This window comes from Nocardia sp. NPDC020380 (assembly GCF_044386975.1).
GTDB lineage: Bacteria > Actinomycetota > Actinomycetes > Mycobacteriales > Mycobacteriaceae > Nocardia.
Window position 1 is genome coordinate 56706 of record NZ_JBIRVQ010000020.1, and the last position, 57304, is coordinate 114009.

Here is a 57304-nt window from a genome sequence, read left to right on the forward strand (position 1 = left end):
GGTCGGCGACCGCGCCGATCTCGAATCTGCCGGGCCGCATCGGTTTCCTGCGCCGCATCATGGAGAAGCGGGTCGGCATCACCGCGGCGCGCCCGCTGCCCGTCTTCACCCGGGTCAACCTGCTGCGCTGGTTCCGGCGGCACCAGCAGGCTGTGCCCTTGGGCCCCACGCCGTTCGGCACCGTGAACTGGCTCGCCGATTCGTTCACCACCTTCACCGAACCGCATATCGGGCAGGCGGCCATCGAACTGCTGGAGCGTGCGGGCTGGCGGGTCGAGCTCGCGAGCGGCGGCTGCTGCGGGCGGTCGAGCCTGTCCAAGGGGCTGCTCGACGATGCGAAGGAGAAGGCGTCCGGGCTGATCGAATCGCTCGCGCTGAACACCGAACCCGGGTCGCCGATCGTCGGCTGCGAGCCGTCCTGCCTGTTCACCCTGCGTGACGAGCACACCGCCCTGCTGTCGGATTCGGAATGGGTGCACGAGGTCGCGGCCCGGGTGCGGCAGGTGGAGGAGCTGCTCATCGAGGCCATCGACGCGGGCCGGCTGCGGCTGCGCGACGACTCCGCCCTCTCCGGCCGCCGCATCGTCTACCACGGCCACTGCCACCAGAAGGCCGAAGTCGGCACCGCCGCCACCATGGCCTTGCTGCGCCGCATCCCCGGCGTCGAAGTCGAGGAGATCAACTCCGGCTGCTGCGGCATGGCCGGCTCCTTCGGCTTCGAAGCCGAACACTACGAGATGTCCATGACCGTGGGCGGCGACCGCCTCTTCCCCGCCCTCGCCGCCGAACCCCGGGAAACCATCGTCGCCGCCACCGGCGTCTCCTGCCGCCAGCAGATCTTCCACGGCGCCGGCCGAACCGCCTGGCACCCGGTCGAATTGGTGCGCGCCGCCCTCGCCCCCGCCGAACAGTAAAAGGAGCCACGAATGCGAATCGTCCGCTACTCCCGCGTCGGACCAGCCGGACGCGGAGTCGTCATCGGCGACGACGTCTACGAATTACCCACCGGCAGTACCGAACCCGGCGATCTGGTCGGCCCGGTCTCGGGCCTGGCCCTGCTACCGCCCTGCGAGCCCCGCACCATCGTCTGCGCGGCCGCCAACTACGCGGGCCAGCTCGCCGAGAAGGGCATGCCCCACCCGGATCACCCGTCGTTCTTCCTGAAGAGCCCCAATGCGGTGAGCGCTCCCAACTCGGTGATCCTCCGCCCGGCCGAAGTGACCCGCCTCGAATACGAGGGCGAACTGGCAGTGGTGGTAGGCCGCACCGCCCGCTCGGTCCCCGCCGCCCGAGCCGCCGACTACATCCTCGGCTACACCTGCGCCAACGACGTCACCGCCCACGACTGGCGAGCCGACGGCCAATGGACCCGCGCCAAGTCCGCCGACACCTTCTGTCCCCTCGGCCCTTGGATAGAAACCACGGTCGCCGACCCGGCCACGCTCCAGATAACCACCCGCCTGAACAACAAAGTGGTGCAAAAGGAATCGACCTCGGACATGGTGTTCGATGTCGCGGAGTTGCTCGCCTACATCACCCGCTGGATCACCCTCCAGCCCGGCGACATCCTCCTCACCGGCAGCCCCGCCGGCGTCGGCCCGATGTCCCCCGGCGACTTCGTCGAAGTAGAGATCTCAGGCATAGGCACCCTCCGCAACACCGTCGTAGACCAACACATAGCCCCCAGCTCCCTGAGTTCGACCGCCCTGATAGGTGGCGAAAGCGTCTCGTAGCTGCCGATCGAGCGGAATATTCTCTGCGCATGACAGTCGACGGGAATGACCCGAAGCGTGGCAAGACAACCTTGTCGGCTCTCCCGGCCACGTGTGAACGGCTGGCCGAGTTCGCCAACCGCGACGAGACCGTCGATCAGACCCTCAACCGACTGATGGACGCAGTGCAGTCAGGTAGATCGCCAGCGGCTTCAACAGGATCGACCCACATACACAATCGTCGACCGTGATCGACTTGTACCAGAACGGGTACAACGGGTTCGGGAACTTGTGTCCCCGAACCCGTCTCTCGGTTATGTCCGGTCGAGCATCTGCCGGAACTCCGCCTCGTGCGGGCCGGACAGCTCATAGGTGACCGTTGCCGGTGCTGCCGGGCCGATGTTCGGTGTCGGGCCCGGCACCCATTCCGTCAGGAGATCTCGGAACTGTGCGTACGACAGTTTCACGGTTTCGCCCTCCAGCTCCGTGGACAGGATGCCGCCCGGCCGGCCCCGAGTAATCGGTTCTCTGCCCTCACGCGGCCACCACAGCGGGGCTGAATCGCCAGAAGCCAAGGCGGCGTAAACATCCTCGATGCCAACCCAATTACGGCCGTGGTCTGCCGCAATGCCGGCCGCGTCTCGCAGGAGGCGGACCACTGCGGGGGCAACCCCGTCGACCGTCACCCGACATTCGTCGTGTTCGCTCGTCATAGCAACAGCCTAAGCACTCGGCCCGATTTCGAGCCCCGTGCACGTGACCGGATAAGGAGTCTTGTCGACCTGGATCACGTGCGACCCGTACACGTCCAGACCGTCGTAGAAGCCACCCCGGCACGTACAGACTGCCTTTGTCGGATCCTTCGGGTTGATGACGGCATTCACCCTGCCGTGCCCTTCCTGAATGGGCAGGCTTGCCGTTCACCCAGTTGCCTTCACATCCGCGATTTGCGACACCCGTGCCAGAGCAATGGCCGGAATGGTCGATCACCGCCTCCACTCCGGTCGCGAATCCGCGTTCTCTTCCCTCATGCCCCAGTAATGGGCCACCAGGGGTGTCTGTTTCGACACGGCGTAGCGAAATACGCTCTCGACCTGGGAGACCGGTAGCGCCACGAGCGCTGACCTCGAACGCACGCCGCGCACCCCGTAGGGGCACCTGTGCAAGGCAGGTGCCCCTACGGGGTGCGGCTGGGAGTGCGGCCGAACTTATGCGCGATGTCGCCCGTGCAGGCGGTGCAGGTTGGCGACCGGGACGCGATGAAAGGCGTGCCCGTCGGTGATCAGCGACGATTCGTAGGGCGGGGTGGTCATTGATGGGTCGTCGACGCCCCACCCCACAGCGACCACGACCGCCACGCACGACAGCGCCAATGCAGCGAACTCGACCAGCACGGACACGACAACCCCCGAGTCTGAAATCCCTTTATCGGTGTGAATCAGGGTGTGGTCCCAATCCATCGCCGGTGGACTGGGACCCATCCCCTCTGGGACGCAGAACCCCTCGGCACGGTTGCGGTCGGCCGAGGGTTCATCGCGAAATGCGTTGCGGAACAACGCCATCGGTTTATCCTGAATCACTACGTCGATCAACCACCCCCTTTCGGGTCCCGAGCATCGGAATGGCTTTCAGGGGCGGTCCGCTCGCCTACGCGCCGTCCGCGCGAGCGGGCGGGAGGTCTCGAAGGGGCGGCATCATGCGCCGGGCGTAGGTCTCCTCCGGGGTCACGGTGATCACGTCGAGTTGCTGCACCAGCGTCCCGGGTATTTCTGCGCCCTCGAAGTGCTCGGGACTGGGGACTATGACCGCTTCCGCGTCCAACCGGGTCGCTTGCGCTTTCAGCCGCGCCAACGGGGGCCGCCCGAAGCGGGGGTCATAGACCACCATGTCGGCGAAGTCGTAGCCCAAACGTGTTGCGAGTTTGCGGATTTGAGTCTGATCCCAGAGTTGGGCTACTCCGGACACGTCGGTCCGGATATATCCCAAACATGTTGGCTTGTAACGCATTACAGACCCTCTATCGTGATGTCCGTCGAGTGCGTAGAAGTCTTGGAACTGGAGATAGAACCCGTCGTAGTCTTCGGGCTCGTCTCCGTTGGCCTGGAGTTCGAACACCCCGCCGGGGAACCGGAACAACCGTGTACCCGGCGCGGGTTCCTCCGCCTGGTCCGGCGGATCGTGGGGCTGGTCAGCCACGGTTCCCCCTGGTCGACTGGGTGCGAGCCGCGCGGTTCGCGGCGCGTTCACAACGAGCAAACCCCGGCGTTGGCCAGGCAAGAAAGATGGCAAGTCGCTACGAAAGTGGACTTGCCATACCCGTGCGGTAGACCAGAATGAAGCCATGACCAGGGGTGAGAGTGACCCGACGATCGAACCCGACCGGCGACCGCCAACGGTTGCTGATCAACTGGCACGCGAGGTCAAACGCCTTCGGAAAGAAGCGGACATATCTCAGCGTGCGCTGGCGTCGATGATCGGTTACTCGCGGCAGTACGTCACCATGACGGAGTGGGAAGACTCCAATCTCCCTTCGCCCGAGGTCATTTCCGCAATCGACAATGCGCTAGAGGCAAACGGTGCGCTTGTCGCCCTCCGTGCCCAGGCGGACGGCGATCGGCAGGCGAGGCGGCGTACTGCCGCAACCTCGCTCGCCACCACGGACGAGCCCGGTAAGCCGCTCACCGCCAACGTGTTCAGCCCGTTCAACCTCGAGTCCGTGCCCGCCGGGTACGTACCTGAGCCGGGGTGCGCCGGAGCCGTGGCCTGGTCCGACGTTGAGCAGGTGAAAGAAGCCACTCGGCGTGCCGCGACCGCGGAGAACCTTCACGGCGGCGGATCTGCCAATACTGCTGCCAGTCAACAGCTTTACGCGTTCGCACCGCTCGTGCGAGGAAGGGCCGCGCCCGACACGCGCCGGGCATTGTTCGAAGCGGTCGGCAACCTGAGTGGCGTCGCAGCATTTGCCGCCTTCGATATCGCAGACTTCGCCACCGCAGACCAGCACTCCCGATTCGCTCTCTGGTGCGCAGACGCCGCCGGATCGTGGGAACTACGAGCGAGCACGCTCGCCGACATGGCCCGAATGACGGCCTACACCAGCGGCGCGGACAACGCCCTGTCGCTCATCGAACTCGCCCAAGTTCGCTCCGACCGACTCTCAGCCACCACCCGCGCCATGCTCAGCGCGCTCCGCGCACAGTTCCTCGCCGCACTCGGGCGCACTGACGAAACGCTGGCCGAGGTCGCACGGTCAGATGACTATTTCGCCGACAGCACGCCCGGCGAAGATCCGCCCTGGATGTGCTACTACGACGAAGCCGAGCACTTGGGCAGCACCGGTAAGGCACTCATCCCGGTCGCGCTGGTGCGAAACCAAATGGAGTTGGCCGCGCCACGGATCGGCCAGGCCATCCGACGGCAGAGCCAAAGCTACCCCCGGTCACGAACCTTCTCGCTCACGCGATTGGCCACGCTGACCATGCGGATAGGCGACCCCAAGGAAGCGGCCAAGCTCGGAATGCAAGCAGCGAGCCAAGCGAAAACCCTTCACTCCCAACGTATTCGCGATGAATTGCAGGTGCTGTCTCGCGCCTCGATCAAACACCTAGCCATCCCCGAGGTCAACGGACTGTACAGCGTACTTACCGACGACGCTGAGATGTCCGAGGCGGCAACCTCATGAACCAGTCGAGGCAGCAGGCCAGCGCCGCCGAAGTGCTGACCCGGGCAGCGAAACTCAGCAACGTTGATGCCCAGGGAGCGGTGACCGTCCGCGACGGCTCGCACGCGATCTTCGAGTTGCCTAACGGCATCGTGGCGCGGATCGGCAAGTCGCACAGCTATCCGACGGCACAGCGAGAACTGCGTATCTCGCAGTGGCTCAACAGAAATGGGATCGCGACCGTCGAGGCAGTGAACTCGATTCCACAACCGACGTTGGTGGACGAACGGCCGGTGACCTGGTGGACTCTGATCCCGAATCATCGGCCATCCACCCCCGCAGAGCTGGGCAGAATGCTCCGCCAGTTGCACGCGCTGACGCCCCCGATCGACTTCCCGCTTCCGGTATACGCGCCATTCGACGGAGTGCGAGAAGCCGTCGAGTCCGCAGCCACGATCACCGAAGCCGACCGCTGTTGGCTCTTGGAGCAGTACGCACGGCTACGTCAGCGGTATGACGAGCTGGACGAGCCATCGCAGCCATGCGTCATCCACGGCGACGCCTGGCAAGGAAATCTGGTGGTGCCACCCTCCGGTGAGCCCATAGTCCTCGACCTCGACAAGGTATCCATTGGTTGGCGCGAATGGGATCTCGTTCAACTTGCGGTCGACCACACCGACTTCCGCCGGATCACCGACGACCAGTACCAGGGTTTCGTCGATGCCTACGGCGGCTACGACGTGACCTGCTGGCCGGGCTACCGGGTCCTTGCCGACATCCAAGAGTTCCGGTGGGTCGCCTTCGCGCTCGGTCGATCGGACACGCGGCAATCGGCCGCGACCGAAGCCGAGCATCGCATCGCGTGTCTCCGTGGACTGGAACCGAAGCCCTGGACCTGGCGAGCACTCTGAGTGTCGTTTGAGACGCTGCGAGCCCCGCCGCCTTGCCAAATTGAGGGACAACCAACGAGGGCTGAGCCCCCGGGATGCTGGACAGATGGTTACGGCGGTCGCACGGAGCATCCTCACCACGACGCTCACACTTATCTGCGCACTCTCGCCGCTCCCAGCCTTCTGGTGCAGAAAGCGCAGCGGGATGTCGGGAACACCGACCGCACATTGGCCACCCTGCTACCGCAGATCAGTACCCCGGCGATGCTCGTCACCCCCTGGCTGGAGGTCACCGCCCGCAACACCCTCGCCGATGCCCTCTACGACGGACTACCTCTGCGGGACAACCTGGCGCGAATGGCCTTCCTCGACGATGCGGTGACCCGCTTCGTCGAAGACCCCGACCAACTCGCCCAGTGCACCGTCGCGACATTGCGGGCCGCCGCCGGCCCCCAACCCCACGCGCCGCAGATGATCGAACTGATCGAGGAGTTGTCGCTGCGCAGCGACGAATTCCGACGGATGTGGGCTCGGCACGACGTTCACCGAAAAGGCAGCGCCATCAAACTTTTTCACCATCCGCTGGTAGGTCGGCTCACCCTGCACCAGCACGTGCTGACCCTTCCCGATCATCCCGACCTACAGCTGTGGATATACCAAGCCGAATCAGGCTCCGAACACGCACTGGGAAAGCTCGCAGCTTGACCCTCGCGTTCCGACGACCGTGTGTTTTCGGCGGAAATGTTCGATCCGGTTGGCGTGCTCGTTCTAGTGTGCGGCCGGTTTCCGGTTCAGTGTGATATCCGAGCGGCGATACCGCCGCCTATGAGGAGAATGCCTTGGCTCATCTCGAAATGCTTCCGTGCGCAGCGGCTTACGACGACCGACTGGTTGCTGAATCTACCGCGCTGATCAATCAGGTGTACGAGGACGCCGAGGCGGGGATATGGGTGGACGGCGCCGCCCGCACCACACACGAGGAGATGGCCGATCTTGTTGCGGCGGGTGAGATCGCGGTGGCTCGCGATCCGGACGGGCAGCTTGTGGGCTCGGTGCGGATTCAGCGACTGGGCGACGGGCTCGGTGAGTTCGGGATGCTGGTCGCCGCACCCGGTCGGCGTGGTACCGGTATCGGGCGCGAGCTGGTCCGGTTCGCGGAACGGCACAGCGCTGAAAACGGTGCGCACACTATGCAATTGGAACTTCTCGTCCCGAGAGACTGGACCCATCCGGCGAAGAAGTTCCTCGACGAGTGGTACACCCGCATCGGCTATCGCGTCGTCCGCCGCGGCGCTCTCGAAGAGGACTATCCGCACTTGGCCCCGCTCCTGGCCACCCCCTGTGACTTCATGATCTATCACAAACCGCTGCTGAACCGTGGAGTTCGCGCACCCGAATGAGGTTGGCGGTGCGTGTGTCTGCGCTTCGGGAATCTGTACGGCGGTGGAGTACTCGCGAGACCACCCGCGTCGTCCAGGATCTGAAAACGCTCGCCCTGCCCCTTGATCTGGGCCCACCTCGAACCGGCAGGCGGATAGCTGAATGGACCCGAGTCTGTGTGGTAGGTAGCTAACTGCGGGGGACCGGTCGGATATCGATGCCGGTGCGCGAACCATGTTGTGCCCGGGCGGAATTGCGGATCTGCTGCGGGGTGGTGCCGAACCAGCGGCGGACCACGCGGGTCAGCGCGGATTGTTCGCGGAGGCCGGCGAGGGTGGTGATCTGGCTCATCGGGAGGTCGGTTTCGCGCAGCAGGCGGTAGACGGTGTCGCGCCGGGTGATGTCGAGGACCTCGTTGAAGGTGGTGCCCTCGGCGGCCAGGGCGCGTTGCAGGGTGCGCTCATGCATGATCAGCATGCGCGCCACCGTGCCGATATCGGGTTTGGCGGTGGTGATCAGCTGTTCGATCGCCACCCGGACGCGAGCGCTCATGGTCCGGTCCAGGTCGGAGTAGTTCCTGGTCAGGTAGTCGACCGACATGGTGCGCAGGGTTTGGTTGCTGCCGGTGATGGGCCGCGTGGGCAGGTCCTCGGATAACCGGAAGACGGTGTACTTCGAATCGAAAACCACTGGCGCGCCGAAATATTCGATATAGATCCGTTCGGGCGCGCGCGGTGGATGCGGTAGGTGGATCGAGTGCAGGCCGTAGTCCTCGCCCGCTATCAGGCGCAGAGTCTTGTGAATCGTGCCCGCAGACAGGCCGACACCCTGCGCGAAGCCCGTCGCCGCGGCCGTGTCCCGGTATTCGAGGCCGATGACGCCCGGCTGCCCTTCCGGGTCGTCGATCAAGCCGATCGAAATGCCCCCATTGTGGGTGAACACGAAGCGTGCGGCGAACTCCAGCGCATCGCCGATGGTGGCGGCATTGGCCACCGCGACCGCCAGCGGCCCCAGCACGTCGATGTCCTGCCGGGCGGCCAGCCGGAGGTCGAAGTCGGGGCAATTCAGTTCGGTCGCAGCGGCTTCCAGCACCCAGCCGATCGACTCCGCGGGGATGATCGCGTCGTCGTTGGTGAGCGCGGCGGGGGTGATGCCGAAACGGCCGAGTAGGGCCGCGCCGTCACCGCCCAGCTCGTCGACCAAGTCCGGATAATCGCGGCCAAATTCGCCCCGGATGTGGAGTCGATCATCGCGGGCAAGTTCGATCCCGGACAGCAGTTGAAGTGGTTGCAGGACAGGCTCGCCGACCCGTTGACGATGGTCGACGTCGTCGCCAACGCCTATACCGCGATGAACACCGGCCAGTTCACTCCCGAGACCCACGATCTCCTCGATCCCGGCTCCGATCTGCGCAAAGGCCTGAAGGCCGACAGCGAGAACGTCACCGCGCCGAGCTTCATGGTCAGCGGCTGGTGGGACCTGTTCGGCAGCACACCCACCGACACCTACCGGGCCATGCCGCAGACCGCGGACCGGAAGAAGCTGGTCGTCGGCGAGGGCTTCCACGCCGGCGCGGGCATCAAGGGATTCGGCGATCCGGGGATGCCGCCGCGGTTGGATGTGCTGCAGCGCGCGTGGTTCGACAAGTGGCTCAAGGGAATCGACAACGGGATCGACCATTACAGCCCGCTCACGATGAAGCAGCAGGGCGGCGGATGGGTCGCCTCGGACACCTTCCCGCAGGGCGGAAACGGCTACCGCCGTATGTATCTGAACGACGAGCGCTCCGGCACCGCGAATTCGCTCTACGACGGCGGACTTTCGGGCACGCCGCGGCAGGGCGCGGTGAACGATCTCACCGTCGCGCCGGGCGTCCTCAGCATCTGCTCTCGTGACACGGCGCGCATCCTCGCGGGTGTCCCGTCGATCGTCATGGCGTGCGGCGAGGATTCACGGATCTGGGAGAACAACGGCCTCAGCTTCACCAGCGGCCCTGTCACGCAGGCGACCACGGTCTCCGGCGCCATCAACGCGCACTTGAACACCGTGCTCGACCAACCCGACGGGTACTGGGTCGTCACCGTGAACGATGTGTTCCCCGACGGCCGATCGCGTGAGATCAGCTCCGGGCAACTCGTCGCCTCATTGCGTCAGATCGACGAATCCAGGAGCACGAAGTCGGACAACGGCGACTACACCAGGCCCGTCTACGACATCGATATCGACAAGCGGCAGACCGTGACGCCAGGTCAGCCCCTGGTGCTCGATATCGCGATCGACCCCACCGACGCTGTGCTGCAACCCGGGCACCGCCTGCGCGTCGACGTCTACGCGAGCAACTTCCCGAAAGGCCTGCCGCCCATGCCGATTCTGGTCGACAGTAAGTTGGCGCCCCAGCACCTGCGCTTGGATCCGGCCGAGCCCAGCTGGGTGAACATCCCGCTGAGCGCCGACATCCCGTGAACCACCAGGAAGAACGATGAAGAATCGACACACCGCCACCCGCCCGCGTCTGCTGTCCTCTCTCGTCCGGTTGTCGGCACTGTCCGGCGCCCTAGTACTGGCCGGAACCTGCGGCCCGGCCGCGCTACCGGCTGCCTCGGCCGATCCGGCCACCGATTCCATTGCGGCACAGTCCGATCCGGGCGACACCTTCTACGATCCGCCCGCGGGATACGAATCCACCACGCCGGGAACCATTCTCGCCAGCCGCCCGGTGCGCGCCGACGTCCTGCCGTCGGTGCCCCTGGCGGTGAGCGCCTGGCAGCTGCTCTACCGCACCACCGATGCCGATGGAAACCCCTACGCCGCGGTCACCACGGTCATGATTCCCGACGGCAAACCCGGACCCCGCCCCCTGCTCTCGGTGCAGGCGGCCTACGACTCCATCCAGCGCAACTGCATGCCCTCCTACGAACTCACTGCCGGCGACCCCGCCTCACCGCCACCGACCGAAGCACTGCAGGCCGCCGTCGCGCTGGATCGCGGCTGGGCCGTATCGATACCGGATCCCGGCGGCATCGACAACCGATTCCTCACCCCCCGCGTCATGGGTTACACGGTGCTGGACGGCATCCGCGCCGCCGAGAACTTCACCCCCCTCGGCCTGGACGGAACCGCCACCCGCACCGCCCTGACCGGCTACTCCGGCGGCGGCGTCGGAACCAGCTGGGCCGCCGAAATGCAACCGTCCTACGCCCCGGAACTGAATATCGTCGGCGCGGCGCTCGGTGCCCCGGTACCGGATCTGGCCGCCGCGATGCATTCGGTCAGCGGCCGCGTTTCGGGCGGCCTGATCGCCGTAGGCGTCGCCGCCCTCATGAAGGACTCCCCGGAGTTCTCCGCCGCCCTCGACCGCTACCTCAAACCGGGCGCGCACGAGGTCCTAGCCGCCGCCGGCCGCGAATGCGTCAACGCGACCGTATCGAAGAACCTGTTCCTCACCACGTCCGATCTATTGACGGTCCCCCTCGATCAGGTACTCGCAGACCCAGTAATCCACGCGGTGATCGCCGCCCGAATGCGCGGAACCGCCACCCCCACAACACCCCTCTACATCGTGAACGCAGTGAACGACGAGGTCAGCCCGATCCAAGCAGTCGACAACCTGGTATCCCGCTACTGCGCCACCGGCGCCTCGGTCACCTACGTCCGCGACGCCATGCCCGACCTGATCAGCGACCACAGCATCGAAGCCCTCGCCAGCGTCGCCGACACCTTCACCTGGCTCGACCGCGCCATGACCTCCGACCACCCGAATCCCCCCACCTGCACAACCACCACCGTCCCCTCCACCTTCACCGACGCCGCGTGGCCCACCCAGCTCCCCCAACTCACCCAAAGCTTGTCCCGCGCCTTACTGAGCCAGGCCCTCGGGCAATGACTTCCCGCCGGCCCATCCCTCCCGAACTGCAGCGACATTGTCGATCACAGCGTCGAGCCCCTCGCGCTGCTCCTCGTTCAAGCTTGCCTTGGCAGCGCTCAAAGCGAGCACTGGAACAGCGAGCCGGATCTCCCGATCAGCTGCCGTCGCCTTCGCTGGGTTGTCCACGCTGTCGGAGACCAGCGAGTTGGCCGATGTTTTGGCCGCGAGCGAGAGCGTCGACTATGTGGCGGCTCATTGTGTCGCTGTCGCACGTCACTTCGACTGGGAGATACTGACTCACGACCGCGCACGCTGGCGGTCGATCGAGGATGCACTGCCATGGCCCATCGACCTTGTCGAGCTCGCGGACGGCTAGGTCTGTGTCGAGGTCGGCGATGGGGGCAGATCCGCTGAGCGGACGCATCCCAGCTGCGGATCATCCTCTGCGGCATGGGATTACGGTGTCACGGGTTTGGGGGTGTGGGCAAAGGGTTTTTCGGGAGGGTATCGGTGGCGAGGATGGCGAGGGCTTCCTGGAGGGACTGGAGTTGGTGGGGGGTCAGGCGGGCGGTGAGGGTGGCGTCTACCTCGGTGGCGGCTTGTTCGCAGGTGGTCAGGAGTTGGCGGCCCTGGTCGGTCAGAGCGAGGGTTTGGCGGCGGCGGTCGGTGGCGTCTCGTTCTCGGCGGATGGCGCCGAGGCGTTCCAGGTGGTCGGCGAGGGAGACGATCAGGCTGGGGACCACGCCGAGCCGGGTGGCCAGATCTTGTTGTGATGCACCGGTATTGGCGTCGAGGGCTGCCATCAGGCCTACGTGTTTGGGCTTGAGGTCGAGGGGGTCTATCGCGGCGGCGAAGCGGTCGGCGGCGATCGTGCCCAGGACTCCCAGCCGGTAGGCGACCGTGCCGGGGATGCTGTTCCCGGCGTTGACATCGTTCATGGCTCGAAGTATAAATCATCTCGAACGATTCACGGCTAGAATGATTTGAGATGAGAAGCGAATGATGCTGCTGCCCGTCCTGGCCAATGTCGCTGTGGCGCTGGTGTCCGGTGTGTCCTGTGCGGTCGGGCTCGTCCGTCCACGGCTGGCACTGCCGGCGGGGGAAATGCCCACTCCTGGAACCGAATTCCTGCTCGGCGCGTATGCCGCTCGCGCACTTCCGCTGAGCCTCGTCACCTTGGCCGTGCTGGTCACGGGCAATCCCGCCGCCATCATCCCGGTGCTGGCGGTCGCCGGGCTGGCTCAGCTCGGCGACGCTGCCCTCGGTGCTCGGCAGCGCAATATGCCGATGGCCGCCACCTGCGTCGCGCTGGCCGCCGTGCATCTGGCCACCGCCACCTGGCTGCTGGCGCGTTGAACTCGAAAACCCTGACGATACAAAGGAATTCCTGATGACCACATATGCCGCCGCCCAGCAAGCAAGCCCGGTTCGCGCCGGTATCCGTCTCACCGCCGTCGCCGGCGTGGTCTACCTCCTGGCCTGGATCACCGGCCTGTCGGTGTGGCCGACCAACCCGTCGGTGCGGGCGAGTGGGCCTGAGATCCTCGACGCCCTCGCCGGCCACACCACCGTCGCGCTCGTGCAGTACATCGCCACTCAGGGAATCGCGGGCGCCGCACTGGCTCTCGTGGTGGCGGCCATGCCGCGACGGGCCCGCATCAGCGGGTATGCCGCGGTTCTGGTCTCGGGCGTGCAGTGCGCGCTCGGCGTCCATCTCGCCGGATGGCTCGCGGCCGCACATGATCCCGGCGCCGCGCACACCTTCTTCGCACTCATCAACCGGCTCGACGGGGTCAAGATGCTACTGCTGGCGATCACCGCGGCGCTCGTTTCGCTGCCCGCGGTGCGCAACCACGCTCGCCCGATTGCCCTGCACCGGCTCGGCCTCGCCCTGGCTGTCGCCATCACGATTTCTGGCATCGGATACCTGCTGCTGAACACGACTCTCGCGCCGGCCGCCTATATCTCCGGTGTGCTGCTACTGATCTGGGTTACGGGTACCGCATTCATCGAGCGTCGTTGAGAGTCCGGTCTCTTCGGTCGGCAGCCCTGCCTGGATAGGCAGGGCTGCCGACCGTCGATTGTGAATTGTCAGGACCGGATCGGGATGTCGATGTAAGCGGGGGATTGGGTGGTGGAGAGGGTTATCGTGCTGCCGGTATCGGATTCGTCGCGGTAGAGGGGGTCTTTGGCGCCGATGATCACGGCGAGTTTGTGGCCGATGGGGATTCGGTAATCGGTGGCCTTCAACTGGAAGGCGAGGCCGGCAGGCCGGCCGGGCTCGTGATTCTGGACCGAGGCGGCGGCGTGGGTGACTATGCGCAGATTGCCGGTGAAGGGGTTGAAGTCGAAGAGGTAGGCGATGACGGTTGCCGACTCGGTCGCGGGGGTGACGGTCAGGCGAACCTCGGGGAGACCGGCTATGTGGTGGGGAGTGAGGAAGGGGTGGGGAGTGGTCCAGACCGCGGCGGCGGTGCGGTCCACCTCGGCGAGCTTCTGGCGGCGGGGCATGAGGAGGCGTTCGAGGAAGCCGTCCGTCACCAGGGCGCTGGCCGCGTCCACGTGCTGGTCACCGGCGCGGATGCTCTGGGTGAAGGACTGCGGGGGTTCGAGAGTCAGTGTGCCGTCGGGGGATCCGGCATTCGGCGTCGTGAAGTAGTAGCGACGCTGCGGGTTCGGCCAGGACTCCAGGTCGGGGGCGGTGGCGAGGGTGAAGCTGTACATGGATTCGGTGTGGACGGCGCCATCCTGGTCGATGCCGTTGTCCACGCCGCGGAGGTAATGGTCGAACCAGTCGTAGGCGGCCTCGGTGGTGCGGGTGTAGACGCCGAGCAGGGCGCCGGGAATTTCCACCGCACCGTGATCGCCCACCGCTATATCGAGGCGCTTGGGACCGGGGTAGCGGGTGAAGTATTCGAGCAGCTGATTCTGCGGGAAGATGGTTTCGTGCCAATAGGTGGTGAAAAACGTCGGCACGGCGCGCTGTTCGCTGGGTGAAACCTGGGCGGGGGAGCGCGGTTTCGCGTATTCCAGAACGCCCTCGATATTGGTGTTGTTGCGGAAATCGTCCAGCACCTTGAGCAGTTCCGCGCTGGGATGCTCGCTGATCGAGGCCAGCGCATCGGCGGCCTTGATATGAGGCGTCTGATTGTCGTAGAGAGCCTCGCCCAGATCGGCCCAGGTACTCAGGGCGACAACGGCTTTGACCGCGGGATGCCGATTGGCGACCAGCTGGCTGATGCCCGAGCCGTAGGAGATACCGGCCATGCCGACCTTGTCCGCGTCGACCTTCATCTGCGGGTGGGCCAATGCCCAGTCGATCACCGCGGCGCCGTCCTCGACATCCTCGGGACCGGCGACGGTCAGCTCGCCCCCGGAGTCGGCGAGACCGCGCTCGGTGTAGGCGACCACGGCATAACGGCGCATCAGCAGCCTGATGATGGCGCCCGAGTACATCTTCCAGCCGCTCTGATCCAGGCCGGCGGGCAACACGATCAGCGGGTGCGGGCCGTCGCCCAGCGGCCAGGCGGCCAGCGCATCCAGCTGCACCCCGCCCTCACCGGAGATCTTCACCGCGGTGAGCATGGATTGCGCCCGTACGGCGGCGATGTCTTCCGCGAGATATTGGGGAACACCCTTGGTATCGCCGGTGAGCAGGTCGTGCACAACCGCCAGCGCATCGGCCTCCTGATCGGGAGCGAGCAAGCGCAGCTGATCCGGGCGAGCATTCGACATGACCGTATCCTTTCGATCCTGCTGGAAACCCATTGCGGCAGAATTGATTCGCGACCGAAAAGAGAATGTCGCGGGGAGGAATTCAGGCGCCCTGCCTATAGGTGATCGTACAACGCACCCCGGGGCCGATCGGTCGAATCAGGCAAACGAGAATGCCTGTGCACCAATACTTTTCGCGAAACGACTCGTCGGTATCTGAGAGCGTGAGAGGCTGGTCGCAGCATCCTGCGCACCACACCGCCCCGGGCATACCGGTTTCCCGGCCGCCGCGGCGAGAGGGTAGAAATGGACTGCAAACTACACCTGTCGAATGGAGTGAGGCACGTCATGGCGACCTCTGAAGCGCGCGCCCAGATCGGCGTCACCGGCCTGGCGGTCATGGGCAGCAATATCGCCCGTAACTTCGCCCGGAACGGTTACACCGTGGCCCTGCACAACCGGAGCATCGCCAAGACCGATGCCCTGCTCGAAGCCCACGGCGCCGACGGCGACTTCGTGCGGACCGAGACCATCGAGGAATTCGTCGCCGCGCTGGAGAAGCCGCGCCGCGTCCTCATCATGGTGAAGGCCGGCGACCCGACCGACGCCGTCATCGAGGAACTGGCGAACGCCATGGAGCCCGGCGACATCATCATCGACGGCGGCAACTCGCTGTACACCGACACCATTCGCCGCGAGGCCGCCATGAAGGCGCGCGGGCTGAACTTCGTCGGCGCCGGCATCTCCGGCGGTGAAGAGGGCGCGCTCAACGGCCCGGCCATCATGCCCGGCGGCCCGAAGGAATCCTACGAATCCCTCGGCCCCATGCTGGAGAAGATCGCCGCCCAGGTCGACGGCACCCCCTGCTGCACCCACATCGGCCCGGACGGCTCCGGCCACTTCGTCAAGATGGTGCACAACGGCATCGAATACGCCGATATGCAGCTGATCGGCGAGGCCTACAACCTCTTCCGCGACGCCCTCGGCTTCGACGCCAAGCAGATCGCCGACGTGTTCACCCAGTGGAACAGCGGTGAGCTGGAGAGCTACCTGGTGGAGATCACCGCCGAGGTGCTCAACCAGGTCGACGCCAAGACCGGCAAGCCGCTCGTCGACGTGATCGTGGACGCCGCCGAGCAGAAGGGCACCGGCCGCTGGACGGTCAAGTCCGCGCTCGATCTCGGCATCCCCGTTACCGGTATCGCCGAGGCCGTTTTCGCTCGCGCCCTGTCGGGTTCGCGTGCGCAGCGCAAGGCCGCCAAGGGCCTCGCCTCCGGCACCCTGGCCGCCAAGCCGGCCGATGCCGCGCAGTTCACCGAGGACATCCAGCAAGCGCTGTACGCGTCCAAGATCGTCGCCTACGCGCAGGGCTTCGACCAGATCGCCGCGGGCAGCGCCGAATACGACTGGGACCTGCACCCCGGCGACCTGGCCACCATCTGGCGCGGCGGCTGCATCATCCGCGCCCGCTTCCTCAACCGCATCAAGGACGCGTACGCGCAGAACCCGGCCCTGCCGAGCCTGATCCTCGCGCCCTACTTCCGCGAGGCCATCGAGCACGCCATCGACAGCTGGCGCCGCGTCGTCTCCACCGCGACCCTGCTGGGTATTCCGGTGCCGGCCTTCGCCTCCTCGCTCTCCTACTACGACGCCCTGCGCGCCGAGCGGCTCCCGGCCGCCCTGACCCAGGGCCAGCGCGACTTCTTCGGCGCCCACACCTACGAGCGCATCGACGCCGAGGGCAAGTTCCACACCCTGTGGAGCGGCGACCGCAGCGAAGTGCCCGCGTAATCTCGCGCAACGCAACGAGCCCGGCGCCGGTGACCGAGAAGGTCACCGGCGCCGCGTCTTTCGTGTGGCTTCGGCCTCCGGCGCGGACATGGCCACAGGTGCGGAGCGGGCCGGCGCGGCGGTCCACACGGGCCGAGAACGTAGGGCCGCCACCGTGAGCCGGGCGTCGCGGCCGACTCCGGCCGGGCGGCGTCGGCCGACCGTCGCGGGTACGGCCCGGCGGGGTGTCAGACGGTTTGCATGCCGATCATGGGGAGCATGGTGCGGCGGGCGAAATCGCGGGCGGCCTGTTCGTCGGCGAGGGGGATGAGGCCGTCGGGGGTCAGTACCAGTGAGTGGCCGAGGCGGGCAAGGACTTCGGCGACCAGGTCGGCGTCGAAGTTCGGGACCGTGCCGGAAATCTGTAGCGCGCGGAGCTTTTCGGCGAGGTAGGTGCGGCCCACGGCCAGCACCGGGCCCGCCTGGGTGGTGAGCCGGGGCAGGATCACATCGGGTTCGGTGCGCAGGAGGCGTTGCACCAGTTTGTTGTTCGCCAGCAGGGTGATGAAGGCGACGAAGATCTCGACCAGCTGATCCTCCACGGTCGACCCGTTGTGCGAGACCAGCTGCACCCGCTGATCGATCTCGGCCACGAAGCGCTGCGCCTCGCGCACGCCGACCGCTTCCACGAGTTCGTTCTTGGATTCGAATCGCCGGTACAGGGTGGCCGGGCTGATGCCGGCGCGGCGGGCGATCTCACCCATGCTGGTCCGCTTGATGCCGAAGTCCAGGAACGCGGAAAGCGCGCTCTCCAAAAGCTGTTCGCCTTCGGTACGGGGCTTCTCCAGGATGCGTTGCAGGATGGTGGGCACGGACGGCATCGAGTCTCCAGTCGATCGGTTGGCATCCGCGACGCTGCGGTGAGGCGGCCAAGAGGTAGAGCCGCATTATCTCATCGCCGCATCGGCGCAATCGTGCCGAACCGGTCTATCCGGGGGACGGCGAGGTCAGCGGACGTCGAAGGCCCGCATCTCGCGTTCGATCGCATTCGCCGCGAAATCGATCCCGTTGGAACGAAGTTCGTGAACCCGGCGCTGTAGCGCCTCGATACCCCCCGGCTGGGCCGCGATATCCGCGACACTGATCCGCCGTCGGTGCATACTGTCCTGCTCGTACGCCACCGTTGCACCCTCCTGCTAGCCCAGAGCGCGCACTCGGCAAGCGACTGAAGCCATGCCCGCGAATAGGTGGAGCCAGGGCCGCCGGGAACGCTGGGCACGATGCTAGCAGCGGTGTTATATGGTCGCTTGTTCAGTGTGGCGCTTCTCACACACCCCCTTCAGTCAAGCTCTCGGCCCTCCCGGTGCACGCTCGTGTTGTACAGGTACGCAGCGGCATTCATGCGAATCCGCTCCAGCTCCGGCTCGCTCAACTCCCGCCGCACCTTGCCCGGCACACCCGCCACCAGCGAACCCGGCGGCACCTGCATCCCCTCCGGAATCAGCGCATTCGCCGCGATCAGGCTGCCCGCCCCGATCACCGCCCCGTTCAGCACCGTCGCACCCATGCCGACCAGCACCTCGTCACCCACCGTGCAGCCGTGCAGAATCGCATTGTGCCCCACCGACACTCCCGCACCCACCGTGCACGGGAACCCCGGATCGGCATGCAGCACGCACCCGTCCTGGATATTGCTGCCCGCACCCACGGTGATCGCATCCATATCACCGCGCAGCACCGCCGAATACCACACGCTCACTTCGGCTTCCAGCCGCACCCGGCCGGCAATGGTGGCGTTCGGCGCGATCCACGCGCTCTCGTCGATCTCCGGCGCATGCTCACCCAGCTGAATCCTCATGATCGAGAACTTAGCGCCTGCCCGGAATGTGCCCGGAACAGGGACCGATGCGCCGCCGGGCTCATGCCCAGCGTGCGATGGAAATGATGACGCAGGTTCACCGCGGTACCCAGACCTGAATCCGCGGCCACCCGATCCATGGTGTCATCGGTGGATTCGAGCAGCAGCCGGGCACGATCCACGCGCTGCTGCAACAGCCACTGCTGCGGGCTCGAGCCGGTGCGGTCGCGAAAACGCCGGGTGAAAGTGCGACGCGACATCAGCGCGGTACGCGCCCAGCCGTCCAGATCTATCGCCTGGTCGAGATGCGTTCGCGCCCAGACCATCGCATGCTCGATCGGATCGTCGTCCGCGACCTCGGGGACCGCGAACGGGATGTACTGGGCCTGCGAACCGCTGCGATGCGGGGCCAGCACCAGGCGGCGCGCCAGCTCGGCGGCCGTGCGACTGCCGTGATCGGCGCGCACCAGATGCAGACAGCAATCCAGGGCGGCGGCGGTACCGGCGGAGGTGACGATATCGCCGTCATCCGACCACAGGGTGTCGGCGCGCACCCGGACCGCCGGATAGGTGCGGGCCAGATCCGCTGCGGCAGACCAATGTGTGGTGATCTCGCGGCCGTCGGCCAGACCGGTCGCGGCCACCGCGTACGCGCCCAGGCAGAGTCCGACGATGCGGGCGCCACGCGCGTGCGCTCGCTGCAGGGCATCACGGACCGGGGCCGAGAGCGTCAGGTCGCGCCGCCAACTGGGGATCACCACGGTCTGCGCGGTGTCCATGGCCTCCAGGCCGTGATGCACCGTGATGTCGAAACCCGCAGGCGTGGCGATGATTCCGGGCGACTCGGCGCAGACTCGCACGTCATACGGCGCCCCGGCCTCCTCGCCCGCGCCGACCCGGCCGAACACCAGGCTCGGCACCGACAGGTGGAAAGGGCTGATCCGATCGCTCGCCAGGACGGCCACTTCGTGCATGGCCCGATTTTAGCGATACGCGGCCTCCGGGCCACTTATCGCGCTGATCATTCCGTACCACAATCGTTCACATGAGCAACGCGATCGACACCACCGCCACCCGCACCATCGACATCCTGCACATCGGCGGACCCACCGTGCGCTTCCGCTACGGCAACCTGACCTGGCTCACCGATCCCACCTTCGACGAGCCCGGCGACTACCCCGGCGGCGTCACCCTCCACAAGCTGACCGGGCCCGCGGTGCCGGTCACGGAGATCGGGCAGATCGACGTCGTCCTGCTCTCGCACGACCAGCACGCCGACAACCTCGACGACAGCGGCCGCGCCCTGCTCCCCAGCGCCGGGCACGTGCTCTCCACCCCGGGCGCCGCCGAGCGCATCGAAGGCGTTGCCGGACTGGAGAACTGGGCCACCACGCAGATCGGCGACGTCACCGTCACCGGCGTCCCCGCCCTGCACGGACCCGAAGGCTGCGAGCCCGTCACGGGGATCGTCACCGGCTTCATCCTGCAGAGCCCCGGCCTGCCCACCGTCTACGTCTCCGGCGACAATGCCGCCGTCGACCGGGTCGAGCAGATCGTCGCCCGCATCGGCCGCATCGACCTCGCCATCCTGAATGTCGGTGCCGCCAACCCGGGCCGCTTCGGCGACAGCGATGTCACCCTGAACGGCCGCACCGCGGTCGAGGCCGCCGCCGCCCTGGGCGACGCGCTGATCATCCCCGTGCACGCCGAGGGCTGGGCCCACTTCTCCGAGCCCCTCGACTACCTGGCCCGCAACTTCCAGTACGCCGGTCGCGCGGCACAATTGCGCATCCCGGTCGCCGGCGAGACCTTCACGGTCTCGGTGTAGGCGCCCATACCACCCGGTACGGCGAGGCCCCCGCCCTGTGCGGGGGCCTCGCCGTGTCCGGCCCTGGAATGGAATTCGGATAGCTATCAGGTTGCCGCGACTCAAATCGGGTCGTGGCGCTCATAGCGAGCGGGACCCTGGTGAGCCACGATGGCGGTATGCAGATCGGGGTGCCGCGGGAGGTCAAGCAGCAGGAGTATCGGGTCGCACTCACACCGGCCGGAGCCGGAGAGTTGGTGCGGCACGGGCATGAAGTGCTGGTGGAAGCCGGGGCGGGGGTCGGCTCCGGCTTCGGGGACGCCGACTACCTCGCCTCCGGGGCGCGGATCGCGGGCGGACCGGACGAGGTCTGGGCGGCGGCGGAACTCGTGCTCAAGGTGAAAGAGCCCATCGCCGAGGAGTATTCGCGCATGCGGACCGGGCAGGTGCTGTTCACCTTCCTGCACCTGGCCGCCTCGCGGGAATGCACGGACGCCATTCTCGGCTCCGGCGTCACCGCCATCGCCTACGAGACCGTGCGCGGGCCCGGCGGGACGCTGCCGCTGCTCGCGCCCATGAGCGAGGTGGCCGGGAAGCTCGGCAGTCAGGTCGGGGCGTATCACCTGATGTCGCCGCAGGGCGGCGCCGGGTTGTTGCTGGGCGGGGTGCCCGGAGTGCGGCCCGCCGATGTCGTAGTGCTCGGCGGCGGCGTGGCGGGCAGTAACGCGGCCGCCGTGGCCGTCGGAATGGGCGCGCGAGTCACCGTGCTGGACACCAATATCGCGCGGCTGCGGGAACTCGACGCCCGGTTCGACGGGCGCATCACCACGCTCGGATCCAATGCGGCCGAGGTCGAGAAGGCCGTGCTCGGGGCCGATCTGGTGATCGGATCGGTGCTGGTGCCGGGCGCGCGGGCGCCGAAACTGGTGCCGGACAGCCTCGTCGCCGGGATGCGGCCCGGATCGGTGCTGGTGGACATCGCCATCGATCAAGGCGGGTGTTTCCAGAGTTCGCACCCGACCACGCATGCCGAACCGACCTTCCGGGTGGCGGATTCACTGTTCTACTGCGTGGCCAATATGCCCGGGGCCGTGCCGCACACCTCGACCGTCGCGCTCACCAATGTCACGCTGCCGTACGCCCGCGCCATCGCGGATCTCGGCTGGCAGGCGGCCTGCAATGCCGATCCCGGCCTGGCCCAGGGCTTCACCGCCGATGCCGGACGGCTGTACTCGCCCGAGGTGGCGGCCGCGCACGGCCTCCACCCCGTCGGGCGATCAGTTCACGTCGGGTGACTCGTTCTGCAGCAGCCAATCCGGCTCGCCGTCCGGCAGATTGTGCAGCTTGTCCGGATTGCGGACCACATCGAGCTTGGTGATGCGGCCGTCGTCGATCGTGAACGAGAAGACGCCCAGGAACGACCCGTCGAACACCACCAGGCCCGGCTGACCGTTGACGATCACCGAACGACCCCACGCCGCACCGGAATCCGTCATGTGCCGCAGGAAACCCATGAGCGTGTCGGCGACCGTGCCCGCACCGTGCAGCGGATGCCGGAACGCCAGCACCTTGCCACCGCCATCGGAGGTGAAGGTGACATTCGCGTCCAGCAGGCCCAGCAGGGCGCTCAGATCACCGGAACGCCAGGCGACCGCGAACGCGGACACCACCTTCTCGTGCTCGGCCGGATCCGCCGGGAACCGCGGCGTGCCCGACTCCACATGCTTGCGCGCGCGGGAAGCCAACTGCCGCACCGCCGCCGGGGTACGGCCCACCACCTCGGCGACTTCCGGGCCGGTCATGCCGAACACATCCTGCAGCACGAAAGCCGTCCGCTCGGCCGGGGACAGCGACTCCAGCACCACCAGCAGGGCCGTCGTGACCCGCTCGTCCTGCGAGACCCGGTCCGCCGGATCATCCCAGGTGGTGACCTCCGGCTCCGGAAGCCATTCGCCCACATACTGTTCGCGGCGCACCCGCGCCGAACCCAGGTAGTCCAGGGCCAGCCGGCCCGTCACCGTGGTCAGCCAGGCGCGCAGATTCTCGATCTCCACACCCTCCGGGGACGTTTCGTAGTAGCGCTGCAGCCGCAGCCACGCCTCCTGCACCACGTCATCGGCATCGGTCAGGCTGCCCAGCGTGCTGTACGCGACCCGCCGCAGATACGCCCGATGCTCCTCGAACCGGCGCGCCAGTTCCGCCTGATCGGGCACACCCGTGCGTTCCTCGTTGCTCATAGCCGCCTCACCGCTCGCTTCCCCTCGCCCATCCGGGCGAACCTGACACCGAACCGACGAAACCACTCCCGCAACTGTGACATTCCCCAGCTGCGGGACGCCGGCCGGGGTTCGGCGGTCGGCGAAACCCGGCGGGCGGATTCGGTGCGCTGTCTCTCGGCTCCGATATCGCGGGCCCGACCCGGCGCGATCGTGAGATGAGTGCGGTTGCCCGGCCCGACGGTGGGACGAGCGCGGTCGCGTTGGACCGGCCGTGTCCGTGTCGCGAGCGTTCGGGACTGTCTAGCCGTGAATTGCTGCCCGGGCCGCGGCGCTGAGAGCGGCCGCCAGCTGCACGGCCTCGGACAGGCGGACCGCGCGTCGCAGGTCGGGGATGCGGGGTACCGGGCCGTCGCCGAGCGTGGGACGCATCTCGACGACGTGGCGGTACTGGGTGCGACCACCCAGGGTCACGCCGAGCGCGCCGGCCATCGAGGCTTCGGCGACACCGGCATTCGGGCTCGGATGTTGCGCGGCATCTCGTCGCCATGCCCGCCACGCCGCGGCGGGGCGGCCACCGACCACGGGTGCGAGCGCCGTTGTCAGGATTCCGGAGAAGCGGGCGGGGCCGAGATTCGCGACATCGTCCGTGCGTGCGGCGGCCCAGCCGAAATTCTCGTAGCGCTCGTTGCGGTAGCCGACCATCGCATCGAGTGTGTTGATCGCGCGGTAAGCCAGCAGGCCGGGCACTCCCGCGATCGCGCCCCAGAACAGTGGTGCGACAGTCGCATCCGAGGTGTTCTCGGCAATCGACTCCAAGGCCGCCCGCGCCAGCCCATCGGCGTCCAGGGCTCGAGGATCCCGGCCGCACAACGAAGGCAGCAGCGCGCGAGCCGCTTCCAGGTCCTCGCCCTCCAGCCGGTCCGCCATCGCGTGCCCGGTCTTCGCCAAGGTGGTGCCGCCCAGCACCGTCCATGTCGCGGCCGCCGTGACCAGCACCTCACCGGCAGCCCGCGCACCCAGCGTCCGCTGCAGTCCGATGCCGAGCCCGGCCGCCGCGCCCACCAGCACCACCTCGTGCACGATCCCCGCGGCCCGGCTGTCCCGATACGTGTACCGCTCCAAAACCTGCGCCGCCGAACCGAATCCGGCCACCGGATGCCCGCGCCGCGGATCACCCAGCACGCGATCCAGCGCGAAACCCAGTAGCAGCCCGGCCGCGCGAGCAGTCCCCTTACGCATCCGGCGAGGCTAACTCACACGTCGCCACGGGCGACAAGGCCGGGCACGCCTGTGCGCTACGCACAACCTCGTGGGCGGAGTCAGCGGCGGGTGCCGCCGTAACGGTCGGCCAGGCGGGCCTCATTGGTGACGACCTTCGGTGCGGCGGGCTCGGATTCGGGGGCTTCCGCCAATGTCGAGGGGGAGGGGCCGGGGCCGGTGGAAACCGGCTGTGGCTGCGGCTGTTCCGCCGTTTCCGCGCGTTCGCGGCGGCGGGCCCGGATCTCGGCGAAGACGAAATAGCCGAGGCCGAGGGGCGCCATGATGCCGAAGGCCAGCCACTGCAGGCCGTACGAAAGGTAAGGGCCGGAGTCGAGCTGGGGGAGCGGGGTGGGGGTGAAGGCGCCCGGCTGGTTCTCGGCCAGCTGCAGGTAGCCGCCGCGACCGTCCGTCGGGATGGGGGTGAGCGGGATGCCCAGCAGGGTGGACATCTGCTCGGTGTCGTCCGTGTACACCTGCCGATAGCCGCTCTCGGTCATGGGCGGCTTGTTCGCGATCACGCCCTCCGAGGCGCGGACGCGGGCCTCGATGTGCTGGGTGCCCGCGGGCGGTTCGGCGATCTGCGGCAGACGGGTGCCGCCGTCCGGGGAGGAGACCAGGCCGCGGTCCACCAGCAAGGTCTGGCCGTCGGCCAGGCGGAAGGCATTCAGCACGCCGTACGCGGGCTGATCGTTCAGATGCCGCAATCGCACCAGGACCGTCGTCCCGGGCACATACGTGCCGTCCGCGGTGACCCGCCGCCACTCGGTGTTCTTACCGGACCCGCCCAGCATGGTGGCCACATCCACGGGCGCCGCCGTCACCGAATTCTCGATGCGCTGATTACGCGCCGACGTCGTGGTGTTCTTGCCCAGCTGCCACGGCGCCAGCACCGAGAAGCACAGGTACGCGAACGCCGCGACCACCAGCGCCAGAATCACCCAGCCGGGCCGCAGCAGGAACGTGAAGCGCCGCAATACCGAAACCTTCGCGCCGACCTTCGAACTCATGCGTCCTCGCCTCGCGGTTCCCCGAGCTGCTCGCGCACCCATGCCAGCAGTCCCGGCATGGCCGCCTCGGTCTGCTCGCGCACCAGCGCGAAATCGGATTGATCGCCGTAATACGGGTCCGGCACCGAACGCCCGTCCGCATCCGGATCGAAACTGCGCAACAGCCGCAACCGCTCCCGCGGCACACCGAGGTGCGCGAGCTCGCGTTCGTGCCCGGTATCCAGCGCGACCACCAGATCCGCGTCCAGATGATCGTCCCCGACCACCGCCGCCCGATGCCCGACCGGATAACCGTGCGTGCGCAACTCGCGGGTCGTGCGCGGATCCGCCTCGTCGCCGACATGCCAGCCACCGGTCCCGGCACTGCTCACCCGCACCCGATCGGCCAGCCCGGCCCGCTCGAGGTGCGCGGCGAAAATCTTCTCGGCCATCGGGGACCGGCAGATGTTGCCGGTACACACGAAGGTCACATGCAGCTCACCCACGACAGCCATTCTGTCCGGTCCCCGCAAACCACGGCCACGTAGGGTGGATGGCTGTGCCCGACACCACCGCGAACCCCACTCCCGCCGATCACCCGGCGTCCACCCTGGGCGAGGCGGATCGGGCCAAGCTGCGGCATCACGGGGACGTCGAGACCGGGCCGGGAATGCTCGATTTCGCGGTGAACGTGCAGGGGAGCGGGCCGCCGGAGTGGTTGCGGGAACGGCTGGCGGGACGGCTGGGAGAGCTCGGGCGATATCCGAGTGAGGCGGACGAGCGCGATGCGCGGGCGGCCGTGGCTGCCCGGCACGGGCGGCGAGTCGAGGACGTGTTGCTGCTGGCCGGGGCGGCCGAGGGGTTCGCCATGCTGCCGCGGCTCGGATCGCGGCTGGCCGCAGTGATACATCCGTCTTTCACCGAGCCGGAATTGGCGCTGCGTGAAGCCGGGGTCCCGGTCGCACGGGTGGTGTTGGAGGCGCCGTACACGCTGGCATCGGCGGTGGTGCCCGAGGCCGCGGATCTCGTGGTGGTGGGGAATCCGACCAACCCGACTTCGGTACTGCATGCGGCCGAGGCCATTCGCGCGCTGCGGCGGCCGGGGCGGATCGTGGTTGTCGACGAGGCGTTTATCGACGCCGTGCCGGGGGAGCCGGAATCGCTTGCCGGAGAAAGTCTTCCGGATGTACTGGTATTGCGCAGCCTCACCAAGACCTGGGCGCTCGCCGGATTGCGGTGCGGATATCTGCTGGGTGACCCGTCCGTGCTGGAACGGCTGAGTCACGGGCGGGCGCATTGGCCTTTGGGGACATTGCAATTGGCGGCCATCGCGGCCACCGCCACCGCCGACGCGGTGGCCGAGACGCAGCGGAAGGCCGAGATCATCGCCGCGGACCGAGCGGCCATGATCCCCCGGCTGCGCGCCCTCGGCATCGCGGTACACGAGCCCGCGGCCGCACCGTTCCTGCTGCTCCGCGTGCCCGACGCGGAATTGTTGCGGAAGAAATTGGCGGACAAGGGAATCGCCGTCCGCCGGGGCGATACATTTCCCGGATTGGAATCCGGATTCCTGCGGGTCGCGGTGCGGCCCGCCGCGGACGTGGACCGCCTGGTGGCGGCCATCGCGGAAATCGGTGTATGAGGACGTGGGTGAAAGTCCAGGAGGAGGTTCTGTGGTGACGGCAGTGCGACTCGCGGATCTCATGGCGACGCTGGATGCGGCCTATCCGCCGCGACTGGCCGAATCATGGGACTCGGTCGGCTTGGTGTGCGGCGATCCCGCCGAACCGGTATCACGCGTGCTGTTCGCCGTGGACGCCACCGCAGCCGTCGTCGCCGAGGCCATCGCCTGGGGCGCACAGGCACTGGTGGTGCATCACCCGCTGCTGCTGCGCGGGGTCGACACCGTGGCCGCGGACACTCCGAAAGGCGCGCTGCTGCACCGGCTCATCCGCTCGGGATGTGCGCTGTTCACCGCGCACACCAACGCCGACTCCGCCGATCCCGGCGTCTCGGACGCGCTCGCACAGGCCATCGGGCTGACGGTGACCGGGCCGCTGGATCCGAAACCGGCTACGGCCGTGGATGCCTGGGTGGTGCAGGTCCCGCGCGGCGACACCGAGAAGGTGCTCGCCGCCCTCTTCGACGCGGGCGCGGGCGCCGGCGGGCACTACGACGACGCGGCCTGGAAGGTGGCGGGCACCAGCCAATTCCGGCCCCTCGACGGCGCGAACCCGGCGCTGGGCGCGATCGGCGAACTGCACACCGTGGACGAGGACCGCATCGAGGTCGTCGCCCCGCCATCACGGCGGACGGCCGTACTGCGGGCATTGCGGGCCGCGCATCCCTACGAGGAACCGGCCTATCACGTGACGGAGCGGGCCGCCCTGCCGTCCTCGCTCGGCATCGGCCGCATCGGCGAGCTGGCCGTCCCGGAAACCTTGCGCGAGTTCACCGCTCGCGTCCGTGCCGGACTGCCCGCCACCACCTGGGGTGTGCGCGCCGCCGGTGACCCGGATCGGATCATCCGCCGGGTCGCGGTGTGCGGCGGTGCGGGCGATTCCTTCCTCGGCAAGGTCGCGCGGCTCTGCGTGGACGCCTACGTCACCTCGGACCTGCGGCATCACCCCGCCGACGAGCATCTGCGCGCCGGCGGGCCCGCCCTGATCGACGCCGCGCACTGGGCCACCGAATTCCCTTGGTGCGCACAGGCACAGGGCATTGTCGGCAAGGCGCATCCGAGCCTGGAAACCCGGGTCTCCGAGAACCGCACCGACCCTTGGACGATCGGCGCCGCCGACTGCTAGCCGGTGACGATCTTCGGCTCGTGCGTGACCGGGAAGTTCACCGAGTTCGCGATGAAGCATTTCGCATGCGCGTCGTGATGCAGGCGTTCGGCCGCCTCGATCATGCCGGGCTCGGTGACGGTCACCTCGGGCCGCAGGGTGACCTCCAGGAATCGCTCGCTGTCCATCACACCCACCGCCCGGTCGTGATAGCCGGTGACCACCACACCGGCCTCCGCGCACAGGTGCAGATACCAGAGCATGTGGCAATCGGAGAGCGACGCGACCAGCAGCTGTTCCGGATTCCACCGATCCCTGTCACCACGGAACTTCGGGTCGGCGGTAGCGAGAATCGGCGGCCGCCCCGCGGTCAGCAGCTCGTGATTGCGAGAGTAGGACCGGTAATCGGTGGTCGCGCCCGACCACGTCGTCTCGACCTCATACGCATGCTCAGCCATATGTTCACTCTGACACACCACTGTGGTGGTTCGCGGTCGGCTCGATTCTGGACTGAGTGGAGCGGGGGAGCGCAGCGGAGGAGCGGAGGGAGGGAAGAATCGAGACTTAGGGCCGCGAACCCGCCCCGGAGCGAAGCGGAGGGGCAAAAAAACACAGTAGGGTAGGAGTCTTGAATCGTCCATAGCGTCCAGGAGACCTTTCGCGTTGAATGCCGAACCATCGATCCAGTCCAAGCTGCTCGACCTCGCCGCCGTCGACGCCGAGCTGACCCGGATCGAACATCGCCGCAAGGTGCTTCCTGAAGAACAGGAAGTGCAGCGGCTCGAGGCCGAACGCACCACTCGCAAGGACGCGGCGGTGAAGGTCGAGATCACTATCGACGACCTGGACCGCGACATCCGCAAACTCGAGGGCGAGGTCGAAGCCGTCCGCAAGCGGGAGGAACGCGACCGCGGCCTGCTCACCGCCGGCTCGGTCAATGCCAAGCAGCTCTCCGAACTGCAGCACGAACTGGGCAGTCTGGAACGTCGCCGCACCGTCCTCGAAGACGAACTGATCGAGGTCATGGAGCGCCGCGAGGCCGCCTCCGGCAACCATGATCACGCCGGCGCCAATCTCGACCAGGCCGAACAGGAACTGGTCGACGCCGAACGCCGCCGCGACGACGCGCTCGCCGACCTGAAGGTCGCCCAGCAGCGCTGCGAATCCGATCGCGCGGCCTTGAGCGGCGGTTTCCCCGCCGACCTGCTCGCCGCCTACGAGAAGCAGCGCGCCGGCTTCGGTGTCGGCGCCGCCCTGCTCCAGGCCCGCCGCTGCGGCGCCTGCCGCATCGAACTCGATCGCGGGGAGATCTCCCGCATCACCCGGACCGCGCCCGACGTCGTCGTCCGCTGTCCCGAATGCAACGCGATCCTGGTGCGCACCAAGCAATCCGGGCTGTGACAGCCCGCCGCGCGCCCTGACAGCCGGCGCGCGGCGGCCCTTCTGCCGCGGCGCGACCGGGCTTCGAAGCCGAACCGAGACTGGCATGGAGGAACAGTGGTGACCGAGGCCGTGATCGTCGAAGCCGACGGCGGATCCCGGGGCAATCCCGGACCCGCGGGCTACGGCGCGGTGGTATTCGCAGCCGACCACGCGCAGGTACTCGCCGAGCGCAAGGAATTCCTCGGCAAGACCACCAACAATGTCGCCGAATACCGCGGCCTCATCGCGGGACTGGAAGCCGCCGCCGAACTCGGCGCCCGCCGCGTCGACGTCCGCATGGACTCCAAACTCGTCGTCGAGCAGATGTCCGGCCGCTGGAAAGTCAAGCACGAGGCCATGATTCCCCTCGCCGACCGCGCCCGCCGCCTCGTCGCCGGCTTCGACCGCGTCACCTTCACCTGGATCCCCCGCAAAGAAAACAAACACGCCGACCGCCTGGCCAACGAGGCCATGGACGACGCCCACACCGTCGCCGAAGTCCGCACCGCCCTCGCCGAAGAGGCCACCACCACCCGGACCACCGAGACCGGCGGCATGGCGGAATCCGTCTCCCTGACAGACGATTCAGCCTCCCGCTCCCTCTCGGAGGAAGCGCCCACCGCCCGCATCGCGGATGCCGAGGAGAGCGCCCCCACGCCGGCGGACACCGGGAGCATGGCGGAATCCGTTTCCCTGGGCGATGACTCGGCCTCGCGGACCGTGACCGGTGATGCCACCACGGCCGGGGCGGGAGCGCCCGGATGGACCGGGGCGGTCGGGCGGCCTACGCGGCTCTTGTTGCTACGGCACGGGCAGACGGAATTGTCGGTGGAGCGGCGGTATTCGGGGCGCGGGAATCCGGCGCTGACCGAGTTGGGGCGGGAGCAGGCGGCTCGGGCGGCGGAAAGGCTTGCGGTCAAGGGTGGGATCGCGGCTATCGTGTCGTCGCCGTTGGGGCGGGCCCGGGAGACCGCGGAGGCGGCGGGGCGGGCGCTGGGGGTGCCCGTGCGGGTGCTCGACGGGCTCATCGAGACGGATTTCGGTGCGTGGGAAGGGATGACCTTCACCGAGGCGCGGGAACGCGATCCGGAGTTGCATGCGCAGTGGCTGGGGGATCCGGCGGTGCCGGCGCCGGGCGGGGAGAGCTTCGATCAGGTGCGCGAACGCATCGAAGGGGTGCGGCGGGACCTGGTGGCGTTGTATCCGGGCGCGAATGTGCTTGTGGTCAGCCACGTCACGCCGATCAAGACAATCCTGCAGTTGGCGCTCGGAGTGGGGCCCTCACTGCTGTACCGCCTGCACCTCGACCTGGCATCACTGTCCATCGCCGAGTTCTACCCCGACGGCGGCTCGTCCGTCCGCCTGGTGAACGACACCTCGTACCTCTGATCCCGTTCGAAGACGTTCGAGAGGGCACCGGTGGTGGTGCGCTACGGCGTGTCGCCGACACCAGTGCCCGCTCGTGCAGATCAGGGGCGGAGGACCGCCATGAGGAACTCCGTCTGGTCGTAGACGGCCTTCTCGAACCAGTCGTCGAAGTAGATGTCGAAATGGCCTATGGGGTAACGCTTCACGACGGCGTGCTTGGTGCGTTCGGCGGCCTTCAGGGTGGGGCCGGCGGGGGCTACCGTGTCGTTGTCGCAGACCGCGTACAGGACAGGCGCCTTGATGTCCTTGACGCGGCGGGCCGGATTGTCGAACAAGGTCGACATGCCGATTCTGGCGGGGACTTTCGGACGGTAGTGGGCGCTCTCCTCGGCGAGGCGGCCGTAACCCTCCGGGACATCGGGGGCGCTCATCAAAGCGGCCGAGTGCTTCTTGCCGGCCAGGCGCGCGCGGATCGGGCGGCGGATCACCGGGCCGAGGATCTGATCGGTGAGCGCCATGGTGCCGGTCTTGATCAGGCTCAGCGGGCCCTTCGCCATGGCCGAGGACCAGCCACTCGTGAACGGGCACTGCGCCACCACCGCGGCGATGTAGTGGTCGTCCGGCGCCACCGACAGCACGTGCCCGCCGCCGAAGGAACTGCCCCACAGCGCGATTCGGGTCGCGTCGATGCCGCGGATGGTGCGCGCGAACGCGATCGCCGCATGCCAGTCGGCGCGCTGCCGGCCGATATTGATCACCTGCCGGGGCTCACCCTCGCTGGCGCCGAAATGCCGATAGTCGAAGGCCAGCGCCGCCATGCCCGCCGACGCGAAGCGCCGCGCATACCGGTCCAAACCCATCTCACGGTCCGCCCCCAGCCCGTGCCCCATGACCACGAGCGGTCGCGGCCTCGGCGGTCCATCGGGGAGATACAGCCAACCAGCACACTGGTCGCCACCCGAAGAGAACCCCACCTCCACACGCTCCATGGCGCACTACGGTACCTTGGTGCCCGCGGACGAGTCGGTCGGGCGGCCGCGGCGAGAGGAACGGGCACGCTTGTGCCGCTGCCCCTCGCCGAGGAAAGTCCGGACTCCGGAGAGCAGGGCGGTTGCTAACGGCAACCCGGGGTAACCCGCGGGACAGTGCCACAGAGAACAGACCGCCGGCGGGCCGCGCTTCGCGAGAAGCGCACCGCCGGTAAGGGTGAAACGGTGCGGTAAGAGCGCACCAGCGCGCCGGGTGACCGGCACGGCTAGGTAAACCCCGCCCGGAGCAAGGTCGAAGGCCGGACTCGCAAGAGTGCGGCTGCGCAGGCGTTCGAGGGCTGCTCGCCCGAGCCTGCGGGTGGACCGCTCGAGGCACCCGGCAACGGTGTGTCCAGATGGATGGTCGCCACCCGGCGTTCGCGCTGGGGACAGGATCCGGCTTACAGACCGACTCGTCCGCCCAAAAACGAGAGTTGAGACAACTCTCGTAGCTCTCAGGGGTAAACCCCTGAAACCCCGGTAGGAATGGGGTGGAGCCGCTCAGAGGCACGCCCCCGAGTCCCCGGTAGGAATGGGGTGGAGCCGCTCAGAGGCACCCCCCGAGACCCCGGTAGGAATGGGGGTCGAGCCTCTCAGTGGCATGCACCCCGAGACCCCGATCGGCCCAGTGGCAAGCCCCCCGGTCGGTGTGGGGTGGAGCCTCTAAGAGGCAGCCCCTGAAACCCCCCGATGCTGGGGCTGACGCCCAGGGATAACCACTGAAACCCCAAGGCAACCGGGCGGGGATGAGCCCCGGAAACTCTCGCGCTGAACCTCCGCGGTCCGTCGACCGCGGGGGTTGGGTTTCTCGTCGCGGTGGCGATCTTTCGGTGACATGATGGATGTCACACCGGCGGATTTCCGCTGGCGCGGTTGTATTTTCGCGGAGCGAACCATGGATGTTCTGTATTTGATCATCGCTTGGCTGGGGGCGTTGGTCGTCCTGGCGGGATTGGTGGCTGCCTCGGGGGTTCGGGTGGTCACGCAGTTCGAGAAGGGTGTCGTTTTCCGGTTGGGGCGGGTGCGGGCCGTGCGGGAACCGGGGATGCGGATGCTCATTCCGGGGGTGGACAAGATGCGCAAGGTTTCCATGCAGGTGGTGACCATGCCGGTGCCCGCGCAGGAGGGGATCACCCGGGACAATGTGACCGTCCGGGTCGATGCGGTCGTGTACTTCCGGGTGATCGATCCGCAGCGGGCGATCGTCGAGGTGCAGGACTATCTGTTCGCCATCGCGCAGGTGGCGCAGACTTCGTTGCGGTCCATCATCGGGAAGAGCGAGCTGGACGATCTGCTGTCGAATCGCGAACAGCTCAATCGGGGGCTGGAAATCATGATCGACAATCCGGCGCTCGGGTGGGGCGTGCACATCGATCGCGTGGAGATCAAGGATGTGGCACTACCGGATTCGATGAAACGTTCCATGTCGCGGCAGGCCGAGGCCGAGCGCGAACGCCGCGCCCGCATCATCTCCGCCGAGGGCGAACTGCAGGCCTCGAAGAAACTGGCCGAGGCCGCGTCCAATATGTCGCACGCGCCCGCCGCCCTGCAGCTGCGCTTCCTGGAGACCGTCGTTCAGGTTGCCGCGGAGAAGAATTCGACCCTGGTGCTGCCCTTCCCGGTGGAGCTGCTGCGTTTCCTGGAACGCGCGACGCCCGCCGCGGCGGACCACGCCGGGCCTGAAACCCCCGACACCGGGGACGACGACGTGGCCGCGCTCGAGCAGGTCACGCAGCCGACGGCGGAACTGCCCGAGGCACAACCTGATGAAGAATGAGGTAAGACCATGGCGGGTTTAGTCCAGCCGGCGGCCATCGTGGTGTTGTTCGGTATCGCCTACGCGTTCAAGGCCTTCAGCGCCAAGTATCCGGAGGGCCTGCGCAGTAAATAGCGCCCGAGGATCGACCGGGAAGGGAGCGACGTGACCGACGCTTCCTTCCTTTCAAACCTGTCGAGTTCGCTCTCGAAAGCCCGTGGGCAAGACTGTTGCTCGACGAGCCGGCATGGAAGAGAATGGCGACGCGCCACATGGCGCTATCGGCGCGGCTCGGCGTGTCGAGCAGGGTGATCCGCCCGGAACTGGCCCCGAACGTGATCGGCGTCATAAAGTGTTGCGCGTTGGAAAGATCCGTTGCGATCGCAACGGGCGAAGGGCTCGACAAACGTCGGAAAGCAGGTCTCGTCTAAATGCGAATTGCTCGCAAACTGGCAGCAGGTGCGCTCCTTGCTGCTGCCGCTTCCGTTTCGTTGGTGCTGGGTGCCGGAAACGCTTCGGCGTTCGCGGTGACTCCGGTGCCGGGCGGGGTCGAGGTCGATCTCACCCCGGCGGATACGCAGTGGGTGGCGAACTCCCACATCGGTCAGGCTATCGCGGGCCTGCCCCACCCCTCGGCGGCGTCCTTCGGGGAGTCGCTGGATTCTGCCGCGGCATTGTCGTCGCAGTATCCGAACGGTCGTGTCGTGTTCACCGTCTATGGCCCGTTCGATCAGTTGAACGGCACCATGCTCGCCCTCAAGTAAGGGACAGCGCACCGCAGTGGAACTGCACCAGCGGATCGTCTCGGCGCCGGTCGATTTCGGTGCTGTCCGAACCGAATTCGGATTGGCCTCGGGCTACCCGTCCGAGGCCGTCTCGGAAGCCCGCGACGCGGTCGACGCGTTCGCGGGCGACCGGGTCGATCGCCGCGAGATTCCGCTGGTCACGATCGATCCGCCGGGTTCCATGGATCTGGACCAGGCGCTGTGCGTGGAGCGCACTCCGACCGGTTTCCTGCTCTACTACGCCATCGCAGACGTGGCCGCCGTGGTCGTTCCCGGCGGGCCCCTCGATCGCGAATCCCTGGCCCGCGGCCAGACCCTCTATCTCCCCGACGGACTCATTCCGTTGCACCCGCAGGTGCTGTCCGAGGATCGCGCCAGCCTGCTCCCGGATCAGGACCGGCCCGCCGCCCTCTGGACCATCGAATGCGATGAACTCGCCGAGCCCGTGCGCTGCTCGGTGACGCGGGCATTGGTGCGCTCACGAGCCCGCCTGGATTACGCCGGAGTGCAAGCCGACGCCGACGCGAATCGATTGCCTCCCGCTATCGCCGCCCTTCCCGAATTCGGCCGCTTGCGCATCGAGGCCGGTCTGCGCCGCGGCGCAATAAATCTGCGCCTGCCCGCCCAGAGCGTGGTGCGCGATGACAGCGAGCAAACCGGAATCAGCCATTGGCAATTGGTGGTCGAACCACGCACCGCGGTGGACGACTGGAATGAGCAGGTTTCGCTCCTCACCGGAATGTGCGCGGCCCGAATAATGCTCGATGTCCATAACTCCGCGGCCGCGAGCAAAACCACCGCAGCCCCCGCCGGAATCCCCGCGGAAGCGGCTGCGGCGAACGGTGATCCGGAATATCCCGGCCTGCTGCGGACCATGCCGCCCGCGCCCGCCGGGGCCGTCGAGTCCATGCGGCGCACCGCCGCCGCGCTGGGAGTCGTCTGGCCCGCCGACGAGTCCGCGGGGCGGATGCTGGCCGGGCTGGACCCCAATACGCCCACCGCGCTGGTGCTCATGTCCGAGGCGACGAGCCTGCTGCGCGGCGCCTCCTACACCGTGCTGAACGGTCAGACGCCGGACAGCGTGCAGCACAGCGCGATCGGGGCGCCCTACGCGCACGTGACCGCCCCGCTGCGCCGGCTGGCCGACCGCTACGCCACCGAGATCTGCCTGGCCCACTGCGCCGGAACCGAAGTCCCGCAATGGGTCCGCGACGGCCTGAAGGCGGCTGCCGAGGCCATGCGCCGCACCGACGCCATCTCCGCCAAACTGGAACGCGCCTGCATCGACCTGACCGAAGCCACCATCCTCGCGCCGCGCGTCGGCACCGACTTCGACGCCACCGTGCTGCGCGAGGCCAACCACACCCGCCCCGCCGAGATCTTCATCCCCACCCCGCCCGTGCTGGCGAAATGCCTCGGCTCCCCACCGGAAGACAAACAGGTCCGGGTCCGCCTCGCCGAGGCCGACCCGGCCAGCCGCACAGTCACTTTCGTCTACGCGGCCGAGACCGGGGATGAGCAGGGTGAGGTCAGGCGGTGAGCAGGACCGGGACGGGGGAGACCGGGATGTGCACCCGGCCGTTGCGTACCGTGACGGCTACCGGCCTGCCGTAGGCGTCCACCGCGTGTGCTGTCGCGGCGGGCCAGGGGTGGTCGTAATCGACTGGGGCGGCGAACTCGTCCGCATTGCGGGCCCAGGCCACGACGAGCGGTCCGCGGTCGCGGGTGATGTCGAAGACGTACAGGTCCGGCCGATCCGGTAGTTCGCGGCGGGTGATCTCGTGGGCGTCGTGCAGGAGGCCCGCGGTGAGGGCGAGGGTGTCGGCGGCCGGATAGCGGTGCGAGATGGCGCCGTTCGCGTAGTCCATGAGTTTGAACTTGTCGAACATCAGATGCATGATCGCGTACCGATAATCCAGGTCGGCGGTCTCGGGCGCCAGATTCCAGCACAGGGTGCGGCGCACCCCGGACGCGAGGGCGAGGACATTGCGCTGCACGATCTCCCGGCAGTTCTCCCGATGCCGGAGCTGCTCGTACTCCTCGGGACAATCGGCGAGGAACATCTGCAACTGCGGTGAGAGCTCCGGCATACGTGCGTAGAGCGCGACCATCGCATCGTGTTCGGGAGTCGGCTTGCCGGCCTCCTTGGTGCTCGCGATCCAGGTGTCGCCGCCGTCCGCCATGGTGGCGGTGACCTGACTCAGCACCGGTCCGAATTCGGCGAACACATCCGGATACTGCACCACCAGCGGTCCGTTGTATTCGCCTGCCACCACCGGTTTCTGGTAGCCGTGCGCGGCCATCAGCGCGCGGGCGGCCGCGATGCGATCCGGGATCTCGTACGGATTGCCATACAGGTGGACGTCGAACACGTCGAAGTCGTCGCGGCAGTGCTCGGCGAGGTGCTCGAAGACGCCGGTCTCGGGCCCGCCGGGCGGCTGCCCGCCCATGACCACCAGCGCCGACGGATCGGATTCGCGCACCGCGGCCGCGAAAACCTTCAGCTGCGCGGCATATTCGGCCGCGGTGCCGGCCCACAGGATCGGTATGGACGGTTCGTTGTCGCACTGCCAGTACGTGACCCGGCCGCGGCCGCGCGCGACCAGCCGGCGCACGAACTCGCCGAACACCTCGGGATCGAGCGCGGGGGAGGGCGGCAGCATGTCGGTGGCGCGGCGGGTGCCCCACCAGGAGGCGGAGGAGACGGTGATCCAGATTTCTTCGTCACCAGGGAATTCCGCGAGCAGGGTGTCGAGGGCATCCCAGACGTAGTGGCCGCGTTCGGGTTCCAGCTGCGACCAGTACAGGTAGCAGCGGAGCACGCCCGCGCCTAGCTCGCGGACGGGTTCGGCGATCGGGTCGGGTGGACCGAAGAGGCCGTAGCTGATGCCGCGCACCACGCCGAACCGGATCCCCGCGGGAATATCGACGTTATTCATAAGTACCCCTTTACTAGACAGTGTTCAGTGAACACTGTCTAGTACGCTAGCTGAACACCGTCTAGTAGGGAAGAGGGTTCGATGCCCGCCGCAGGACTCGACCGCGACGCCATAGTCCGCGTCGCACTCACGCAACTCGACGAGGTCGGGCTGGAGGCCTTGTCACTGCGCCGCGTCGCCAAGGATCTCGGCGTCCACCCCTCGGCGCTCTACTACCACTTCGTGAACAAGCAGGAGCTGCTCGACGAGATGGCGCGCGTGATCATCGCCGACGCCCTCAACCTCGCCGACGCCCCGCATCAACAGCGCTGGGACGAATGGCTCATCTTCCTGGCCCGCACCCAGCGCCGAGCCGTCCGCACCCACCGCGACGGCGCGGTCCTCATGTTCCGTTCCCGCCCGACCGCCGCCGACCAGCTCGCCTACCTGGACACCCTGATCCAGCTCCTCACCGCCGACGGCTTCACCGCCGAAGCCGCAGGCCGCGCCTTCTCGGCAGTGTCCGGCTACGCGATCGGCATCGCCGCCTCGGAGCAACAGCGCGCGAACATCGCCCTGGACCCCGCCGTACTGGAGAAGATCGGCGCGCACTCCGGTTTCGCCACCATCGCCGACGCCGCCGTGGAAGCCGACGCCGCCTTCGAACACGGCCTGCACTGGCTGATCGAAGGTATGCGCGCCGAGTTGGCAGCCGCGCCGAACTCCCTGTGACGGATGTCGACGCTCACGGGAGGCGCCACGGCGGCCATCGGATGTCGCCGGGCGCTCATCGTGCGGCGCGCCGGCACTCGCTCCGCCGCGGCGGGACGCCGGCCGTGCTGGGATCGCCCTCGCATATCCGGCAAGCTCCGGCGCTGTCTGCGTTCGTTATTACCCGAATGCTGTTGCAGCGCTAGGTTAATTGGGGGCGGTGGCGGAGGAATTCGATGGCGTCGGGGTATTGCTCGAGGGTCTTGGCGGCGGCGGCTTCCTCGGCGTCGCAGAGGCGCTGGTAACCGGATTCGCCGGCGTCGGCGGCGTGCGTGCGGAGGGTTTGGAGGGCCTCGATGGCGTCGCGGTGGTCGCCCAATACGGTTTGCAGGCGTTTGGCATTGCGGGCCAGGTCGGTGGCCGGATCGCCGAGGACGTCGGCGGCGGCCTCGGCGGAGTAGCGGAGTCGCTTGGCGGCCTTGCGGATGTCGTGCAGATGCTCGACGCGGTCCTCCTCGGAGAGCGCCGGTTCCATGCGGACCAGGCGGCGCAGGTCGCGGAGATCGTGTTTGAGGACGGTGGCGAAGACCTCGCGGGCGGGCTCGTCGGCGTGCGCGCCGCGGAGCGGCGGCTGCGCGATCATGCCGTGCAGCCGGTCGGTGAGGGCGCGGTAGCGGCGATTGTCGAAGGCGTCCACCACGGCCGCGTGCGCGCCCGCGTAGAAGCGGCGCTCGTCCGCCACCAGTCGCGCGCCGAAATCCGGTCGGGGAGCGGACTTCTCACCCAGCGGCACGGTCTTCTCGTCGAAGGAGGCGGGCTTCTCGCACAGCAGCGCCTCGAACCGGTCGGCCCGCACCTCGGCATCCCGGGCGACCCCGAGCAGTCCTGCCAGCCAGCGCAATTCGTCGGTGATCTCCCCGATCGGCTTCCGCTGCATGATCCGGCGATACGAGCGCAGCACGCTGCGTAGTCGCCGGGTGGCGACCCGCATGCGGTGCACCGAATCCGGAAGATCCTGGCGCACATCGGGTTCCGCGGAACACAGCCGGTCCACGTCGGCGGCGATGGCGGCGACTAAGGCGGGACCGGCTGTGGTACTCATCTACGTCCTGTACTTGTCCGTGGCTTCCACCAGATGATGGGTGATGCCTGGCTCGGCGGCCGCGTGCCCGGCATCGGGCACCATGTGCAGCTCCGAATTCGGCCAGGCCTGGTGCAGATCCCAGGCGCTGACCGCCGGGCACACGATGTCGTGGCGGCCCTGCACGATCACGCCGGGAATATGGGCGATGCGGTCGATATCCCGCAGCAGCTGCCCGTCGTCCAGGAATCCGTGATTCACGAAGTAATGGTTCTCGATGCGGGCGAAGGCCAGCGCGAATCGCGGATCGGCGGTTTCGGCGACCCGATCGGGTTGGGGCAGCAGGGAACTCGTGGCGCCCTCCCAGGTTGACCACGCGACGGCCGCGTCGGTGGCGAGCTGAGCGTCGGGGGAGTGCAGCAGACGGTGATAAACCTCGACCAGATCGCCACTACGATCGGATTCCGGCACCGGCGCCAGGAACTTCTCCCACTCGTCGGGGTACACGTACCCCGCGGAACCATTGTAGTACCAATCGATTTCCTTGCGGCGCAGCAGGAATATCCCGCGCAGCACCAGCTCGGTCACCCGGTCCGGATGCGTCTGCGCGTAGGTCAGCGCCAGCGTGGAACCCCACGAACCGCCGAACACCTGCCAGCGCTCGACGCCGAGATGCGTTCGCAGCGCTTCGATATCGCGCACCAGATGCCAGGTGGTGTTGTGCTCCAGGCTCGCGCCGTCCGCGATGTGCGGCACCGAACGCCCGCAACCCCGCTGATCGAGCAGCACGATCCGGTACGCCTCCGGATCGAAGAACTGCCGATGGAACGGCGCCGTGCCGCCACCGGGACCGCCGTGCAGGAACACCACCGGCTTGCCGTCGGGATTGCCGCTGACCTCCCAGTGGATCTGCTGGCCGTCACCGACATCCAGCAATCCCTGGTCGTAGGGCTCGATCGGCGGGTACAGGGTGCGCATCAGAACGCCAGTCCCGAGGCGAGGGTCTGCAGTTCGAGCGCCTGCAGGGCCTGCGTGTGGGTATCCGGGCACTGCTTCGTCATGACCCGGTCCACCACCTCTTTGTCATTGAGGATCTGGATATTGATGCCGCCGTTGCGCAGTCCCCACTCGTGCACCGACGCGTTCAGTGAGATCTTGCCCAGCGTCGGACCCTGCACCCGCCAGTCCGACAACTGCGGCTTGATCAGATCGCACAACTGCTGCGCGACCGCGTCCGACACCTGCAACGGCGTGCCGGGCGTCCCGGTCTGCACACCGGACGAGGTGGTGGGCGCGGACGAACTGGTCTGCGGCGTCGAGGAACCTTGGCTGGACCCGCTCGGGCTGTTGCCCCCGCAGGCCGCGACCAGCGCGACGACCGCCGTGACGGCGGCGGCCAGCGGTAGGCGCTTGCTCCAGCTACTGCTCTTCCAACGGCGATGCATGGACTTCCTTCAGGTAGTACCGGCTGCGTTGGCTCCGAGTCTGCCATCTAATCCTGGCCGGGGTCTGAGGGATTCATGCCGAATCTTCGAACCATGCGATCCCGCTATGGCGGGACGCCGATACCGCCGCCACCGGGAACGGAAAGGCGCCCCCGCGAATGGACCGCGAGGGCGCCGAACCCGGCTACGGAACAGCGCCGATCAGTAGCTGTGCTCCGGGCCGGGGAACACGCCACGCCGCACCTCGTCCGCGTAAGCGGCTGCGGCACTACGCAATTCGCCGCCCACATCCGCGAACTGCTTGACGAACTTGGCCGTCTTGCCGGAGGTGTAACCCACCATGTCCTGCCACACCAGCACCTGCGCGTCACAGTCCGCGCCGGCGCCGATGCCGACCGTCGGAATAGTGAGCTTGCGGCTGACCTGACCGGCCAATTCGGCGGGCACCATCTCCATCACCACGGCGAAGGCCCCGGCCTCCTGCACGGCGATGGCGTCGGCGATCAGCTGGTCCCCGGCGTCACCGCGGCCCTGCACCCGGAACCCGCCCAGCGTGTTCACGCTCTGCGGGGTGAAACCGATGTGCGCCATGACCGGAATACCGGCGGCGGTCAGCTTGGCGATGGTGTCGGCGACACGTTCGCCGCCTTCCAGCTTCACCGCGTGCGCGCCGCCCTCCTTCATGAAGCGGGCCGCCGAGGCGAACGCCTGCTCGGGCGAGACCTCGTAGGAGCCGAACGGCAGATCCGCCACCACGAGTGCATGGGGCGCGCCGCGCACCACACCTCGTACCAGGGGAATGAGCTCGTCGACGGTGATGGCCACCGTGGTGTCGTAGCCGTAGACCACATTGGCGGCGGAATCGCCGACCAGGAGTACCGGGATACCGGCTTCTTCGAACAGTCGCGCGGTCGAATAGTCGTACGCGGTCAGCATCGACCACTTCTCGCCGGACTGCTTCATCTGCTGCAGATGCTGCACGCGCGTCTTGCGCTTGGCGGTCGTGGCGGCGGGAGCGGAACCGTAGGCAGGGGTTTCCGCATCGGATACGGACATCATCGTCCCTTTCGTCGTTGCCTCGAGGCCCGTCAGGGTCCCCGGGTTGTTATGACGAGGTTCAGTCTGCCACCCCCGCGGCCCCGGTCAGGGATGCGATTCCTCACATCCCCGGCCGGAACGCGTGCTCAGCCCACCGGGCCCTTGGCCAGGGTCACACTCTGCGACTGGGACTGGCCCGAGCCGTCGACCCAGTGGATGGTGACGTTGTCGCCGGGGTGGAACTGATCCATGGTGTTGGTCAGATCCGTCGCCGAGGTGACATTCGTGCCGTTCACGGCGGTGATCACCGAATTCTGGGTGAGCCCGAGCGTATCGGCCGGACCGCCGTTGACCACGCCTTGCACCAGCGCGCCCTGCCCGCTCTGCGCATTGCTGACCGAGACGCCCAGGAACGCGGAATCGCCGAGATGGATATTGCCGCCGCCGGAACCGTTCTCGATGTTCTGGGCGATGCTCTGCGCCTTGTTGATCGGAATGGCGAAGCCCTGGTTGCCGCCGCGGCCGAACCGGAAGCCCTTCGTCGCCGCGGTATCCATGCCCACCACCTGGCCGGAGCTGTTCACCAGCGGGCCGCCGGAATCACCGGGCTGAATATTGGCCGACACCTGGATGAGCCCGGTCAGCTGCTCCGAACTGCCGCTGGAATCGTCGCTGGCGGTGATCGCCTGATTGAGCGCGGTGACGCGGCCGCTCGCCGCGGTGGGCGTGCCCTTACCGCCGGCATTGCCGACGCCGACCACGGTATCGCCGACCGCGACCTGGTCGGAGTTGCCCAGCGGCGCGGTCTGCAGGCCCGAGGCCCCGCTCAGTTTGATGATGGCGAGATCGTCGGTGCGGTCGTAGCCGACGACCGAGGCCTGATAGGTCTGGCCGTCGCCGAGATCGGTCACCGAGATCTGAGTGGCGCCCTCGACCACGTGATTGTTGGTGAGAACGGTTCCGTCCGAACTGAGTACGATCCCGGTACCCGCGGCCTCACCGTTCTGCAGGCCCAAAGTGGTGTCGATATCGACGATTCCGGGCACCACGCCCTGCACGGCCGCGGTGAGATCGGGTGTGGTGGTGAAGTCCACCGGCTGGGTCCCCACGCTGGTCGGCGCCGCGACCGGGTGACCCGTGGTGAGGGGCGAAACCGGCCCGCACGCAACCAGAGTCAATGTTCCGGCAAAAGCCAGCGCCACCGCTGCCGGCACTACCGTGCGCCGCGTCCACCGCGGGCGCTGCGGTCCCGTCGGCTGTGCGGACCCGCTGGGTGAATTCGCAAACCCGGTCATGACGTCCCTCTCGAAGTGTTTCGAACCTCCGGACTCCATTGAGCACCTTCATCCTGAGAACCGCCTGGGCAATGGCTGTGCTGCCACACAATCGACGCGGGATCTACATCACTCCCGTGAACCCGCCGCAGCGAATGCCCGAACCCGCCGTAGCGAAGCGGGAACGCACAGGAGCTCATGGCACGATCGATGCCATGGCGTTGAAGCGAACCGGCCGGGCCGCGCTCTTGGCGACGGTGCTGGCGATGACCGCGGCCGGCTGCGGCACCGTGGTGGACGGTAATCCCACGGCCACCGCGCCCGTGACCCTCGACAGTTTCTACAACCAGAAACTGAACTGGGAGAGCTGCACCGGTTACGCGGACGACGACATGCCGCAGGGCGCCGAATGCACGCACGTGAAAGTGCCGGTGGACTACGCCAATCCGAACGGTCAGACCGCGCAGATCGCCATCTCACGGATCAAGGCGACCGGGCAGAAGGTCGGCTCGCTGCTCTTCAACCCGGGCGGTCCGGGCGTGCCCGGCCTGAACATGGTGGGCCTGGGCGCCAATACCGACCTGGCCGAACGCTTCGACCGCATCGGCTTCGACCCGCGCGGCATCGGCGCCTCCACCCCGCAGATCCAATGCCTCACCGCCGCCGAGAACGACAACGAACGCGACGAACCCCCGAAGGACAATTCGCCCGCCGGCATCGCCGGACAGGAGACCGAGAACAAGCAGTACGTCGGCAAATGCGTGCAGCGCACCGGCAAGGACTTCCTCGAGCACGTCGGCACGCGGGAAGTCGTGCAGGACATGGACGTGATCCGCGCGGCCCTCGGCGATCCGAAGCTCACCTATCTCGGCTACTCGTACGGCACCCGGCTCGGCTACACCTACGCCGAGAAGTTCCCCGACAAGGTGCGGGCCATGGTGCTCGACGGCGCCCTCGACCCGGTACAGGATCCGGTGAAGGAATCCGTCGCGCAGGCCGCGAGCTTCCAGCAGGCCTTCGACAAGTACGCCGCCTCCTGCGCGAGCAAGCCCGACTGCCCGCTCGGCCAGGACCCGACGCAGGCGACCGCGAAGTTCCGGGCGCTGGTCTCACCGCTGTGGGACAAGCCGGTGCCCACCCAGGATCCGCGCGGACTGCACTACGGCGACGCCATCACCGGTGTGCAGCAGACCCTCTACTCCAACCAGTTCTGGCCCGCGCTCACCAAGGGCCTGCGGGAACTGACCCAGGGCCGCGGTGACACCCTGCTCGCACTGGCCGACATGTACGACGGCCGCAAGGACGACGGCAGCTACGACAACAGCCAGGACGCCTTCAATGCCATTCGCTGCGTGGACGATCCGCCCATCACCGATCGCGCGGTAGCCGCCCAGCAGGACGCCGACTACCGGCGCGTCGCACCCTTCCTGGACGACGGGCACGGCAGCAATGCCGCGCCGCTGGAACTGTGCGCCTTCTGGCCCGTCCCCAGTACCAGCACGCCGCACAAGCTTTCGATCCCGAACCTGCCCAAGACCGTGGTCATCTCCACCACCCAGGACCCGGCCACCCCGTATCAGGCGGGCGTGGATCTGGCGCAGGAGCTGGGCGCGGACCTGATCACCTACAACGGGACCCGGCACACCGTGTCACTGTCGGGCGTGCAGTGCGTGGACGATCCGGTCATTTCGTATCTGGTTGATTTGAAAGAGCCCGCGCCGGGCCTCACCTGCTGACTCGTGCGGCGGGCCCGGCGAGTCTCACAGCGTGGCGGGCAGTGTCCGAATCTGTTCGCCACGCCTGCTGACACTCACGTAACACAGATTTAACTCCGGTTACCTACAGTCGCGGACATGGACCGTCAGAAGGAATTCGTCCTCCGCACGCTCGAAGAGCGGGATATCCGTTTTGTGCGGCTCTGGTTCACCGATGTGCTTGGCTATCTCAAGTCGGTGGCCATCGCGCCCGCCGAGCTCGAGGGCGCTTTCGAAGAAGGCATCGGCTTCGACGGTTCGGCGATCGAGGGATTTGCCCGCGTATCCGAAGCGGACATGGTGGCCAGGCCGGACCCCTCCACCTTCCAGGTGCTGCCGTGGTCGACCTCCAAGGGACATCAGCACTCCGCGCGCATGTTCTGCGATATCGCCATGCCGGACGGATCGCCGTCCTGGGCGGACCCGCGGCACGTGCTGCGGCGCCAGCTGAACAAGGCCGCCGATCTCGGCTTCAGCTGCTACGTGCACCCGGAGATCGAGTTCTTCCTGATCAAGCCGGGACCCTACGACGGTTCCAGCCCGATCCCCGCCGACAATGGCGGCTTCTTCGACCAGGCCGTGCACGACGAGGCCCCGAACTTCCGCCGCCACGCCATCGATTCCCTGGAATCCATGGGCATCTCGGTGGAGTTCTCGCACCACGAGGGCGCGCCGGGGCAGCAGGAAATCGACCTGCGCTACGCGGACGCGCTGTCCATGGCCGACAACGTCATGACCTTCCGCTACCTCATCAAGGAGGTGGCGATCGACGAGGGCGTGCGAGCCACCTTCATGCCCAAGCCTTTCGCCGATCACCCCGGTTCGGCCATGCACACCCACATGTCGCTGTTCGAGGGTGAGCAGAACGCCTTCGCCGACCCGGATGATCCGGACAATCTGTCGGAGACCGCGCGCGCGTTCATCGCGGGCATCCTCGAGCACGCGCCCGAGATCAGCGCCATCACCAACCAGTGGGTCAACTCCTACAAGCGACTGATCCACGGCGGCGAGGCCCCGACCGCCGCCTCCTGGGGCCGGTCCAACCGCTCTGCGCTGGTACGGGTTCCGATGTACACGCCGAACAAGTCCTCCTCGCGGCGAGTCGAGATCCGGAGCCCTGACAGCGCCTGCAACCCGTACCTGACCTTCGCCGTGCTGCTGTCCGCCGGCCTGCGCGGCATCGAGAAGGGGTACACGCTGCCGCCCGAGGCCGAGGACGACGTGTGGTCGCTGACCTCCGCCGAGCGGCGCGCCATGGGTTTCCGGGAATTGCCGGCATCGCTGGACGAGGCGCTGAAGAACATGGAGAAGTCCGAACTGGTCGCCGAAACCCTCGGCGAGCACGTCTTCGACTTCTTCCTGCGCAACAAGCGCCGCGAGTGGGCCGGCTACCGCGCCCAGGTCACGCCCTACGAGCTCAAGGAATACCTGGGGTTGTAAGCCACTCGAGCCCTCCGATCCTCGAGCTCAAAGTTCATGGCCCGTCTCGTTCTGGACTGAGTGGAGCGGGGGAGCGGAGGAGCGGAGGGAGGGAAGAACGAGACCTCCACGGCATCCACCTCCCTGAGCCTGCCCGTGAACCCGCCGCAGCGGAGCGGAGGCAGAATGGCAACAGTGTCCGAAATACGAGGGTAGGGCGGCACGTCGCATCCACGTGACATGTAATTTGATTCCTATGGTCCGGCCACCGACTGCTCGTTCCGCTGTCCCCGGTGTCGGACGGCTCGGTTTACTAGAGCCGTCGGCAGCCGAATCCCTCCGAGAATTGGCGTGGGACAACGTCGAGAGTGTGCCGCTGCTCTGGGCCCTTTCCCGGTCGCCCGATGCCGATCTGGCATTGCTCACCCTCATGCGACTGCGGGAGAAACTCGGAAACGACTGGGGCGCACTCGATTACGCGATCCGGACCGACACCTCGCTGCGCGGGCGGCTGTTCGCGCTCATCGGATCGTCGAGCGCCTTCGCCGATCACCTCGCGGCCGACCCGCTGGCCTGGCAGCTGCTGCGGCGGCGGGACCTGCCCGAACGGGATGAGCTGATCGCCGATCTGCTCGACGCCGTACACGCGCAACCGGAGGTCGGCCCGAACACCGGGCCGATGCTGTACCGGGCCGGCATCTCCGGTCCCGAGGCGATCGCCTTGCTGCGCAAGCGGTATCGCGATCAGCTCATGCTGCTGGCCGCCATCGACCTGGCCGCCACCGTCGAGAACGAGCCCGTGCTGCCGTACCAGCAGGTCGGCTGGCATCTCACCGATCTCGCCGACGCCGCGCTCACCGCCGCGCTGTCGGTGGCCGTGGCGCGGGTCTGCGTGGACCGCGAGGTACCCGTCCGGCTGGCCGTCATCGCCATGGGCAAATGCGGTGCGCGGGAATTGAATTACGTCTCCGACGTGGACGTCATCTTCGTCGCCGAACCCGCCGACACCACCGCCACCCGGCTCGCCGCCGAGACCATGAGCGTCGGCGGGGCCGCGTTCTTCGAGGTGGACGCGGCGCTGCGGCCCGAGGGCAAGGCCGGTGCGCTGGTGCGCACCCTCGAATCGCATATCGCCTACTACAAGCGGTGGGCGCGCACCTGGGAATTCCAGGCCTTGCTCAAGATGCGGCCCGCCACCGGCGATCTCGAACTCGGCGGGGATTACCGGGACGCGCTCATGCCCATGGTGTGGGCGGCCTCCGAACGACCCGACTTCGTCGCCGACGTGCAGGCCATGCGGCGGCGCGTCGAAGACCTGGTGCCCGCCGACCTGCGGGAACGGGAACTCAAACTCGGCCACGGCAGCCTGCGCGACGTCGAATTCGCCGTGCAGCTGCTGCAATTGGTGCACGGCAAAGCGGACGAATCACTGCATGTACAGGGCACCGTCGACGCGTTGGCGGCACTCGCCGCGGGCGGATACGTCGGCCGCGACGATGCCGCCAACCTCACCGCCTCCTACGAATTCCTGCGACTGCTCGAACATCGTTTGCAACTGCAGAAACTCAAGCGCACCCACACCCTGCCCGCCCCCGAGGACGAGGAGGGCATGCGCTGGCTGGCGCGCGCCGCGCACATGCGGCCGGACGGGCGGCAGGATGCGGTCGGGGTGTTGACCAGCGAGATCAAACGCAATGCGGTGCGCGTGCGGCGACTGCACGCCAAGCTGTTCTACCGGCCGCTGCTGGACTCGGTCGCGCGCCTCGACGCCGACAATCTGCGGCTCAGCCCCGCGGCGGCCGTGCGGCAGCTGGCGGCGCTGGGCTATGTCGCGCCGGAGAACGCGCTCGGACACCTGAAGGCATTGACCGGGGAAGTGGGGCGCAAGGGCCGGATCCAGGCGCTGCTGCTGCCGACCCTGCTCGAATGGCTCGGCGAGACACCGAATCCCGATGCGGGGTTGCTCGCCTACCGGCGGGTGTCCGAGGGACTCGACAACGAGATCTGGTTCCTGCGCGAATTGCGCGACGAGGGCGCCATCGCGCAACGGTTGATGATCGTGCTCGGGTCCTCGGCGTACCTGCCGGACCTGCTCATCAACGCACCCGAAACCATCCGCATGTACGCCGACGGCCCCGACGGGCCGCTGCTGCTCGCCACTCAGCCCTCCGATGTGGCACGCGGAATCCTTTCCGGCGCAGGACGTTACGACGAATCACGCCGCGCCGTCGCCACCGCACGCTCACTGCGCCGGCACGAACTGGCACGCGTCGCCTCCGCCGACGTGCTCGGTATGCTGGACGTGCCGCAAGTGTGCGCGGCGCTGTCCTCGGTGTGGATCGCCACGCTGGAAGCGTCACTGCAAGCGGTCATCCGGGCCAGCGAGGTGGAACGCGGCCGGCCCGCGCCCGCCGACTTCGCCGTCATCGGCATGGGACGACTCGGCGGCATGGAACTCGGCTACGGCTCCGACGCCGACGTACTGTTCGTCTGCGATCCGCGCCCCGGCGAGGACGAGACCGTCGCCGTGAAATGGGCCATCAGCGTCGCCGAACAAGTACAGCGGCTACTCGGCGCACCCAGCACCGACCCGCCCCTCCAGGTCGACGCCGGTCTCCGTCCCGAAGGCCGCAACGGTGCCTTGGTCCGCACCCTCGCCGCCTACGACGCCTACTACGCACAATGGGCGCAACCGTGGGAAGTGCAGGCCCTCCTGCGCGCCCGCCAGGTCGCCGGCGACGAAGGCCTCGGCATCCGCTTCCTCCACATCATCGACCCGGTCCGCTACCCCGAAGCCGGCATGTCCCCCGAGGGCGTCCGCGAAATCCGCCGCATCAAGGCCCGAGTCGACGCCGAACGCCTCCCGCGCGGCGCCAACCCCGCCACCCACACCAAACTCGGCCGCGGCGGCCTCGCCGACATCGAATGGACCGTGCAACTCCTGCAACTCCAGCACGCCAACGCCGTCCCCACCCTGCACAACACCTCCACCCTCGAATCCCTCGACGCCATAGAACAAGCCGCCCTCATCGACACCACAGACGCCGCCCTCCTCCGCGACGCCTGGCTGACAGCCACCAAGGCCCGCAACGCGTTGGTCCTGGTCCGAGGCAAATCCGCCGACCAACTCCCCGGCCCCGGCACCCTCCTCTCCGCCGTAGCCAAGGTCGCCGGCTGGCCCAACGACGACGGCAGCGAATTCCTCGACCACTACATGCGCGTCACCCGCCGCGCAAAAACAGTGGTAGAGAGGGTCTTCGGCGGCGAATGACCACCTACTCGGCACGACAAAGCCGAGCCAGCCTGCGGGCCAAGACCTTCGGCGGACACGGCTCCAACAGCGGGCCGTCGCCGCGACCGCAGAGGTAGCGGCCCGCAGACGCGATATCCACCCAGACGAGGTATTCCGCCGGCATCGCGCGTCGAGTGCGCACATGCCGGCGCACCTCGATCACGCCATGACCAGTTGGTGGCGAGTCGAGCAGCCGCTCGGCGACCAGTGATGCGCGGCCCACGGATTCGCCGGCCGCATCGCCCGCACTCCCGAGCAGAGCCACAAGGATCTCAGGCACGATCGCTGCACTGCCGGCCGCAAGAATGACATTCCCGCCGACATCCGGATCAGATCCCGCCCGCTGAACCAACGCAACCCCCAGCCCACGATCGACCGCACCATAAGCCCGCAGTGGCTGATCGCGAATACCACTGACTGCCAGCGAGATCGCCGGATCCGCCGCAATCCGCAGCGCCGCGGACAGGTCTGCATCGCGCCCACGAGGAAGCCGCGCAGCGAGTGCCCGGCAGAGGTTGTCGTAGTCATCCTGGAAGCGAGCACCCGAACGCAGGCGAAGCGGAAACGGATAACGATCGAGGTCAGTCTCGCGCCAGAGATGGGTGAACTCGTCCGGCGTGAATTCGCGCAGCTGTCTTGGGTCTCGCTCGACGTGGCCGCGCGCGGTGCCGGTGGAGACAGGAAACGCGCCGGGCCAGAGGGGTGCCGCGACAGCGGATGAATTCGGTCGTGTGGATTTCCGTGTCATCGGAGATCGCCCTCGCGGCGCGGGAGATCGGTTCGGGCGGCGGGGATTTCGGCGCCGATCACCGGGGCGATGGTGGATTCGGGGTGGCCGAGGAGTTCTTCGGTGCGGTCGCGCACCAGCCATGCGGGCGATTTGTGGGTCCGATCTGCTGCGGAGGATCCGGAGCCGGCGGGGGAGTAGAGGCTGGGTGTCGATGGGGCGGTGGGGTCCTCGGGGCGGGTGGTGATCCGTGGTGTGCTGAGAAATTCGGGGTGCGGTGGGCCTGGGTAGCTGCGACCCGGGTCGCTTGGGGCTGAAGGCATTCCAGAGAAGCGGGGACTACCCGGGAAGCTGGGAGTGCCGGGTCCACCTCGGCCGGTGGGGAAGTCCCGATAGTCGGGAGTGTCTGGCGTGCCAGGGGAGTTCGGGGTGTCAGGGGCGGACGGTGCGGCGCCATCGATGGAGGCGGCTCGAGTGGCGGTCGATGGATCGCCTTGGTCCACGAGGTCGGCGCTGCCGTTGTCGGCGTTACCGGTGCCGCCGTGGTTCGCGGAATCTATGGTGGCGCGATACCGAGGATCAGTGCCGTTGAGGTTCGCGGTGTCGGTGAGAGTCTGCTGGTTTCGGCGGGTGGTCGCCTCGTGGTCCGGGGTACCGGGGGCGGCGTTTCCGTCTCGGGCTGCCGGTTGTGGCATGCCTGGCGGATCGGATGAATCAAGTGGCGGCGCAGAGGCATTGCCGGGTTGGTCTATGGGGAAGAAGGCGGGGACTCGGGCGCCGGCGGGGGGATAGGTGGGGGTGTAGTTGGCTTCCAGGGCGGCTATGGCTTGGCGGTATTGCTCTTCTCGGTAGCGTTCGAAGGCTTGGGTGTCGGCGGGTGGGGTGGCCGTCATGAGGGCGATCAGGTCGGCTGTGGTGGCGGGGAGGGTGTCACGGGTGGTGCCGGTGGTTCGGACGGGTGGGGGTGGGACGGTTTTGCGGACTACTTCGGCGGCGAAGGCGGCGGCGGTGATGCGGCGGCCGGAGGTGAGGGTTATTTCGGCGATATCCAGTGCGTCGCGGGCGAATCGGCGGGCGGCGGTGTCGGCCGCGGTGGCGAGGCGGCCTTGCATGCCTTCGGTGAGGTCCGATTGGACTGTCAGTTGCAGGCCGCCGATGGCGCCGGTGAGGTCTTCGGCGATGGCGGCCCAGGTGTCGCCGGCGGTGTGCATGGCCGCGGGGTCCATGGCGCGGACGTGGCGGTGGATCTCCTCGTGGGAGAGGCCGCCGAAGTGTTCGAGTCGCTGGATGTAGTCCGCGTCCAGCTCGGTGCGGGACACGCGTTGCTGCTCGTGTTCCGCGCCTTGCAGGCATTGTTGTGCCCTGCGCCGCAGTGCATCCGGATCCATGGCCGACCTCCGATCGCTGTTTCCGGATCGGACGCGGGCGAGGCGGGACGCGTTCCGCGACGCGGGCGAATCCTCGGCGATTCGTACCGGGTCAGGGTTTACGGGCCTGCAGCGTGTACGAGAGCGGCAGGCGTTCGGGGTGTTCCCGCAGCCGGTGCTCGCCATCCGCGTCGCAGGTCATACGGCCGGGCAGGGCTTCCCAGGGGATGCTGTCGTGTTCGGTGACGGCGGTCAGGATGAGCCCGGATCGCAGCAGCGCGTCGATGATCTCGCCGAGGCCGTGATTCCACTCGTGAGTGGTCGTCGCGGTGAGGGCGACATCGGTTTCGACATACGTGGAGCTGTCGGACCACACCATCGGCTCGGGGGTTTCGAAATACGGGAAGGCGATGGTGAGTCGGTCGGCGACGGTTTCGTCGATGGACCACAGCACCGGATGCCCGTCGCGGATGAACAACCGCCCGCCGGGACACAGCAGTCCGGCGACGGTCTCCGCCCACTTGTGCACATCGGGCAGCCAGCACAACGCCCCGATCCCCGTGTACACCAGATCGAACCGCTCACCACCGAGCGCCGTAACCGCCTCGTACACATCGGATTCCACGAAGTCGACCGGCGCCCCCGTATCCGCGGCCAGCTTCCGCGCCTGCGCGAGCGAAGCCGGGGAGAAGTCGAGCCCGGTCATCACCGCCCCGAGCCGCGCCAGCGAGAGAGTGTCGGTGCCGATATGGCATTGCAGATGCACCCCGCGCAGCCCGCGGATATCGCCGAGCCGCGGCAGATCGAATCGGACCACGCCGCTGAGGAACTCCGGATCGGTGCGAAAACGGTCGAGCGCATAGTCGGGCGAATCCGCGTGCACGGGCGCGCGGTCGTCCCAGTTGGCCTGGTTGAGGCGTCGATAGTCGCTCATGTCGTCCGACTGTGCCACGGCCGCGAAAGCCCGACCAGTTATTTTCCGGCGCTGCGTGTCGTGCGAGGCGCGCCGCCGCCCGCATGAATTCTCGTCGCGAGCTGCGCTTTTTCCTTGCGACACCACCAATTTCGGCGCACCCGCGAGGGATACTCGAAGACGACCCCGGTAATGCGGGAGGCAAGATGGGGAATACGCGGCTGCGGGCGGGGCTGGCCGTCGTATTGCTGGTGGCGGGGCTCGCGCTCACCGGCAGCGGCGCACTGGAAGACGCGAAGCCGCAGCATGTTTCGACCGGCTCCGGCAATCCGGGACAGCCCACCGGCATGAACTCGGACACCGGCCCCAATGGCGCGCGCGCCGGCGTCCCCGACGCCCAGCTCACCGCCGACAGCGGCGACGGCGGGCCGATCGACAAACTCGCCCTGAACGCTCTCTCCGATATCGCCGATTACTGGAGCAAGCAGTACGGCAAGACCTTCCAGGGCACGTTCCAGCCGGTGCCCCGCTTCGTTTCCTGGGATTCGACGGCCACCGAGGGCCGCGCGGTGCAGTTCTGCCGCGGCAGTACGTATCAGGAGGTCAATGCCGCCTACTGCACCACCGATCAGACCATCGGCTGGGATCGCGGCACCCTGTTCCCGCAGCTGGTGCAGAAGTTCGGGCCGATGTCGGTGGTCATGGTGCTCGCACACGAATACGGGCATGCGGTGCAGGCGCAGGCGCGTCTCAATGGCCTGCTCACCCCGAATGTGGTGCGGGAGCAGCAGGCCGACTGTTTCGCGGGCGTCTTCCTGCATTCGGTGGCGGTGGGGGATTCCCGGCATTTCACGCTCAACACCACCGAGGGATTGAACGGCGTGCTCGCCGCCACCATCGCCTTCCGGGATCGGGAACCGGGCGCCTCGGAGGATGAGCACGGGACCGCATTCGAGCGGGTCACGGCCGTGCAGATGGGTTACACCGGCGGCGCCGACGCGTGTAAAGGCATCACACCCAAGGAACTTCAGCAGCGTCGCGGCACACTGCCCGCCAGTTTCCGCCCGGGAGAGCAGGATCGGCAGCTGCCGGTGGATCGGCCCGCGCTGGAACTGGTCGCGCAATCCCTGGCCAAGGACTTCCCGATCAAACGGGAGCCCGGCTACGACTATGGCGGTGTAGCCGGGAAATGTCCGAACAGTGTTGTGACGCAAGCTGTTTCGTACTGCCCGTCGACCGGCACCATCGACGCCGACGTGCCCGCCCTGGCGAAGCGCGCGGTCTCGCCGGACAGCGGGTCCCTGCTGTCCGCGGTGGTCGGCGGCGACTACAACGCGTTCGTGGCGTTCGTGTCCCGGTACATGCTTGCGGTGCAACAGGATCGCAAGCTCAGCCTGGTCGGGGCGGCGACAGCGGGCCTGCGCTCGGCCTGCCTGTCCGGCGCGTACAGCGCCGACCTCAGCCGGCCGGGCAGCGACCCGCAACTATCGGTGACCGATCTCGACGCCGCGGTCTCCGGACTCCTGTCCGACGGCCTGGCCGCCGGTGATGTCGACGGCAATGTGGTGCCCAGCGGTTTCGACCGCCTCGCGGCCTTCCGTAACGGTGTCCTCGAGGGGGCGGACAGCTGTTACACGACGTTCAAATAGACCCTTCGGGGGCGCCCGGAGCCCGTATACCCCTCGAGCGGGCTCCGGCGCTGCCGAACCGTGTGAACGGACTCAGCTGGGCAGGTGCGCTTCCAGCCAGTTCACGAGGTCGTCGAGCACCTTGTCCTGTTCCGGCTCGTTGAAGATCTCGTGGTAGAGCCCGTCGTAGCGGATGACGGTCTTGTCCTCGGATCCCGCGTCGCGCTCGATCAGATCGGTGCCGACGGGGTTCGCGAGTCCGTCGGCGGTGCCGTGCTGCACCAGCAGGGGCGCGGTGAGCCGGTTCAGGCGCTTCTTCACCAGGTCGCCGGCGCGCAGCATCTCGGCCGCGGTGCGCACTGGCACGCCGCCGTGGTGGTTGAGCGGATCGCCGTCGTAGTCGCGCACGACCTCGGGATCGCGGCTCACCAGCGTCGAATCCAGTTTCATGACAGGCAGTTTCGGGGCGATGCGGGCCAGGATCGGGGCGATGCGACGTTCCAGCGCGCTACCGCCCTCGATCTCGACAGCCGGACCCGACAGCGCGATTCCGGTGACATCGAGCGGCGCGCGGGTGGCCAGATAGGCGACGGTGAGCCCGCCCATGCTGTGCCCGATGACGAACCGCGGCAGCCCGGGATGCCGGGCGGTGGCCAGGTCGAGCAGGGACTGCACATTGTCGGCGGCCCCGTCGAGGGATTCGATGTCCCCGCCCTTGCCGGCCGAGCGCCCGTGCCCGATGTGATCGAGCGCGTACACCGCGAATCCGGCCTCGTTCAACCGCAGTGCGACGTGCGCGTACCGTCCCGAGTGTTCCGCGTACCCGTGCACGATGACGGCGAGGGCGCGTGGTTCGCCGTCCGGCAGCCAGTCCTGCCAGAACACCCGCCCGCCCGCGCCCTGGAATTCACCGGTCTCGTTTCGGGTCATGGCGCGACTCGCTTTCGTGTCGGGGTGGGATCACGGCGCAGTAATTCTCGCGCATCCCGCCCGAACCGGGGCGTTTCGCCCGAATTCAGAGCCGGTCGGCGGCGGCCAGCCGATCGAACAGCAGCCGGTAGAAGGCGATGATGCGGCCGTAATTCACCCGCGAGAGGCGCTCATCCGTGCCGTGAATGCGTTCCAGATCCGCGGCATCGACCACGATGGGCGCGAAATTGCAGCGGGTCCCGGCGAGACCGTCGTAGTAGCGGGCATCGGTCGCGCCGGGCACGATCGCCACCGTGACCGCGATCCCCGGCACCACCGCGCGCGCCAGATCGGCGACCAGCTCGAACGCGGGCCCCGCGAACGGATCGACCGTGGGTTCCGAGGTGTGGCCGGACAATTCGATGCGCACCCGCTTGTCGCGCACCACCCGGCGGCAGTGCGCGAGCACCCCGTCCACCGAATCACCGGGCAGGATACGGAAATTCACGAACGCCTCGGCCCGCTGCGGCAGCACATTCGGTTTCACGCCGCCGTGAATGACGGTCGGCGCGGTGGTGGTGCGCACCATGGCCTCGGTCTGCGGTTTCGCGGCCAGCACCCGAGTCACCGCGGGGCCCGCCACATTCACCAGGCCGAGCAGACTCCGCCGCGGCTCGGACATGAATTCACGGACCCGCGCCAGCATGTCGAGGGTCACCGGCGTCAAACGCAAAGGGAACGGGTGATCCTGAATGCGCGCGACCGCGCGCGCGAGCCGCCCCACCGCGGTCTGCTTGCCCGGCATGGAGGAATGCCCGCCCACATCCGTCACCGACAGCCGGACCGTGGCGAAACCCTTCTCGCCCACCATGATCGTGGCGACCGGCTGTTTCACGCCGTCGGCCACACCGGTGGTGATCACGCCGCCCTCGTCCAGCAGCAGGTCGGCCTCGACCCCGGCTTCCCGCAGCCGGCGTGCCATCCGTCCAGCCCCGGACACCCCGAAGATCTCCTCGTCGTGCCCGAGCGCCAGGTACACGGTCCGCCGCGGCCGCACCCCCGCCGCGAGGGCCTGCTCGACGGCCTCCAGGATTCCGATCGCCCGGCTCTTGTCGTCGATCGCGCCGCGCCCCCACACGAATTCGGCATCCACCACGCCCGCGAACGGCGGATGCGTCCATCCCGCTTCGTCATCCACCGGCACCACATCCAGATGCGCCAGCAGAATCGCCGCCGCATCGCCGTCCGCGGCCGGTTCGCTGCCCGGCCAGCGGTAGAGGCGACTGTGACCGAAGGTCTCGAGGCTGAGATGGGTGTGCACGAGCGGGAAGGAATGCTCGAGGTGTTCGGTGAGCCGATCGAACTGCGCCGGGTCGATCTGCGCCTGATCCTCGAAGGACACGGTGGCGCAGCGCAGGGCGGCGGCGAGGCGTTCGGCGGTGGCCTCGTCGACGGTCACCGGGTCTGCGGGGGCGGTTCGGGTCATCGGTCACCGGTCCGTGGAGGGAAGTCGACGGTCACTGTTGCATTGTTCAGTACATCACCGGGCACAATGAGGGTTTTCTCGGCATACCACTTGGGGATCGCGTCGCTCAGGCCACCGTCCAGGTCAGGGGTGCGCACCTCGGTCAGCATCGGCAGCTGCACCTGCGCCGAGGTGACGGTGACGGGTGCGAAGGCCGGCGGATGCGCCCACACGTCGTCGATCACATCGGTGATGCGGAAGCCGATGCGATCGCCCGCCGGGATCGGCCAGTCCTGGGCCAGCAGCCGCACCTGCGCGGTCGGCGTCACGGGTGCGATACCGCGGGTGATGATGATGCCCCGGCCGTCCGGCTTGATGTCGTAGATCTCCAGCGCCACCGACGCTTTCGGCGTGCCGTCGAGGGTGATGGTCGCGGTCGGCGCGCCCGCCAGGTGCTGGTCCGCGGCCAGCGGCGGGGTGACCGACCAGATATCGCGATCCGGTCCGGGCAGCAGCCCGCGATCGGTGTAGGTTCCGGTGCGCAGGTCGACGGTCACCGGCCGGGTGTCGGCGGGCGGCCACTGCTGCTCGGAGCGATAACTACCGTCGAACGCGCCCACGGTGACCCGCGGTCCGGGCACGGTCACATCCTTGCCCGCCACATGCTTGTCGAAGAAGGCCAGCAGCTCATTGTCGAACCACGGTGTGCCGCACGCGGTCCGGCACATCTGATGACCCCACTCACCGAACCACGCCTTGTGATCGCCGGGGCCGAGCGCGTTCCACAACTGGAAGACGCGGTCCGGCCGGGTATTCGCATCGGCGAACCCGGCGCCCAGGAAGAGTGGAATCGTATTGCCCCGCAGCTTGGCGACGAGGTCGCGATCCTGCCAGAAGGGTGTGCTGTCATCGTGATTCGTGGTCTGCGCGAGATAGTTGGCGTAGCAGGCCGGATCGATCTGCAACGCATTCGCCTTGTACTGCGGCGAATCCGTCGGATACGGCGGCGTGGACGCGATGAGCAGATGTTCGAAACCCGCGAGATCACCCGGCCGGAAACCACGGTCCGACACCGGTTTGAGCGCGAACTTCCACG

Annotated in this window: 53 protein-coding genes and 1 other RNA gene (2 of these 54 only partly in view); 26 read left to right on the plus strand and 28 right to left on the minus strand. The window is 67.6% G+C overall.

From position 1 onward, the window contains the following. Positions 1 to 914, plus strand: the final stretch of a protein-coding gene (locus ACH438_RS40415) for an FAD-binding and (Fe-S)-binding domain-containing protein (protein ID WP_397015438.1). 2044 nt of this gene lie to the left of the window's left edge; only the last 914 of its 2958 coding nucleotides appear in the window; the start codon falls outside the window, past its left edge; its stop codon occupies positions 912 to 914. A 12-nt stretch (positions 915 to 926) separates the two neighbouring features. Then, positions 927 to 1733 carry a fumarylacetoacetate hydrolase family protein gene (locus ACH438_RS40420; RefSeq protein WP_397015440.1) on the plus strand — a complete coding sequence of 269 codons (807 nt, stop codon included), beginning with the start codon at positions 927 to 929 and terminating at the stop codon, positions 1731 to 1733. Positions 1734 to 2026: 293 nt separating this feature from the next. On the opposite strand, the gene ACH438_RS40425 is transcribed toward ACH438_RS40420, so the two are convergent. The 3 genes from ACH438_RS40425 to ACH438_RS40435 all read right to left on the minus strand — a co-directional run bounded on the left by ACH438_RS40425 (position 2027) and on the right by ACH438_RS40435 (position 3677). After that, positions 2027 to 2425 (minus strand): hypothetical protein, encoded by a 399-nt coding sequence (locus tag ACH438_RS40425; RefSeq protein WP_397015442.1) that lies wholly within the window; start codon positions 2423 to 2425, stop codon positions 2027 to 2029. Positions 2426 to 2920: 495 nt separating this feature from the next. Next, positions 2921 to 3304: a hypothetical protein gene (locus tag ACH438_RS40430; protein WP_397015444.1), complete on the minus strand. Its 384-nt coding sequence runs from the start codon at positions 3302 to 3304 to the stop codon at positions 2921 to 2923. 55 nt (positions 3305 to 3359) lie between these two features. Further along, positions 3360 to 3677 (minus strand): hypothetical protein, encoded by a 318-nt coding sequence (locus ACH438_RS40435; protein ID WP_397015446.1) that lies wholly within the window; start codon positions 3675 to 3677, stop codon positions 3360 to 3362. A 376-nt stretch (positions 3678 to 4053) separates the two neighbouring features. Here ACH438_RS40435 and ACH438_RS40440 point away from each other — a divergent pair, with 376 nt between their 5' ends. From ACH438_RS40440 to ACH438_RS40455, 4 genes are all read left to right on the plus strand, one after another. Then, entirely contained in the window at positions 4054 to 5394 is a 1341-nt protein-coding gene (locus tag ACH438_RS40440; RefSeq protein WP_397015448.1) for a helix-turn-helix transcriptional regulator, read from the plus strand. Further along, positions 5391 to 6284: a phosphotransferase enzyme family protein gene (locus ACH438_RS40445; protein ID WP_397015450.1), complete on the plus strand. Its 894-nt coding sequence runs from the start codon at positions 5391 to 5393 to the stop codon at positions 6282 to 6284. Before ACH438_RS40440 ends, ACH438_RS40445 begins: the two co-directional genes overlap by 4 nt. A 165-nt stretch (positions 6285 to 6449) precedes the next feature. Beyond that, positions 6450 to 6968, plus strand: a complete 519-nt coding sequence (locus ACH438_RS40450) for a hypothetical protein (protein ID WP_397015452.1) — start codon at positions 6450 to 6452, stop codon at positions 6966 to 6968. 134 nt (positions 6969 to 7102) lie between these two features. Further along, positions 7103 to 7663, plus strand: a complete 561-nt coding sequence (locus ACH438_RS40455) for a GNAT family N-acetyltransferase (RefSeq protein ID WP_397015454.1) — start codon at positions 7103 to 7105, stop codon at positions 7661 to 7663. A gap of 169 nt (positions 7664 to 7832) precedes the next feature. Here the strand turns inward: ACH438_RS40455 and ACH438_RS40460 are convergent, their stop codons facing one another. Continuing rightward, on the minus strand, positions 7833 to 8846 hold the full coding sequence (locus ACH438_RS40460) for an AraC family transcriptional regulator (RefSeq protein WP_397015456.1): 1014 nt from the start codon (positions 8844 to 8846) through the stop codon (positions 7833 to 7835). A 33-nt stretch (positions 8847 to 8879) separates the two neighbouring features. Here ACH438_RS40460 and ACH438_RS40465 point away from each other — a divergent pair, with 33 nt between their 5' ends. Both ACH438_RS40465 and ACH438_RS40470 read left to right on the plus strand, forming a co-directional pair. Beyond that, positions 8880 to 10106, plus strand: coding sequence for a CocE/NonD family hydrolase (locus ACH438_RS40465; protein ID WP_397015458.1), 1227 nt, complete (start codon positions 8880 to 8882; stop codon positions 10104 to 10106). Between the two features lie 16 nt (positions 10107 to 10122). Next, positions 10123 to 11526: a lipase family protein gene (locus ACH438_RS40470; RefSeq protein WP_397015460.1), complete on the plus strand. Its 1404-nt coding sequence runs from the start codon at positions 10123 to 10125 to the stop codon at positions 11524 to 11526. A 446-nt stretch (positions 11527 to 11972) separates the two neighbouring features. Here the strand turns inward: ACH438_RS40470 and ACH438_RS40475 are convergent, their stop codons facing one another. Continuing rightward, on the minus strand, positions 11973 to 12446 hold the full coding sequence (locus ACH438_RS40475) for a MarR family winged helix-turn-helix transcriptional regulator (RefSeq protein WP_397015462.1): 474 nt from the start codon (positions 12444 to 12446) through the stop codon (positions 11973 to 11975). Between the two features lie 61 nt (positions 12447 to 12507). Here ACH438_RS40475 and ACH438_RS40480 point away from each other — a divergent pair, with 61 nt between their 5' ends. Then, positions 12508 to 12864, plus strand: coding sequence for a hypothetical protein (locus ACH438_RS40480; RefSeq protein WP_397015464.1), 357 nt, complete (start codon positions 12508 to 12510; stop codon positions 12862 to 12864). A 34-nt stretch (positions 12865 to 12898) separates the two neighbouring features. After that, a complete protein-coding gene (locus ACH438_RS40485; RefSeq protein ID WP_397015466.1) occupies positions 12899 to 13531 on the plus strand; it encodes a hypothetical protein in 633 nt (210 codons plus the stop codon). Positions 13532 to 13599: 68 nt separating this feature from the next. Here the strand turns inward: ACH438_RS40485 and ACH438_RS40490 are convergent, their stop codons facing one another. Continuing rightward, positions 13600 to 15243, minus strand: coding sequence for a CocE/NonD family hydrolase (locus tag ACH438_RS40490; protein WP_397015468.1), 1644 nt, complete (start codon positions 15241 to 15243; stop codon positions 13600 to 13602). A 327-nt stretch (positions 15244 to 15570) separates the two neighbouring features. On the opposite strand from ACH438_RS40490, the gene gndA reads away from it, so the two are divergent. Then, positions 15571 to 17013, plus strand: a complete 1443-nt coding sequence (gndA, locus tag ACH438_RS40495; RefSeq protein ID WP_397015470.1) for an NADP-dependent phosphogluconate dehydrogenase — start codon at positions 15571 to 15573, stop codon at positions 17011 to 17013. A gap of 227 nt (positions 17014 to 17240) precedes the next feature. Here gndA and ACH438_RS40500 read toward each other — a convergent pair whose 3' ends face one another. The 4 genes from ACH438_RS40500 to ACH438_RS40515 all read right to left on the minus strand — a co-directional run bounded on the left by ACH438_RS40500 (position 17241) and on the right by ACH438_RS40515 (position 19824). Further along, positions 17241 to 17873: a TetR/AcrR family transcriptional regulator gene (locus ACH438_RS40500; protein ID WP_397015472.1), complete on the minus strand. Its 633-nt coding sequence runs from the start codon at positions 17871 to 17873 to the stop codon at positions 17241 to 17243. 126 nt (positions 17874 to 17999) lie between these two features. Then, positions 18000 to 18173, minus strand: a complete 174-nt coding sequence (locus ACH438_RS40505) for a hypothetical protein (protein WP_397015474.1) — start codon at positions 18171 to 18173, stop codon at positions 18000 to 18002. A gap of 158 nt (positions 18174 to 18331) precedes the next feature. Continuing rightward, a complete protein-coding gene (locus ACH438_RS40510) occupies positions 18332 to 18850 on the minus strand; it encodes a gamma carbonic anhydrase family protein (protein WP_397015476.1) in 519 nt (172 codons plus the stop codon). Then, positions 18847 to 19824 carry a GlxA family transcriptional regulator gene (locus tag ACH438_RS40515; protein ID WP_397015478.1) on the minus strand — a complete coding sequence of 326 codons (978 nt, stop codon included), beginning with the start codon at positions 19822 to 19824 and terminating at the stop codon, positions 18847 to 18849. The genes ACH438_RS40510 and ACH438_RS40515 overlap by 4 nt, the downstream gene beginning before the upstream one ends. A gap of 71 nt (positions 19825 to 19895) precedes the next feature. On the opposite strand from ACH438_RS40515, the gene ACH438_RS40520 reads away from it, so the two are divergent. Together ACH438_RS40520 and ald are read left to right on the plus strand one after the other, a co-directional pair. Continuing rightward, positions 19896 to 20678 (plus strand): MBL fold metallo-hydrolase, encoded by a 783-nt coding sequence (locus ACH438_RS40520; RefSeq protein WP_397015480.1) that lies wholly within the window; start codon positions 19896 to 19898, stop codon positions 20676 to 20678. Between the two features lie 158 nt (positions 20679 to 20836). Next, the gene (gene ald / locus ACH438_RS40525) at positions 20837 to 21952 is read left to right on the plus strand and encodes an alanine dehydrogenase (RefSeq protein ID WP_397015595.1); all 1116 of its coding nucleotides are present in this window, start codon (positions 20837 to 20839) and stop codon (positions 21950 to 21952) included. Here the strand turns inward: ald and sigJ are convergent. From sigJ to ACH438_RS40545, 4 genes are all read right to left on the minus strand, one after another. Continuing rightward, positions 21935 to 22894, minus strand: coding sequence for an RNA polymerase sigma factor SigJ (sigJ, locus tag ACH438_RS40530; protein WP_397015482.1), 960 nt, complete (start codon positions 22892 to 22894; stop codon positions 21935 to 21937). The genes ald and sigJ overlap by 18 nt on opposite strands. A 282-nt stretch (positions 22895 to 23176) precedes the next feature. Then, positions 23177 to 24115, minus strand: a complete 939-nt coding sequence (locus ACH438_RS40535) for a cobalamin biosynthesis protein (RefSeq protein WP_397015484.1) — start codon at positions 24113 to 24115, stop codon at positions 23177 to 23179. An 80-nt stretch (positions 24116 to 24195) separates the two neighbouring features. Beyond that, positions 24196 to 25110, minus strand: coding sequence for an SURF1 family protein (locus ACH438_RS40540; RefSeq protein WP_397015597.1), 915 nt, complete (start codon positions 25108 to 25110; stop codon positions 24196 to 24198). Positions 25111 to 25139: 29 nt separating this feature from the next. Continuing rightward, entirely contained in the window at positions 25140 to 25637 is a 498-nt protein-coding gene (locus ACH438_RS40545; protein ID WP_397015486.1) for a low molecular weight protein-tyrosine-phosphatase, read from the minus strand. Between the two features lie 95 nt (positions 25638 to 25732). Between ACH438_RS40545 and cobC the strand changes: the two genes are divergently transcribed. Together cobC and ACH438_RS40555 are read left to right on the plus strand one after the other, a co-directional pair. After that, the gene (gene cobC, locus ACH438_RS40550; protein WP_397015599.1) at positions 25733 to 26764 is read left to right on the plus strand and encodes an Rv2231c family pyridoxal phosphate-dependent protein CobC; all 1032 of its coding nucleotides are present in this window, start codon (positions 25733 to 25735) and stop codon (positions 26762 to 26764) included. A 34-nt stretch (positions 26765 to 26798) separates the two neighbouring features. Further along, positions 26799 to 27929 carry a Nif3-like dinuclear metal center hexameric protein gene (locus ACH438_RS40555; RefSeq protein ID WP_397015488.1) on the plus strand — a complete coding sequence of 377 codons (1131 nt, stop codon included), beginning with the start codon at positions 26799 to 26801 and terminating at the stop codon, positions 27927 to 27929. Here the strand turns inward: ACH438_RS40555 and ACH438_RS40560 are convergent. Then, positions 27926 to 28366: an OsmC family protein gene (locus ACH438_RS40560; RefSeq protein ID WP_397015490.1), complete on the minus strand. Its 441-nt coding sequence runs from the start codon at positions 28364 to 28366 to the stop codon at positions 27926 to 27928. The genes ACH438_RS40555 and ACH438_RS40560 overlap by 4 nt on opposite strands. Before the next feature lie 205 nt (positions 28367 to 28571). Here ACH438_RS40560 and ACH438_RS40565 point away from each other — a divergent pair, with 205 nt between their 5' ends. Then, positions 28572 to 29309, plus strand: a complete 738-nt coding sequence (locus tag ACH438_RS40565; RefSeq protein ID WP_397015492.1) for a zinc ribbon domain-containing protein — start codon at positions 28572 to 28574, stop codon at positions 29307 to 29309. Between the two features lie 96 nt (positions 29310 to 29405). Further along, a complete protein-coding gene (locus tag ACH438_RS40570) occupies positions 29406 to 30719 on the plus strand; it encodes a bifunctional RNase H/acid phosphatase (protein ID WP_397015494.1) in 1314 nt (437 codons plus the stop codon). Between the two features lie 80 nt (positions 30720 to 30799). Here ACH438_RS40570 and ACH438_RS40575 read toward each other — a convergent pair whose 3' ends face one another. Continuing rightward, a complete protein-coding gene (locus ACH438_RS40575; protein WP_397015496.1) occupies positions 30800 to 31687 on the minus strand; it encodes an alpha/beta hydrolase in 888 nt (295 codons plus the stop codon). A gap of 30 nt (positions 31688 to 31717) precedes the next feature. Here ACH438_RS40575 and rnpB point away from each other — a divergent pair. The 4 genes from rnpB to ACH438_RS40595 all read left to right on the plus strand — a co-directional run bounded on the left by rnpB (position 31718) and on the right by ACH438_RS40595 (position 35807). Then, an RNA gene (gene rnpB, locus ACH438_RS40580) (RNase P RNA component class A) lies at positions 31718 to 32146 on the plus strand. A 475-nt stretch (positions 32147 to 32621) separates the two neighbouring features. Next, on the plus strand, positions 32622 to 33503 hold the full coding sequence (locus ACH438_RS40585) for a slipin family protein (protein WP_397015498.1): 882 nt from the start codon (positions 32622 to 32624) through the stop codon (positions 33501 to 33503). Positions 33504 to 33976: 473 nt separating this feature from the next. After that, positions 33977 to 34246 (plus strand): hypothetical protein, encoded by a 270-nt coding sequence (locus ACH438_RS40590; RefSeq protein ID WP_397015500.1) that lies wholly within the window; start codon positions 33977 to 33979, stop codon positions 34244 to 34246. Between the two features lie 16 nt (positions 34247 to 34262). Beyond that, entirely contained in the window at positions 34263 to 35807 is a 1545-nt protein-coding gene (locus ACH438_RS40595; protein ID WP_397015502.1) for an RNB domain-containing ribonuclease, read from the plus strand. Here ACH438_RS40595 and ACH438_RS40600 read toward each other — a convergent pair. Then, entirely contained in the window at positions 35797 to 37206 is a 1410-nt protein-coding gene (locus ACH438_RS40600) for a hypothetical protein (protein ID WP_397015504.1), read from the minus strand. The two genes, ACH438_RS40595 and ACH438_RS40600, sit on opposite strands and share 11 nt — an antisense overlap. Before the next feature lie 81 nt (positions 37207 to 37287). Here ACH438_RS40600 and ACH438_RS40605 point away from each other — a divergent pair, with 81 nt between their 5' ends. Next, a complete protein-coding gene (locus tag ACH438_RS40605; protein WP_397015506.1) occupies positions 37288 to 37917 on the plus strand; it encodes a TetR/AcrR family transcriptional regulator C-terminal domain-containing protein in 630 nt (209 codons plus the stop codon). Between the two features lie 181 nt (positions 37918 to 38098). Here ACH438_RS40605 and ACH438_RS40610 read toward each other — a convergent pair whose 3' ends face one another. From ACH438_RS40610 to ACH438_RS40630, 5 genes are all read right to left on the minus strand, one after another. Next, complete coding sequence (locus ACH438_RS40610) at positions 38099 to 38998, minus strand: CHAD domain-containing protein (protein WP_397015508.1); 900 nt, start codon at positions 38996 to 38998, stop codon at positions 38099 to 38101. Then, complete coding sequence (gene pip / locus ACH438_RS40615; protein ID WP_397015510.1) at positions 38999 to 39955, minus strand: prolyl aminopeptidase; 957 nt, start codon at positions 39953 to 39955, stop codon at positions 38999 to 39001. It abuts the gene before it with no gap. Next, a complete protein-coding gene (locus ACH438_RS40620) occupies positions 39955 to 40422 on the minus strand; it encodes a hypothetical protein (protein ID WP_397015512.1) in 468 nt (155 codons plus the stop codon). Before ACH438_RS40620 ends, pip begins: the two co-directional genes overlap by 1 nt. Positions 40423 to 40623: 201 nt before the next feature. Beyond that, entirely contained in the window at positions 40624 to 41478 is an 855-nt protein-coding gene (gene panB, locus ACH438_RS40625; RefSeq protein ID WP_397015601.1) for a 3-methyl-2-oxobutanoate hydroxymethyltransferase, read from the minus strand. A 128-nt stretch (positions 41479 to 41606) separates the two neighbouring features. Next, positions 41607 to 42755: a S1C family serine protease gene (locus ACH438_RS40630; RefSeq protein ID WP_397015514.1), complete on the minus strand. Its 1149-nt coding sequence runs from the start codon at positions 42753 to 42755 to the stop codon at positions 41607 to 41609. 194 nt (positions 42756 to 42949) lie between these two features. On the opposite strand from ACH438_RS40630, the gene ACH438_RS40635 reads away from it, so the two are divergent. The 3 genes from ACH438_RS40635 (at position 42950) to ACH438_RS40645 (ending at position 49178) form a co-directional block, all read left to right on the plus strand. After that, the gene (locus ACH438_RS40635; protein WP_397015516.1) at positions 42950 to 44470 is read left to right on the plus strand and encodes an alpha/beta hydrolase; all 1521 of its coding nucleotides are present in this window, start codon (positions 42950 to 42952) and stop codon (positions 44468 to 44470) included. 117 nt (positions 44471 to 44587) lie between these two features. Beyond that, positions 44588 to 45928, plus strand: coding sequence for a type I glutamate--ammonia ligase (glnA, locus tag ACH438_RS40640; protein WP_397015518.1), 1341 nt, complete (start codon positions 44588 to 44590; stop codon positions 45926 to 45928). 235 nt (positions 45929 to 46163) lie between these two features. Next, positions 46164 to 49178 (plus strand): bifunctional [glutamine synthetase] adenylyltransferase/[glutamine synthetase]-adenylyl-L-tyrosine phosphorylase, encoded by a 3015-nt coding sequence (locus tag ACH438_RS40645; RefSeq protein WP_397015520.1) that lies wholly within the window; start codon positions 46164 to 46166, stop codon positions 49176 to 49178. Between the two features lie 4 nt (positions 49179 to 49182). On the opposite strand, the gene ACH438_RS40650 is transcribed toward ACH438_RS40645, so the two are convergent. From ACH438_RS40650 to ACH438_RS40660, 3 genes are all read right to left on the minus strand, one after another. Continuing rightward, on the minus strand, positions 49183 to 49947 hold the full coding sequence (locus ACH438_RS40650) for an ESX secretion-associated protein EspG (RefSeq protein WP_397015522.1): 765 nt from the start codon (positions 49945 to 49947) through the stop codon (positions 49183 to 49185). Further along, complete coding sequence (locus tag ACH438_RS40655) at positions 49944 to 51314, minus strand: hypothetical protein (protein ID WP_397015524.1); 1371 nt, start codon at positions 51312 to 51314, stop codon at positions 49944 to 49946. The genes ACH438_RS40650 and ACH438_RS40655 overlap by 4 nt, the downstream gene beginning before the upstream one ends. A gap of 91 nt (positions 51315 to 51405) precedes the next feature. Further along, positions 51406 to 52227 carry a class I SAM-dependent methyltransferase gene (locus tag ACH438_RS40660; protein WP_397015526.1) on the minus strand — a complete coding sequence of 274 codons (822 nt, stop codon included), beginning with the start codon at positions 52225 to 52227 and terminating at the stop codon, positions 51406 to 51408. Positions 52228 to 52412: 185 nt separating this feature from the next. Here ACH438_RS40660 and ACH438_RS40665 point away from each other — a divergent pair, with 185 nt between their 5' ends. Further along, positions 52413 to 53855, plus strand: coding sequence for a metallopeptidase (locus ACH438_RS40665; RefSeq protein WP_397015528.1), 1443 nt, complete (start codon positions 52413 to 52415; stop codon positions 53853 to 53855). A gap of 72 nt (positions 53856 to 53927) precedes the next feature. Here ACH438_RS40665 and ACH438_RS40670 read toward each other — a convergent pair whose 3' ends face one another. From ACH438_RS40670 to ACH438_RS40680, 3 genes are all read right to left on the minus strand, one after another. After that, the gene (locus ACH438_RS40670; protein ID WP_397015530.1) at positions 53928 to 54764 is read right to left on the minus strand and encodes a lysophospholipase; all 837 of its coding nucleotides are present in this window, start codon (positions 54762 to 54764) and stop codon (positions 53928 to 53930) included. Positions 54765 to 54849: 85 nt separating this feature from the next. Continuing rightward, positions 54850 to 56229, minus strand: coding sequence for a M20/M25/M40 family metallo-hydrolase (locus ACH438_RS40675; RefSeq protein ID WP_397015532.1), 1380 nt, complete (start codon positions 56227 to 56229; stop codon positions 54850 to 54852). Continuing rightward, positions 56226 to 57304: the 3' portion of a CocE/NonD family hydrolase gene (locus ACH438_RS40680; RefSeq protein ID WP_397015534.1), read on the minus strand. Its footprint extends 574 nt past the window's final position; only the last 1079 of its 1653 coding nucleotides appear in the window; its start codon lies off the right edge, out of view; its stop codon occupies positions 56226 to 56228. The genes ACH438_RS40675 and ACH438_RS40680 overlap by 4 nt, the downstream gene beginning before the upstream one ends.

Excerpts from the sequence above, each read along its gene's own strand:
- ACH438_RS40420 (WP_397015440.1), top strand. The coding sequence starts at position 927 with ATGCGAATCGTCCGCTACTCCCGCGTCGGACCAGCCGGACGCGGAGTC.
- ACH438_RS40425 (WP_397015442.1), bottom strand. The coding sequence starts at position 2,425 with ATGACGAGCGAACACGACGAATGTCGGGTGACGGTCGACGGGGTTGCC.
- ACH438_RS40440 (WP_397015448.1), top strand. The coding sequence starts at position 4,054 with ATGACCAGGGGTGAGAGTGACCCGACGATCGAACCCGACCGGCGACCG.
- ACH438_RS40445 (WP_397015450.1), top strand. The coding sequence starts at position 5,391 with ATGAACCAGTCGAGGCAGCAGGCCAGCGCCGCCGAAGTGCTGACCCGG.
- ACH438_RS40470 (WP_397015460.1), top strand. The coding sequence starts at position 10,123 with ATGAAGAATCGACACACCGCCACCCGCCCGCGTCTGCTGTCCTCTCTC.
- ACH438_RS40475 (WP_397015462.1), bottom strand. The coding sequence starts at position 12,446 with ATGAACGATGTCAACGCCGGGAACAGCATCCCCGGCACGGTCGCCTAC.
- ACH438_RS40480 (WP_397015464.1), top strand. The coding sequence starts at position 12,508 with ATGATGCTGCTGCCCGTCCTGGCCAATGTCGCTGTGGCGCTGGTGTCC.
- ACH438_RS40485 (WP_397015466.1), top strand. The coding sequence starts at position 12,899 with ATGACCACATATGCCGCCGCCCAGCAAGCAAGCCCGGTTCGCGCCGGT.
- ACH438_RS40490 (WP_397015468.1), bottom strand. The coding sequence starts at position 15,243 with ATGTCGAATGCTCGCCCGGATCAGCTGCGCTTGCTCGCTCCCGATCAG.
- gndA (WP_397015470.1), top strand. The coding sequence starts at position 15,571 with ATGGCGACCTCTGAAGCGCGCGCCCAGATCGGCGTCACCGGCCTGGCG.
- ACH438_RS40500 (WP_397015472.1), bottom strand. The coding sequence starts at position 17,873 with ATGCCGTCCGTGCCCACCATCCTGCAACGCATCCTGGAGAAGCCCCGT.
- ACH438_RS40510 (WP_397015476.1), bottom strand. The coding sequence starts at position 18,850 with ATGAGGATTCAGCTGGGTGAGCATGCGCCGGAGATCGACGAGAGCGCG.
- ACH438_RS40515 (WP_397015478.1), bottom strand. The coding sequence starts at position 19,824 with ATGCACGAAGTGGCCGTCCTGGCGAGCGATCGGATCAGCCCTTTCCAC.
- ACH438_RS40520 (WP_397015480.1), top strand. The coding sequence starts at position 19,896 with ATGAGCAACGCGATCGACACCACCGCCACCCGCACCATCGACATCCTG.
- ald (WP_397015595.1), top strand. The coding sequence starts at position 20,837 with ATGCAGATCGGGGTGCCGCGGGAGGTCAAGCAGCAGGAGTATCGGGTC.
- sigJ (WP_397015482.1), bottom strand. The coding sequence starts at position 22,894 with ATGAGCAACGAGGAACGCACGGGTGTGCCCGATCAGGCGGAACTGGCG.
- ACH438_RS40535 (WP_397015484.1), bottom strand. The coding sequence starts at position 24,115 with ATGCGTAAGGGGACTGCTCGCGCGGCCGGGCTGCTACTGGGTTTCGCG.
- ACH438_RS40545 (WP_397015486.1), bottom strand. The coding sequence starts at position 25,637 with ATGGCTGTCGTGGGTGAGCTGCATGTGACCTTCGTGTGTACCGGCAAC.
- ACH438_RS40560 (WP_397015490.1), bottom strand. The coding sequence starts at position 28,366 with ATGGCTGAGCATGCGTATGAGGTCGAGACGACGTGGTCGGGCGCGACC.
- ACH438_RS40575 (WP_397015496.1), bottom strand. The coding sequence starts at position 31,687 with ATGGAGCGTGTGGAGGTGGGGTTCTCTTCGGGTGGCGACCAGTGTGCT.
- ACH438_RS40585 (WP_397015498.1), top strand. The coding sequence starts at position 32,622 with ATGGATGTTCTGTATTTGATCATCGCTTGGCTGGGGGCGTTGGTCGTC.
- ACH438_RS40600 (WP_397015504.1), bottom strand. The coding sequence starts at position 37,206 with ATGAATAACGTCGATATTCCCGCGGGGATCCGGTTCGGCGTGGTGCGC.
- ACH438_RS40605 (WP_397015506.1), top strand. The coding sequence starts at position 37,288 with ATGCCCGCCGCAGGACTCGACCGCGACGCCATAGTCCGCGTCGCACTC.
- ACH438_RS40610 (WP_397015508.1), bottom strand. The coding sequence starts at position 38,998 with ATGAGTACCACAGCCGGTCCCGCCTTAGTCGCCGCCATCGCCGCCGAC.
- pip (WP_397015510.1), bottom strand. The coding sequence starts at position 39,955 with ATGCGCACCCTGTACCCGCCGATCGAGCCCTACGACCAGGGATTGCTG.
- ACH438_RS40620 (WP_397015512.1), bottom strand. The coding sequence starts at position 40,422 with ATGCATCGCCGTTGGAAGAGCAGTAGCTGGAGCAAGCGCCTACCGCTG.
- panB (WP_397015601.1), bottom strand. The coding sequence starts at position 41,478 with ATGTCCGTATCCGATGCGGAAACCCCTGCCTACGGTTCCGCTCCCGCC.
- ACH438_RS40630 (WP_397015514.1), bottom strand. The coding sequence starts at position 42,755 with ATGACCGGGTTTGCGAATTCACCCAGCGGGTCCGCACAGCCGACGGGA.
- ACH438_RS40635 (WP_397015516.1), top strand. The coding sequence starts at position 42,950 with ATGGCGTTGAAGCGAACCGGCCGGGCCGCGCTCTTGGCGACGGTGCTG.
- glnA (WP_397015518.1), top strand. The coding sequence starts at position 44,588 with ATGGACCGTCAGAAGGAATTCGTCCTCCGCACGCTCGAAGAGCGGGAT.
- ACH438_RS40645 (WP_397015520.1), top strand. The coding sequence starts at position 46,164 with ATGGTCCGGCCACCGACTGCTCGTTCCGCTGTCCCCGGTGTCGGACGG.
- ACH438_RS40650 (WP_397015522.1), bottom strand. The coding sequence starts at position 49,947 with ATGACACGGAAATCCACACGACCGAATTCATCCGCTGTCGCGGCACCC.
- ACH438_RS40655 (WP_397015524.1), bottom strand. The coding sequence starts at position 51,314 with ATGGATCCGGATGCACTGCGGCGCAGGGCACAACAATGCCTGCAAGGC.
- ACH438_RS40660 (WP_397015526.1), bottom strand. The coding sequence starts at position 52,227 with ATGAGCGACTATCGACGCCTCAACCAGGCCAACTGGGACGACCGCGCG.
- ACH438_RS40665 (WP_397015528.1), top strand. The coding sequence starts at position 52,413 with ATGGGGAATACGCGGCTGCGGGCGGGGCTGGCCGTCGTATTGCTGGTG.
- ACH438_RS40670 (WP_397015530.1), bottom strand. The coding sequence starts at position 54,764 with ATGACCCGAAACGAGACCGGTGAATTCCAGGGCGCGGGCGGGCGGGTG.
- ACH438_RS40675 (WP_397015532.1), bottom strand. The coding sequence starts at position 56,229 with ATGACCCGAACCGCCCCCGCAGACCCGGTGACCGTCGACGAGGCCACC.